This window comes from Thiocystis minor, from assembly GCF_016653465.1.
In the GTDB taxonomy this organism is placed as follows: domain Bacteria; phylum Pseudomonadota; class Gammaproteobacteria; order Chromatiales; family Chromatiaceae; genus Chromatium; species Chromatium minus.
Map to the genome: position 1 here is coordinate 1 of NZ_NHSQ01000103.1, position 42,256 is coordinate 42,256.

Below are 42,256 nucleotides of genomic sequence, written 5' to 3' on the forward strand. Positions count from 1 at the left end.
CCCGGCTTGAAGACGATCTGGCTGGGCATGCAGCGCATCATGGATTTCGCGGCTGGAATCAAATATGCCAAATATGCCAAATATGCCAGGGAGATGCCGGACACGTAAAGTTGTGTGTAATGGGATGGCTCTAATGGCATCATTACGACGATTGCAGGTAATGGCTCGACAGGGTCTAGCGGGGATGGCGGTCCAGCTATCCAAGCAAGGTTATATCGTCCAAGGAAGCTCGCAATCACACCTGATGGCAGTGTGATCTTCCCTGATGAAGGTAATAGTCGCTATCGCCGTATTGGCACTGATGGAACCATTAATGCCTTTGCTGGAACAGGTGTGATGGGCTTTCTTGACAATGACGGAAGTCCCGCTTCACAAGCAAGATTTTACGGTCCCAATGTTGCTGCTGTCGCACCTGATGGCGGCATGTTACTTGGAACGATGTTCAATTATCGTGTTCGACGAGTTGGGTCTGATGGCATTATTGATACTGTAGCCGGCACAGGCACTTACTACGGTACTGGGGGATATTACGGTGATGGTGGATTAGCTACTCAGGCAAGACTATATGCGGCAAAAGACATCGGATTTATGCCCGATGGTAGCACTCTGATTACCGACAGTGATGCAGGGATCTACGTTACGGCTCGAGTGCGGCGAATCGGTCTTGATGGGATCATCACTACATTTGCTGGCGGCGGTACTGATTCTGGCGATGGTGTGCCGGCGGCACAAGCAAGATTAGCCCTGTCTACCTATGGCTTGGCAGTTGGCCCGGACAGCATTGTTTTTATTTCAGATGCTGATAATGAGCGCATACGCAAAATCTCCCCGTCTAACCCGCGTTTCGGCATCAGCGACTTCACCATCGCCTCCGAAGACAGCCGCCAGTTGTATCGCTTCAGCGCTTCCGGCCGTCATCTGAGCACGATCGACACCCTAACCAAGGCCGTGGTCTACAGCTTCGCCTACGACAGCGCCGGACGTCTGACCGCCGTCACCGACACCGACGGCAACACCCTGACCATCGAGCGCGATGCCAGCGGCCACCCCACCGCCATCGTCGCCCCCTTCGGTCAACGCACCGCCCTGAGCCTCGACGCCAACGGCTACCTCGCCCGCGTCGCCGACCCGGCGGGCAACGCCTACGCCATGACCTATACCGCCGACGGCCTGCTCACCGCCTTCGCCGACCCCAACGGCCAGACCTCGACCCTGGCCTACAACAGCCTTGGCCAACTGATCGGCGACACCGAAGCGGCCGGCGGCGGCAAGACCCTGGAACGCGCCAAACTCGCCAGCGGCGACGGTTACAGCGTCACCCTGACCAGCGGCGAGGGTCGCGCGACCCTCTATCAGGTCAGAAACCTCGGCACCGGCGACCAGGAACGCCGTGTCACCGGCCCCGACGGCGCAACCACCGTCACGCTCACCCAAACCAACGGCACCATCAAAACCACCGCCCCGGACGGCACCGTCACCGAAACCGTCGAAGGCCCCGACCCGCGCTTCGGCATGCAGTCACCCATCGCCAAGAGCACCAAGATCGTCAGCGGCGGCAAGACCGCGACCCTCGCCACCAGCGTCAGCGCGGCCCTGAGCGATCCCCTGGACCCGCTCAGTCTGACCACGCTCACCACCGCCACCACGGTCAACACCCGCAACACCACCAGCGTCTACACCGCCGCCACCCGCCGCAGCGAGACCACCAGCCCCGCCGGGCGCAAGCGGTACAGCCTGCTGGATGCCCAGGGTCATCTCATCGAAACCGGCGTCACCGGCCTGGCCCCGCTCGCCCTCACCTACGACGCCCAGGGCCGCCCAACCACGCTGACCCAAACCAGCGGCGGCGAGACGCGCCAGATCCAGCTCGCCTACGACGCTCAAGGCCAGCTCGACACCCTGACCGACCCGCTCGGGCGCACGGTGGAATTCAGCCACGACCTCGCCGGGCGCCTCGTCGGCCAGACCCTGCCCGACCTGAGCCAGATCGGCTTCGACTACGACCCCAAGGGCAACCTCACCGCCCTGACCCCGCCGGGGCAGCCCGCGCATGCGTTCGACTACACCCCGGTCGACCTCGCCGCCGTCTATCAGCCGCCCAGCGCAACCCCCGGCGGCGACACCGGCTATGCCTACGACCTCGACCGGCAGCCGACTCGCGTGCTCCGCCCCGACGGCGACTCGATCGAGGCCAGCTATGACAGCGCCGGACGGCTCGACACCCTGACCACTCCAGCCGGGAGTTATGGCTACGGCTACAACGCCGCCAGCCAACTGATCAGTCTCACCGCCCCCGGCGACATCGACCTGAGCTACAGCTACAGCCAGGCGCTGCTAACCGGCGTCACCTGGACCGGCCCCGTCGCCGGCCAGGTTGGCTTCGTCTACGACAACGACTTCCGCTTGAGCCAGGTCACCGTCAACGGCGCCAACTCCATCGCTTACGCTTACGACACCGACAGCCTCCTGATCGCCGCCGGCGCGCTGACCCTCAGTCGCCGCGCCGACAACGGCCTGCTGTCCGGCACCAGGCTCGGCCTGGTCAGCGACAGCTACACCTACAACGGCTTCGGTGAACGCGCCGGCTACGAGGCCACGGTCGACGGCACCGAGCAATTCGCCGCGGTCTATACACGCGACCGGCTCGGGCAGATCGTCAAAAAGACCGAAACCGTCGCCAGCGTCACCACAACGGACACCTACGCCTACGACGCACGCGGGCGCCTGATTGAAGTCCAGCGCAATGATGTCATCACCGACGCCTACACCTACGATGCCAACGGCAACCGCCTGAGCAAGACCGCCAGCGGTAGCAGCGTGACCGGCACCTATGACGATCAGGATCGGTTGCTGGCCTACGGCGGCGCGACCTACGCCTACACCGCCAATGGCGAACTCCAGACCAAGACCGTCGGCGCTGCCGTCACCGCCTACGACTACGACGCCCGCGGCAACCTGCGCGGTGTCGACCTGCCTAACGGCAAGCAGATCGAGTATCTCATCGATGGCCAGAACCGGCGCATCGGCAAGCAGGTCAATGGGACGCTAGTGCAAGGCTTCCTCTATCAAGAAAGCCTCAAGCCGATCGCCGAACTCGACGGTACGGGAGACATCGTCAGCCGCTTCGTCTATGCCTCCGGGGTCAATGTGCCCGATTATCTGATCAAGGACGGCGCCACCTATCGCCTGATCAAGGATCACCTCGGCAGTCTACGTCTGGTCGTCGATGCCACGACGGGTGCCGTCGCCCAGCGGATAGATTATGACGCCTTCGGCAACGTGCTCGCCGACACCAACCCTGGCTTCCAACCGTTCGGTTTCGCTGGCGGACTCTATGATCAAGATACCGGCCTAGTACGTTTCGCCGCGCGGGATTACGATCCGGAGACGGGACGGTGGACGGCGAAGGATGTGATAGGATTTAGCGATACAGCCAATCGCTATGCTTACGCAAAGAATGACCCAATCAATTTGCAAGACTTGAATGGCTTATTTACGATTGGATTGAACTTTTATAATGGCTTTGGCGGCGGTGCGTCATTGTCTTTGGACGACAATGGCGCGTCGCTAGATATAGAATTCGGTTTAGGTAAAGGCATGGGAATCGAATTCGATCCGAAAGGCACCTCCTTCCGAGGAGATCCGTTGCGCTATGTTGAGGATGAAGCGGAGTGGTTCGCGGAAATAGAGGGAAAGAAGTCTGGAGTGGGCCTGTCTTGTTCGGCTAAGGTGCCCATTAGCGGTGATGATGGTTCGATCGGTGCACCGATATTCGACGGAAAGGTTTGCGCTGGGCCTCTTTGCGGAGGTTCAGGGGGGATTACAGGCAAATGGGATCCCAGTCAAAGCACTGCCGAGAATCTCGGTCGCTCTAAGGATGGCGGTTGGGCGAATGCGAGCGTTGAAGGCAAAGTTGGTGCGCGTTATCGCGCGAAATTATGGTGATTAATGGCGGAGCAAGTTAGCAAGGTAGGATGGGTAGAGTGACCACGGCACCACGCTGAATGTTGGCACGGATGCCGGCTGGCCACGAAACCCATCGAACCACCGCACTGACGCTTGAACTTGAACGCCCTCGGGATACCGTGGGCGTTTTCGGTTGGGTGTGAATCGGAAACCTCGGCGCGGGGCTCGGTGGGTTTCGCTTCGCTCGACCCACCCGACGAATCAATCCATCCCGGATGCTTCGGAAATGGCGAGCCGTGTAGTACCTTTCACTACCCGAACCGGGCGCGGTTCGCTATGATTTCGACACAGTCCATTCTCCACCGAGGCTGATCATGACCACGGCTGAAAGAATTGTTGAAGAAGCGCGCACCTTGCCCGAGTGCGATCTGCGCGAAGTGCTGGATTTTGTTGGCTTTCTGAAGTCGCGCGCGCCAGTCCATGGTCAACGAAGCCAATAGCGAAGCGGAGGCCGACTGGGCGGAATTCGAACAGGGCGCTGGCCTCTGGTCGGGAAAGTTTGTCCGTGAAGCCTGTTATGACCGCAAGATTCTTCGCTGATACCAATGTCGCCGTCTATGCGCTCGACACCGATCCGCAACGCCATGAACGGGCTTTATCCATCATGCGACGGCGCCCGGTGATCAGCACGCAGGTCGTCAATGAATTAAAAGGAATTAAAAGAAAAATTAAAAGGGCCGGGTTCGATTTAATTTCCAGATATGGAATCAGTTCAACTTAATCGCCTAACACGCCCATCAAACCGAGGCCATACTGCGCATCAAACTCAGGGCCATCCCGAAGTGTTGTGGTGGCGAAGTATGGCCCGGCTTATGGGTAACGTTGTGCCAAAATGAGGATTGTTCTATCAAACCATCTTAAAGTGGCCCATGAAATACAAAGTCGCTCTCCGAAAAACTGATGAAGGCTTTAGCGTCTCCTGTCCAGGTCTACCTGGATGCTGGTCACAGGGGAAGACAGAACAGGAAGCCTTGGAAAACATTGCAGATGCAATAAATGAATACGTTGCTGTTTCGGTAGAATTGGCAGCAACGGAAGACACCGAAATGCGGGAAGTCGAAGTGGCGGCATAAAGATGCCGAAAATTCCAGGTGTCAATCACCGCGATGCTGTTCGGGCTTTACAGAAGGCGGGGTTCCGAGTTGTCCAGGAAAGCAAGCACATCGTCATGTCTGACGGCGCCCGAATCTTAACCATTCCAAGGGGGAATCCTGTTGATGCCTTCACGCTCGGCGGAATCGTTAAGGATGCTGGTTTGACGGTAGAGCAATTCAAGAAACTACTTTGATGCGGGCAATTCCGGGGACAGTGCGGCCTGGCAAGGCCGCGCGTTCTAGCGGGTGTGACTCCCGCCGGGGTAATCGTGCGCCGCGAGCCCAGTATCGAGCCTTGCGGCGCGGCTGGTAACAGCCGGGTCGATGCGTAGCAAGGATGGGTAGAGTGACCACGGCACCGCGCTGAATGTTGGCACGGATGCCGGCTGGTCACGAAACCCATCGAACCACCGCACTGACGCTTGAACTTGAACGCCCTCGGGATACCGGGGGCGTTTTCGGTTGGCTGTGAAGCGGAAACCTCGGCGCGTGCGGTCACCCAATCGACGACTGCCGATGACCGGCTTGTGATGGCCGCGCCTATAATACTTCGCTCCTCCCGATCCCCGTGTCACGAGGCCAGAGACACATGAATTTCCCCAATCTCGAACGTATCACCATCGATCCCCGTTTGATGGGCGGAAAACCCTGCATTCGAGGCATCCGGATCACGGTCGGCGCCGTCACCGGCCTACTGGCGTCCGGGGAGTCCATCGACTCGGTGCTGGAATGTTATCCCAGCCTGGAGCGGGAGGATATCTACGCGGCCCTGGCCTATGCAACTTGGCGGGCGGAAGAATATGACCTGCCCCTCAAAGCGGGATGAACATTCTGCTCGATATGAATGTGCCGATGGTCTGGGAAGCGTTCTTGCGCGAAGCCAGCCACGCGGCGATCCATTGGAGTCGAATCGGAGCGATTCGTGCGCTGGATGAGGAAATCATGGCATGGGCGCGAGACCATGATCATGTCGTTTTTACCCATGACCTGGACTTCGGTTCCTTGCTCTTCTTGACCAATGCGACAGCGCCCAGTGTGATTCAAGTGCGGGCAGAATTCTTTTTGCCTAAATTCACTGGTGCCGCAGTGCTGGAGACCCTGGAGACGGCGGCCACGGCGCTGAGAGATGGTGCTTTGGTGACCATCGATCCGCGCCGACACCGGATTCGCTTGTTGCCGCTGCACCCTCCAGCAAGGCAGGGTGGGTAGAGTGACCACGGCACCACGCTGAATCTTGGCACGGATGCCGGCTGGTCACGAAACCCATCGAACCACCGCACTGACGCTTGAACGTGAACGCCCTCGGATACCGTGGGCGTTTTCGGTTGGGTGCGAATCGGAAACCTCGGCGCGGGGTTCGGTGGGTTTCGCTTCGCTCGACCCACCCAAGCGGGACGGGTTATTTTACCCCGTCCCGGACGTTTGAAGTACCACCGACCGTGGTTGAGATCCAAACACTCCGAACGAGGCGGATGCCCCGTCCGGCTTGAGGACCAGTCGCTGCTGGCCGAGCGGTCCAGGCCGTCAGTGTCGCTGTTGGTGGGTGGGTATGCATTTTGTGCCCTGCTCACCTCATGACGATTGAATAGAGGAATCGACTTGAGTCTGGTTTTCGAGTGGGATCCACGCAAAGCGGCGGCCAATGTTCGTAAACATGGCATCGACTTCCCGCAAGCCATTGCCGTTTTCGACGACCCATTGGCCAAAATTTTCCTGGATTCCTGGCACTCGGAAAACGAGCCGCGAGAAATCATCATTTGGACACCTCCATGATCGCCGGTTGTGTCTGGTCGTTTTTACCGAAATCAGCGAAGATCGCCTGCGCATGATCAGCGCGCGGGCGGCGACACCGAAAGAGCAACGAGACGATGAACGCAATACAGAATGATCTGTTGCCGGAGTACGATTTCGACTATTCGCAGGCGCGACCCAATCGTTTTGCGGGGCGGGCGTCTGCTACCGTTGCGCTGCGCCCCGATGTGCTGACGTATCTTGAGGCGCGAGCGACAGCGAAAGGACTATCGCTGGGCGAGATGGTCAACGATATGTTTAAAAAAGACATCGAACTGATTGAGGCAGTGAAATAGCAAGGTAGGTAGAGTGACCACGGCATGACGCCGATCGTTGGCACGGATGCCGATTGGTCACGAAACCCACCGAACCCATGCGCCAACTCTTGATCGTTGAACGTTCCAGGTAGCCGAATGGTACGCTACTTTGCACGGACGCCGACTGGCTGTGAAAACCCCTCGTTGACCGCTCCAACGCCTGACCAAAGCGCCCCCGCGACATCGGGAGCGTTTTGGGTTGAATTCAGTGGGCCGGTTGCGCGAATATACCCGCCTTTCGATCCATTGTCGGAGGCGTTCGGTGGAGGCCCTGAAGCTCAAGACCCTCGACGATCTGCTCCTGTCGCCGGAGGAGCGGGTGGAACTGATCGGCGGAGACATCGTGCGCCGGCCGATGGCGCGTATCGCCCATGGTGCCGCACAGGGCAACCTGCGTGGTGAGCTGAATCCCTTCAGCGGCCGCGATGGTCCCGGCGGCGGCTGGTGGTTCGCCACCGAGGTCAGCGTCGCTTACGAGATCCACGAATGCCCGTCGCATGACCTCGCCGGTTGGCGCCGGGAGCGGCTGCCCAGGCTTCCCGAAGGCGTCATCGACCTGCCGCCGGATTGGGTCTACGAGATCGTCTCGCCTGGACACGAGAAGAAAGACACCCTGGTCCTGCCGCTGCTGCTCAAGCGACATCGCGTGCCCGACTACTGGCTGATCTGGCCCGAGGCGCGGCGGCTGATCGCCTACAGGCTCAGCGATGGCGATTGGTGCGAGACCGCGACGCTCGAAGGGAGCGACCGCGCCCGCATCCCGCCTTTCGATGCCATCGAGCTGGACCTGGATGCCCTGCTCGGCGGCGGATGAACCGACCGCTGTGGTCGCTCGTCACCGATTTTCAAACTGCGTCCGCTCGAACTCAGCAAGGGGTGGGTAGAGTGACCACGGGATGACGCTGATTGTTGGCACGGATGCCGATTGGTCACGAAACCCACCAAACCCATACGCTAACGCTTCATCTTTTTGAACGCCCTCGGGATACCGGGGGCGTTTGCGCCCGTCAGCTACCGGGTCGCCTAAAGAACCAATGCGTCAACGCTTGATCTTTGAACGTCCTCGGGACACTCTTCGACTTCGCTCAGGGCGGGCCGGGGCGTTTCTGGTTGGGTGCGAATCGGAAACCGCGGCGCGGGGTTTGGTGGGTTGAGGTTGGGTTTGTTTCTCACCCTAATCTGAACACGAGTTTTTGCTTAAAACATTTCATCACTTCAGCGAGTCGAGGTTGCAATGAACGGTATTATCGTCTGGTCGGCGCAAGCCAGTACGTCGGTTCCAACACTTAGCGAAATCATGATGGTTGTCCTCTGTTTGCTACTGGCCGTCATGGCTTATTTTTTTATGCGTTCCCGGCCTGGCGCAAACCGGTTGATGAGTATTCTGTTGGTTATGTTCCTGGTCGGCGTGTTTGGCTTTGCATCCCAAAACTATGTTGTCGCCAACCCGCCGCCTGACACAGTCACGACTGATGGCCGATGCAATGGTGGAACGGAAAATTATGACGCAGATGATCCAGGTCAGACGTTCTTCAACAATTGCCAGAATAGCGTTTTTATTGTTAGCCATAGCGGTAATTGTCAGGATCCCACTTCTCAACGGTTAAAAGGCGCAATGCTGAACTGCACGCCAGGACAGACTCTTGCGCCGAGTGAACGATGCTACCTGGAAACATGCCAACAAGACGGCTGAAAGCAAAAAGTAACGGGATACCGCAAATCTCATGCATTCAAACGCTTCATCGTTGCCCCATTCGGCTTCGGTTGGATACCGCTTCACAACCCTCGCCGACTGGCTCGACTGGCAGGTCACGCTGCACCCAAAACGCATGGACCTGGGTCTGGAGCGCGTGGCGGCGGTGTGGGAGCGACTTGGCCCCAAACCGCTGCCGTTTCCGGTGGTCACGGTTGGCGGGACCAACGGCAAAGGTTCCTGTGTGGCCATGATCGAAGCCATGACCCAGGCGGCGGGTTATCGCTGCGGCTGTTACACCTCGCCGCATCTGCTGCGCTATAACGAGCGTGTGCGGATCGCTGGCGAATCCGTTTCCGATGAGGCGCTATGCGAGGCCTTCGCGCGAGTCGACCGGGCACGCGGCGACACGACACTGACTTACTTCGAGTTTGGCACCCTGGCGGCACTCGATCTCCTCGTGCGCGATGGTCCGGATCTGGCTGTGCTGGAAGTCGGGCTTGGCGGGCGTCTCGATGCGGTCAATCTGCTCGATGCCGATGTCTCGGTGGTCACCTCGATCGGGCGCGACCATACCGCCTGGCTGGGCGAGACGCTGGACGAGATCGCCTTCGAAAAGGCCGGCATCTTTCGCCCTGGTCGTCCGGCCATCATGGGTCAGCGGGACGCTCCTTCGCGGCTGCGCGAAGAGTCTGTCCGACTGGGTGCCATGCCACTGCAACTCGGGCGTGAATTCGATCATGAAACCGCGGATGCCGGATGGATCTGGAAGGGCGCGGGAGGCGAACGACTTTCCTTGCCGTTGCCGACCCTGCGTGGCGCCTTTCAACTGGATAATGCCGCGGCGGCGATCGCCGCGCTCGCCTGTCTGCGCGAGCGTCTGCCCGTGCCCGTCAACGCTCTTCGTGCCGGGTTGCAACGTGCCCGGCTTGCCGGACGGTTTCAGGTGATTCCGGGCACGCCGACCTGGATTCTCGACGTGGCCCACAATGGCGCGGCGGCACAAGCCCTGGCGACGAACCTGCGGGCCTTCGCGTGTCCCGGCAAGTTACGCGCCGTGCTGGCGGTCCTGTCCGACAAGGAGCCGGAAGCCATCGCGAAACCCTTGCTGCCCTTTGTCGCGCAGTGGTTCCTGGCGCAAAGCGACGATCCCCGCGCGATGTCCGTAGACCGTCTTGCCGCGAGACTGGACGAGGTATTGCCGGAACCCGCGGCGGAGCGTTTTGTTCATCTGGCGACTGCACTGGAAGCGGCCTGTGCCGCGTCCGCCCCCGGCGACTGTCTGCTGGTGATCGGTTCTTTCACGACGGTCTGTCAGGCTCTGGAGCGATTTCCAGCACACCCTGTCTGAGGAGTCAAGCCGCCCGCCGTCCTCTTGGCGAGAAGCGAACCCGGCGATCCTCCATCGCGGCTCCTCCAACGTTCAGCGAGAGGTTATACTTCAGTTCACGATGGGATCCTCAAGCCATCGGCTTCATCGCGCGGTCCCTTAAGGGCCTCGCCTGGCTTAGCTTCAGGGTGTGTATTATGCGAGAAGGAGCCAAAAGACGCTTGGCGGGCGCGGTTGCGGTCATCGCGCTGGCGGTGATCTTCGTGCCGATGTTGTTCGAAGGAGAATCGCTGGCGCCGCCGTCGGTCCAGAGTTCTCTTCCGCCCGAACCGGACTTCGACCATCGCGCCGGATCCGAGCCTGCGCCAGGTTTGACGACTGACCCAATGGCCGAACCGATGGATGATGGCTTGCCGGTCGAAAGCGAACCGCCGATGCTCCCGGCGCCCAGCACCTCTGCTGAGGCTTATCCCGGAAGCACGACTGACGATGAGTTTGACGGTGAGCCCGATCAGAACGGTCAAGCGCAAAATGCCGTTCGGAATGTCTCGCCATCCGAGCAACCCGGCCAGATTGGTCGTCCGTCCGCCAAGCCACCGCGCATCGTGAAGGGAACCGATGACGCAGCTCCGGGGCCGAGCAGGAAGGACGATGGCATGCCCTCTTGGATCGTTCAGGTCGCCAGTGTGGGAACGGCTCAGGGTGCGGCGGAACTCGAACAAAAATTACGGAATGCCGGTTTTTCAGCCTTTGTGGAAAAGGCCGAGGTCCGAGGAAAGCAGTATTATCGGGTGCGTGTAGGACCCGAGGTGGATCGCGAAAGTGCCGAGCGCGCCGCCACCAAGCTGCGTCAACAGCAGAAGCTGGACACCTTGATTCAGCGCTATCCATGATTTTGAATAGGCGGGCTACTGTGCCTCGCTTCTTGGGGCGCGGCCTTTTCCAGGGTCTAGTCGGTTGACATGAACGATCGGGAGTCGGGATGAACTGGGTCGATTTTGCGATCATCGCGATCGTGACGCTGTCCGCATTGGTCGGGCTGGCACGCGGCATCGTCCGCGAGTTGCTTTCCCTGGGAGTCTGGATCGCCGCTCTGCTCGTCGCCTGGTTCTTTCACCGGGAGGTAGCCGATCTGCTCGTCGCACAGTTCGAGCAGCCGTCGGTGCGGATTGCGGTTGCCTTCATCGGTTTGGTGCTTGTTACCTTGGTTCTGGGCGCGATTCTCGGAGCCATTCTGACCTCGCTCGTCGACAAAGCCGGTCTGACCGGCGCTGATCGCGTGCTTGGTTTTGCCTTTGGCGCGGGGCGTGGTGCGGTGATCGTCGCAATGGCGGTGTTTCTTGCCGCCTTGACACCGCTGCCGAGCGACCCAGTATGGCAGGATTCCATTCTGATCATTCACTTCCAGGGGGTGGCGGATTGGATTCTCAGCATGGTCCCCGATGACATGCAGGCGCTGATGAAGCAGCTTTAGACGATGTCCTAAAACAATCCACCCACGGTAACAAATATTAGGGACGCTCCGCGCGGCATCGACAAATCCTCGTGGTTGATCGTTGGTAGTGTTCTGGAGTACCTTCTCTCGCTCTCAATCATTTGCCTACATCCCTTCGGCTCCGCTCAGGGCAGGCCCTTCGGCTCCGGTCAAGAAAAGCGTTTCAGCTCCACTTAGAGCAGTCCCTTCGGCTCCAATCGGAGCTCGCGATTCGATGCAGAGCAAGCCGACCCGATGGCAGGGGCGAGGATCCTATGTGCGGTATCGTTGGTATTGTCGGCAAAAGTCCGGTCAATCAAGCTCTTTATGACTCACTCCTGGTTTTGCAGCATCGCGGTCAGGATGCCGCGGGCATCGTGACCTGTCAGGGCGATAAGCTCTATCTGCGTAAGGATAACGGTCTGGCCAGGGATGTGTTCCAGACCCGTCACATGATTCAGTTACGCGGCAATACCGGCGTGGGGCATGTGCGCTATCCCACCGCCGGGGCGTCCAGTTCGGCGGAGGCGCAGCCTTTTTATGTCAACTCGCCCTATGGCATCGTGTTGGCCCATAACGGCAATCTGACCAATGCCGAGGATCTCAAGCGCGACCTCTTCGTCGATGACCTGCGCCATCTCAATACCGAATCGGATTCCGAGATTCTGCTGAATATCTTCGCCCATGAGTTGCAGGTTCAGGGCAAGCTGCGCATCGACGAGCAGGATGTCTTTCGGGCCGTGGCGGGCGTGCATCGTCGCTGTCGGGGCGGCTACGCGGCGGTCGCCATGATCCCCGGTTTCGGGGTGTTCGGGTTCCGCGATCCCAACGGGATCCGGCCGCTTGTTTATGGCCGCCGCGAGACTCCCGCGGGCGCGGAGTACATGATCGCCTCCGAAAGCGTGGCGCTCGACACCCTCGGCTTCAAACTCATCGCCGATGTCGCACCAGGGGAGGCGGTGCTGATGACCGTCGATGGCGAACTCCATACCCGCCAGTGCGCGCCTCAGCCAGTGTTGTCCCCCTGCATCTTCGAGTTTGTCTATTTCGCCCGCCCGGACTCCATCATCGATAACATCTCGGTGCACAAGGCCCGCTCGCGCATGGGCAAAAAGCTGGCGGCCAAGATCAAGCGCGACTGGTCCAGTCATGACATCGACGTGGTGATCCCGGTCCCCGACACCAGCCGCACCGCAGCCCTGCAACTGGCGAATCAACTCGGGATCAATTATGCCGAGGGCTTCATCAAGAATCGCTACATCGGACGCACCTTCATCATGCCCGGTCAGACGGTGCGCAAAAAATCGGTCCGTCAGAAGCTCAATGCCATCGATCTGGAGTTCCGCAAAAAGAACGTGCTGCTGGTCGACGACTCCATCGTGCGCGGCACCACCTCGCAACAGATTATCCAGATGGCTCGCGATGCGGGCGCGCATCGGGTCTATTTCGCCTCCGCAGCGCCGCCGGTGCGCTACCCGAATGTCTATGGGATCGACATGCCCGCGGCCAGCGAACTCATCGCCCATGGCCGCACCGAGGAAGAGGTCGCGCGCGAATTGGGAACCGATGGTCTGATTTTCCAGGATCTTGGCGATCTGATCGAGGCGGTCCAGAAAAAGGGCAAGAGCCATGTCGACCGTTTCGATGCCTCGGTGTTCGACGGCGTCTATGTGACGGGCGATGTAACGCCGGAATACCTGGCCTCGCTGGAGGCCCGGCGCAACGATGGCGCCAAGGAACATGGTTTCTCGTGCAGCGAGAGCGCCATTGATCTCAGCAATACCGATTAAACCGCGTCCGGAGCGAAATACGTCGTTTTGAGTGGGCAGCCAATTTCGCATCAATCCGAGGCGTCGGCGTCGACGCGGTTTAAAATTTTATATTTTTTAATCTCTTAAACCGTGCCAGCTCCGGCAATCCCTGATTCTGCCGAGGCTGAATCGAATCCGAAACATCACATACCGCGCTGGGCGCGGTTTAAACGGGAATCTTGATCAACCATGCCCGAGGATGAGCGTCAAATGATCGAGGCAGGCTTCGCCACCCGCGCCATCCGCACGGGACACCGGCGCACGCCGGAGGGCGAGCATGGCGAACCGATCTTCACCACCTCCAGCTATGTCTTTTCCAGCGCGGCCGAGGCGGCGGCGCGTTTCGCCGGGGATCAAGCCGGCAATATCTACTCGCGCTTCACCAATCCCACGGTGCGCGCCTTCGAGGAACGCCTGGCATCTCTTGAAGGCGGCGAGCGTTGCGTGGCGACAGCCTCGGGCATGGCGGCCATCCTGGCGGTCTGCATGGGGTTGCTGAAGGCCGGCGATCGGATTCTTTCCTCGCGCAGTCTCTTTGGCAGCACGACGATGCTGTTCAACAAATATCTGGCGCGCTTCGGTATCGAGACCACCTATGTGCCACTGAGCGATCCCGACGCCTGGGAGGCCGCGATCAATTCGCGCACCCGTCTGCTGTTTTGCGAAACCCCCTCGAATCCGCTCACCGAAATGGCGGATCTGCGTCAGTTGGCCGCGATTGCCCACCGCCACGACTGTTTGCTGGCGGTCGACAATTGCTTCTGCACCCCGGCCTTGCAGCGCCCGCTCGAACTGGGCGCCGATCTGGTCATGCATTCGGCCACCAAATATCTGGACGGTCAGGGACGCTGTATCGGCGGCGCCGTGGTCGGCGATCATAAGCTGGTGGGCGAGGAAGTCTTTGGCGTTCTGCGCACCGCCGGCCCCACCCTGAGTCCCTTCAATGCCTGGGTGTTTCTCAAGGGGCTCGAAACGCTCGAACTGCGCATGCTCGCGCACGCGCGCGGCGCGGCCCAACTGGCCGACTGGCTACTCGCGCAGCCTGCCGTGGAGCACGTTTATTATCCAGGTTTGAGCGGGCACCCCCAGCATCGTCTGATCGGCACCCAGCAGCGTACCGGCGGGGGCATCGTCGCTTTCGACGTGCGCGGCGGTCAAACCGGTGCCTGGCGGCTGATCGACGCCACCCGACTGCTGTCCATCACCGCCAACCTGGGCGACACCAAGACCACCATCACTCATCCAGCCACCACCACGCATGGACGTCTAAGCCCCGAGGAGCGGAGCGCGGCCGGGATCGGCGACGGTCTGGTGCGGGTCGCCGTGGGGCTGGAGGACATCGCGGATATCCAGGCGGATCTGCGGCCGGGGCTGGCGGATTCGCGAACCTGAAACGGCGGTCAGCTCCAGCAAGGTGATGTCATGAAGATGAAGCAAGCGCTCTCCGGTTGGTGGGCTACCGGTCATCCTTGGCCTTTTAAAAGTCATTGGTATTATTGGTACACAGGTCGGAAGTCAATCGCCATCCTGAGCATGATCCTCAGCATCCTGGTGACGACGCTGTGTTTGACACTGGCCCTCGGCTGTTCGATTTGGGGGATCGTCGTCGCCATTCTGCTGGACTCGGCCGGGTTCTGGTTGACTGCCGTTTATGTCTTTGTGTTGCGATCATCGATCCCGGAGCTAGCGCAAGGTCAGATGGATGCCTTGATCGCCACGCACCTGGTGTTGCCGATGCTGCTCGGCTTGTTCGTCACTAGGGCCTCCACGTTTCTGGTCGCCAAAGCGCTGGCGGTCAAGGCAAAGGATCCGGAGCCGGCCTTGCAGCATGTCTAGCGCCCCAACCCTTGACCTCATCTGCCCCGGCCTGCTAGGGCCAGTCCCGACCTTGCCGCCGCCTTTTCCGAAAACGCCGACGCTCGATCAGTTGTTGAGTCGGGCGGACAAGCGTGCCGCCTCCTTGACCGATCCGCCGGCCGTCCTGCTTGCCGAGTTCGGCGTCTTCGGCGAGCCGGACCGGGATCTTCCGACCGCGCCGCTCTGTCTCCTGGGCGAGGATCCGACCGTCGATCCGGACGCCTGGTGGATGCACGCCGATCCGGTGCATCTACGCGCGGATCGGGATCGGCTACTGCTCTTCGCGGGGGCCGCCATCGCGCCTGATCGCGACGAGGCCGATGCGCTGGTCGCCCTGTTCAACGCGCATTTCGGCGACGCCGGGTTATGGCTTCTGGCACCGACGCCGGGTCGCTGGTATCTCCGGGTCGACCGCCCCCCCGATTTGCGCACGCAACCGCTTCAGCGGGTACTCGGCGGTCCGATCGGCCACGCCTTGCCCAGCGGCCCCGATGCCTCCCGTTGGAACGCGCTGTTGAACGAGGCGCAGATGCTGTTCTTCGGTAGCGCGGTCAATCGCGCGCGCGAGCGCCAGGGCCGGCCAGCGATCAGCGGTCTTTGGGTGTGGGGTGGAGGCGATCGGCCGACGCTCGCGGGCGACTTGCCCGCCGTGCTCGTCGGCGATCATCCATTGACCCTGGGGCTGGCGCGGCACGCGGGTCGGCGACACTTGACCCTGGCGCAGTGGCGCGATGACTCGCCGTCATCGGCCGGCCCTACCGTGGTGTATTGGGATGCCTTGCAGTCGGCGCTCCAAGAACAGGACGTATTGGCCTGGGCCAATTCGCTGAGGGAGCTTGAAAGCTGTCTTCAGGGGACGGCCAAACAGCTTCGCGATGGGGGTGTGTCGCGGATCGTCATCGACCCCTGCCAGGGAATGCGCTGGCGAATCTCCCGCAGCCAACTGCGCCGCTTCTGGCGTCGGCAAGGTCTGCGTTCGTTGTTGGAACTCAGGGAGGCGCTGACCGAACGTTAAGTTCGCTCGGCCACGATCGCCATACCCAGGCAGGGCGGGGCTTTGAATTCGTCAGTCGCTCAGCGGCAAGTGGAGGCTAACGCGGCCCCAGGGTGATTGCGCCACCGATCAGGTGGCAAATCAGCGCCAGAGGTGAGTCGCTGCTTTAGCCGCACGCCAGACAGACTTGATTGCGTCCTGCTTGCTTGGCCAGATAGAGCTGGACATCCGCCTGCTCCAGAAACGCGGATGCCGCCGTTTGTGGCGTCGGCTCGCAGAGTACGGCGCCGATGCTGACCGTCACCCAGGGGAGCGCGGCGGATGCCTCATGCGGGATGCGCAACGCCTCGACCGCCATCCGCAGTTGCTCGGCGATCTGTTCCAATCGATCTGCGGTCTCCACGCTCGCCAGACAGACGAACTCCTCGCCGCCATAACGGGCGACGAAATCCCCGGCCCGCTTGAGCGTTTCGCTCAACGCTTCGGCCACTCGCCGGAGACAGTCGTCGCCCTGAAGATGACCGTGCGCGTCGTTGAATTGCTTGAAGTGGTCGATATCGATCATCGCCAATCCCAGGTGCGCCCTAGCGCGAGCGGCGCGGCGCCACTCCTGTTCGAGCCGTTGGTCCAGGGCTCGGCGGTTGGGGATACCGGTCAGGCCGTCGACCTGGGCGAGCCGCTCCAGCAGGTCGCGCTGATGCTTGAGCTCCAGGTGCGTCCTGACCCGCTGCTTGACGATGGCCTCGTTGAAGGGCTTGACGATGTAGTCGACCGCGCCGATCGCCAGGCCGCGGGTCTCGTCCTCGACACTGGTCAGGGCGGTGATGAAGATGACCGGGATCGGCTTAAGCAGTGGATTGGCCTTGAGCGCGGCGCAGGTCTGGTAGCCGTCCAGCTCGGGCATCATGACATCGAGCAGGATCAGATCCGGCATGATCGTTTCGGCTAGACGCAGCGCCTGGGCGCCGCTGGTGGCGGCGGAGATCCGGTGGCCATCGTCGACCATCATCTTGCTGAGCACGCGGAGATTGTCCGGCAGGTCGTCGACGATCAGGATGCGCATCGGGATATCCAGAGGTTCGATGGCGGGTATGGCCAGATGGCTTGTACTTGTCATGGTTTCGTGGATCATAACAGGGCCGACGCTCGCGATCCCTGTCCAGTCAATCGCCCTGGACGGGCGCGAGAGTTCTCGTCTCGCCGGATGATCTGCATCCCGCCCAACCATCATCGCCGATCTCATGCCCATGCAAAAGCCTCCCCTGCCGTTCATCCTGATCCTGGCGCTCCCGCTGCTCGCCGCCACGGCATCGCTGCTCTGGTGGCTGCTGCGTCCAGTGCCTCCCATCCAGGTCGGACTGATTACCTGGATGGCCTCGGGCGCGGTAGTCGGCTCCAGCGAGATGAACGCGGGCGATCTCTTTCTGGAAGAGTATCCGGACACGCGTATCCGACTGGTGCCGGTGGACGACGAATGGAATCCGGAGCGCACGCCCCGCATCATCGCGGACGCCATGGCGCGCGGGGTGCGTTTCTTCGTCTCCACCCATCCGTCCCATTGCGCGGTGGCCAGCCTGCCGCTGTTCGCGGACGGTCGCGCGCTCGTCATCAACACGGCCTCGACCAGCCCGGCGCTCACCGGCAGGGATGACTTTCTACTGCGCATTACCCCCGACGCCGAGCAGGAACAGCGCGCCATTGCCCGCGAGGTCGCCGGCTGGCCGGGGCGCCGTCTCCTGGTCTTGCAGGACAGCGGCATTCTGGCCTATACGGATCCGGCGTTCGCCGCCTTCTCCGCCGCGCTCGCCACGTTGGGCCACTGGCAAGTCGTCCAGCGCAAGCTGATGATTTCGGCGTTCCGGCCCGAAGACGAACGCGCACTCATGGCCGAGCCCTATGACGCGCTCTATATCCTGGCGGGCAACTACCAGACCGCCATCGGTAACCTCGCGCAATTGTTTCACGCCCTGCATCCCGAGGCGCCGATCCTGCTGACGCCCTGGGCGCGCTCGCCGGCCATTCTCGACACACTTGGCGAGGCCATCGGGCATGTCGTCCTGTCCAGCCAGCATCCCTCGCGCCACACCGATCCAGCGATCGACGACTATTTCCGGCGCTTTCGCGCCCGCTTCGGCTATGAGCCGCACGCCATGACCATCGAGGTACGCCAGGCACTGGAACTCCTCGACCGGGCCTTCCAACAGGGTCACGACACGCCCGAGGCGGTCAAGCGCGATCTGCTCGCGGTCCCGACACACCAGACCAGCCTGGGGCCGATCGCCTTCGACCGCTCCGGGGACGTGACCGGCGACTTCCACTTCCTGCGGGATCTCGACCGAGAACTCCAGTGATGGCTCCGATCCGCCAGCGGCGCACCACCTTCTGGCGTTACAACCTGTTTCTGGAGATTTCGGCGCTGCTGCTGATCTCGGCCATCCTGTTTCTGACCATCTGGCTCGCCATGGGCGAGTTGGGGCAAAGATACCTGCAACTGCGTCTGGCCGACGCCAACAAGGTCGATCTGTTCATTGGCAAGCAGCTCGATGAGGCCCGGCAAGACGTCGAACGCTTCATCGCATTGCCCGAGCCGAGTCGCTCGCCGGAGGTGCTGCGATTCCTGGGTGCCTTCTCGGACCTCTACCGCCTCGACGAGAAACTGCGCGTGGCGCGCATGTATCAGGCGACGGCGGGTAGTCGCGTCTTCGTCGGCTTTTCCCTGTCGGGCGGCAAGCTCGGCGGCTATTTGAGGACGCGGGACGCGCGGGCGGCGTTCTCCGACATCATGCGCGGTTATGAAGACGACGCGCCCAGCGTCTATCTTGCCCTGCGTTCGGCGGGCGACCTCTACCTGGGGCGCCTGAATCTCAGCTATGTTCAGGATTTCCTGAGCGAGTTTTCGCGGTTCGCCGGAACGCCACTGATGTTGGTCGCGAGCGACGGCTTCGTCATGCTGTCGGGTGACGCCGATCTCAGGTTCTCCTCCATCGATCTCAAACGCTGGGCCGGGGCGCCCTCCGCGCGCCTCACGCTGCACGCCAGGGGTCAGGACTGGATTCCGCTGATCTCGACGCGCATCACGCTGGGCGCCAGGATCGTGACGCTCATTTCGACCCAGCCGCTGGAGACCCAGCGCGGCATTCTCCTGCTCGCCGCGCTCGGTTTTCTGGCCGGCATGATCCTGCTGGTCTACCTCAAGAATCGACGGATGAATCATCTGATCCTGCAACCCATCGCCGCCTTCGCCGAGCGGATGCGGGATCTGGAACAAGGCCGGCCGCTCGCCGGGGAACCCGGCAGCGGCCAGCGTTTCGTCGAGATCGACAGTATTCACACGCGCTTTCGGAACATGGCCGAGGCCATCGCGCAGCGGGAGCGGTCGTTGCGCGAGAGCGAGGAGAAATTCCGCCTCGCCTTTGACAATGCCAATACCGGCATGTGTCTGGTGGATCCCCAGGGCCGGCTGTTGCAGGTCAATGACAAGATGACCGCCATCTTCGGTTACCGCCAGCAGGAGCTGGAAGGGATGAGCGTCAATGACCTGGCCGTACCCGAGGATCTGGGCCTGAGCCCAGGGTATATCGATCAAGCGGTGCGGGGCGAGGGCGACAGCACGACCTTCGAGAAGCGCTATCGTCATCGTCAGGGCCAGATCATTGACTGCCAGATCGCCTCGTCGCTGGTGCGCGATGCTCAGGGTCAACCCCGGTATTTCATTTCCCAGGTCCAGGACATCAGCGAGCGCCGGCGCTACGAGCAGGAACTCCAGCAGGCGCGGGACGCCGCCGAGCTGGCCAACCGCGCCAAATCCGCCTTCCTCGCCAACATGAGCCATGAGATCCGCACCCCGCTCAATGCCATTCTCGGGTTCGCTCAGGTGCTCATGCGGGCGCCTGAGTTGAGCGCCGAGCACCGCAACCAGCTCGCGACGATCCTGCGCAGCGGCCAGCATCTGCTGGCCCTCCTCAACGACATCCTCGATATAGCCAAGATCGAGGCCGGTCGGCTGACCTGCGAGCGCGCGCCCTTCGACCCGGCCGCGCTGATACGGGAAACGGAGGCCATCTTTCGGCCACGCGCCCATGACCAGGGACTGGCCCTGAGCGTCGCGATCCACCAGCTCCCGCGTCGGGTCGCCGGCGACGCCTTGAAGCTACGTCAGGTGCTGATCAATCTGGTCAGCAATGCCATCAAGTTTACCCGGAGCGGGACGGTGATCCTGAGCGCCGAGGGTCGCGGCGGCGAGCGGATCCACTTCAGCGTTGCCGATACCGGAATGGGGATCGCCCCCGACGAACTGGATCGGATCTTCGATCCCTTCACCCAGGCCGAGAGCGGGCGGGTCACTCAGGGCGGCACCGGTTTGGGGCTGGCGCTGAGCCGGCAGTTCGTGCGGCTCATGGGCGGCGCGCTGAGCGTCGCGAGCGTGCCGGGCCAGGGCAGCCGCTTCACCTTTGCCCTGACCCTGCCGCCGGTCGCTGTCGCCGAGCCGGCGCCGCTCGCGCCCAGGGGTCGGATCCTCGGCCTGGAGCCGGATCAGCCGCTCCAGCGCGTCCTGGTAGCGGATGACCTGGAGGACAACCGCGCGCCACTGTGCGCCCTGCTGAACGCGCTCAATCCGCGTCCTCCGGTGCTGGAGATCCGCGAGGCGGCCAATGGCCGGGAGGCGGTGGAGATATGGAAAACCTGGCAGCCCCAGGTGATCTTCATGGACATGCGCATGCCGGTCATGTCGGGGGAAGAGGCGACCCGCGCGATCAAGGCGCGCATGCGCGAGCGGCCCAAGGCGGTGCGCTCCATCGTGGTGGCGCTCACCGCGAGCGCCTTCGACGAGCAGCGGGACCATTTCCTCGCCATCGGCTGCGATGCCTTCGCCCGCAAGCCCTTCGAGGCCGATGAACTGCTCGACATCCTGGAGCGTCACGCCGGTCTGCGGCTGGCGCGCGACACCGCGCCGCCGCCCGCGCCGCCCACCCCATCCTTGTCGCCCGCGGTCGCGGCCGAGCGTCTGGCCGCCTATCCCGCCGAGTGGCGCGCCGCGTTGGAACAGGCGGTGGAACTGGCCGATTTCGAGCGGATCAGCGCGCTACTGGAGGCCATCCGTGGCCGCGATCCCGCGCTGGAGAAAACCCTCGGGCACTGGGCCTATCGCTTCGATCTGGAGAGCTTCATGGCGTTGTACGCCGGGCATCGGAGGTCTCGGGATGCCTAAACCGCGCCCAGCGTGGTAGGCGATGTTTTCACTCGAAACTCAGCATCTTGCTCTGGACACGGTTTAATGGATATTAAGACCATCCTCTTCATTCTGGCGCTGGGCAATCTGGTCTTCGGCCTGGAGCTGATTCTCTACCAGCGGCGCGAGCGCGATGCCCAGGACAACCCCTTCTGGATCGCCGCCAAGCTGCTACAAGGCATCGGCTGGCTCGTCCTCTCCGGGCGCAACACTATCCCCGACTTTGTCTATATCCCGGTCGGCAACGCCGCGCTCTTCTGCGGGTTGGCCTATGAATGCTGGGCCATCTTCCGAATTCTCGGGTACCCGGTCAGCCGCGATCTGCATCTCGGCGTCACCGCTGGATTGATGCTGGTGGTGGCGCTTTTTTCGGGTCTGTCCTCACCGTTTCGCATCCTCATTGCCTCGCTGATCATGGCCTTCTTCTTCGCCTACCCGGCGTGGGCGCTGCTGCGCGGGCGCGAGAACCGCTCGCGGCTGCGGACCGCACTCGGCATCGTCATGTGGCTGATGGCCGCCCTGATGATCGCCCGCGCGCTCTGGACGGTTCTGGCGCCGCCGAACATTGACCTCTTCACCGGCAATCTGGTGCAGGTGAGCGTCTTCCTGTCCTTGTTGTTGCTGCTGCTGATCAACGGCTTCGGGATGCTGCTCCTGGCCAGGGAGGCGACCGATCGCGACTTGCATCGGGTCTTGCGGGAGCAGAAGGCCATTCTTGAGACCCTGCCCACCGGCCTCTGCATCCTGCGCGAGCGCCTCATCGATCGCTGTAATCCGGCGATGGAGAACATCTTCGGTTTCGCGCCGGGGGCCTTGATCGGCCGCTCGACGCATTGTCTCTACGAGAACGCCGAGGTCTATGCCGAATATGGACGCCAGGTTTACTCGGATCTGGAGCGCAACGGGCACTGCGCGGGCGAACTCGCGTTCATGCGTCAGAATGGCGAGCATTTTTGGGGCAAGATTCAGGGAACGTACCTGTTTCCCGAGCGTTCCAGTGTCTACACGGTCTTTGCCATCACTGACATCACCGAGCAGATCCAGCAGCAGGAGACGCTGACCCGCCAGCGGGACGCCCTGGCCGAGGCCCGCGATCAGGCGGAGGCCGCGAATCGCGCCAAGAGCGAATTCCTCGCCAACATGAGCCATGAGATCCGCACGCCGCTGAATGCCATTCTGGGCTTCTCCCAGGTGTTGGGACGGGACGCCAGCCTGGGCGCCGCGCAGAAGGAGCAGTTGGGCACCATCCTGCACAGCGGCGAGCATCTGCTGACACTCATCAACGGCATCCTCGACATGGCCAAGATCGAGGCCTGCCGGATGACGCTCCAGTCAGCCCCCTTCGATCTCGCCGCGCTGCTTGCCGAGACCGAAGCCATTTTCCGCCAGCGCGCCCTGGAGCGAAGTCTAACCCTGACGGTCGAGGCCCCCGATCTCCCCCGGACGGTCCTTGGGGACGCGACGCGGCTGCGTCAGGTGCTGATCAACCTGATCGGCAACGCCATCAAGTTCACCCAGGCCGGGGGCGTGACCCTGCGCGTGGAGACAGCTCCGCGCCGGGACGGCGCCGACATGATCCGCTTCAGCGTCATGGATACCGGCGTGGGGATCGCGCCAGCCGAGCGGGCACGCATCTTCGAGCCCTTCACCCAAGCCGACGGTGGCCGACGGGTCGCGGGCGGGACCGGACTGGGGCTGGCCCTGAGCCGCCAGTTCGTTCGACTCATGGGTGGCGCCCTGACGCTGTCGAGCGAGCCGGGGCGGGGCAGTCGCTTTGCCTTCGCGTTACCCTTGCCGCGAACCGAGGCACCTGTCCCGGTGGCGGTCCGTTCCGCCTGCCGGATCATCGGACTGGAGCCCGATCAACCCCCAAGCCGGATCCTCATCGTCGACGATCTGGCCGATAATCGCGAGCCGCTGCGCGCCCTCCTGCATTCGATCGATTCCGCGTCACGACCGATCCTGGAGTTCCGGGAGGCGGGCGACGGCCGCGATGCGCTGGAGATCTGGGAGACCTGGCAGCCGCATCTGATCTTCATGGACATGCGCATGCCGGTGATGTCGGGCGAGGAGGCGACCCGCGCGATCAAGACGCGGATGCGTGAGCGGCCCGACGCGGTGCACTCCATCGTGGTGGCGCTCACCGCCAGTGTCTTTGAGGATCAGCGCGATCAGGTGCTCGCCTGCGGCTGCGACGAGTTCGCCCGCAAACCCTTCCATGCCGACGAGCTGTTCGACATCCTGGAGCGCCTGACCGATCTGCGATTCATGCGCGACGCGGCGGCACCGGTCGCACGGCCAGCACCACTCTCGCCCGAGGCCGCAGCCGAGCGCCTGGCCGCCTGTCCCGCGCCGTGGCGCGCCGATCTGGAGCGCGCGGTGCGGCTCGCCGATTTCGATCGGATTAACGAAGTGCTGGAGTGGATTCGCCATCGCGATGCCGAGTTGGCTGAGCGACTGGCGCAATGGTCTTACGACTTCGACCTGGCGGCATTCACGCGGCTGTGCGACAGCGCCGTCTAACAATCTCGACCACCCTTTGATCCCTGATGACCGGGCTTCGTCGCTGAACGGCCGCATGGCAGACGGCGGCGGTCCCGGTTGTGAGTTAGCCATCGCTCGTCCCGCCGAAGCGATCAATCCAGGTTCCTGAAAATGCGTCCCCAACCGATCTCAATCTCCAGGCTGGTCAGCGGCAGCGGTTCGCCAGCGGCGATATCGTGAAGCGCCCAGGTGTCGTCGCCGCCGCGCCGGTAGAGTTCGATGGTCTGTTTCTCGGGATCGATGAGGACGATCGGAGGCCACGCTCAAGGTCACGGGCGCCGGGAGGCGCCGCTCATAGCAAAGACTTCGCCATGATAAAACTCCGATTTTTCAATCCGCTCGCTGTCCCAGGCGAGATAATCGGCGGCTGAAAATGGCGTGTTGGCTTGTGGCAGGCTCATGGTGGCGACTCCATTTTGACGCGTTGATTCAAGACTCTAGCAGGCAACAGCGGTTGCCGCGAGATCCTGTGTTGTACTCAGATGCACGGGGGTAAAGGCCACGCAACCCTTGACACCCGACGATTAGTCTCTACCATTAGCACTCGTTCCTAGTGAGTGCTAACAACCGCGCTTTTCGGCGTGGATCGTGGCGCCAATCAACCTTCTCAACCGCACAAGGAGATCCTTCATGAACATCCGTCCCTTGCATGACCGCGTCGTTGTCCGTCGCATGGAAGAGGAGCGCACGACTGCCGGCGGCATCGTGATCCCTGATTCCGCCACCGAAAAGCCGATCCAGGGCGAAATCATCGCCGTGGGCAATGGCAAGATTCTGGAGAATGGCGAAGTTCGTCCGCTGGATGTCAAGGTCGGCGACCGCGTCCTCTTCGGCAAGTATTCCGGCACTGAGGTCAAGCTCGACGGCACCGATTTCCTGGTGATGCGCGAGGAAGACATCATGGGCGTCGTCGAGGGCTGAGCTGCCTCCGTCGTCCCTGTCCGCTCCGCAATCCCAGTAGTTCAAGCAACGAATCAATTCGAGGAAGGTAAAGAATGAGCGCAAAAGACGTGAAGTTTGGCGGCGATGCCCGTGCCCGCATGATGGAAGGCGTGAACATCCTCGCCAATGCCGTCAAGGTGACCCTGGGTCCCAAAGGCCGTAACGTGGTGCTGGACAAGTCCTTTGGCGCGCCGACCGTGACCAAGGACGGCGTCTCCGTCGCCAAGGAAATCGAACTCAAGGATAAGTTCGAGAACATGGGCGCGCAGATGGTCAAGGAAGTGGCCTCGCACACCTCTGATATCGCCGGCGACGGCACCACCACCGCGACCGTGCTGGCTCAGGCCATGGTCCGCGAGGGTCTGAAGGCGGTGGCCGCCGGCATGAACCCGATGGATCTCAAGCGCGGCATGGATAAGGCGGTCGAGGCGGCCGTCGAGGAGCTGAAGAAGCTCTCCAAGCCCTGCACCGAGAACAAGGCGATCGCTCAGGTTGGCACCATCTCCGCCAACTCCGACGAGTCGATCGGCAAGATCATCGCCGATGCGATGGAAAAGGTCGGCAAGGAAGGCGTCATCACCGTTGAAGACGGCACCTCGCTGCACAACGAGCTGGATGTCGTCGAAGGCATGCAGTTCGACCGCGGCTATCTCTCGCCCTATTTCATCAACAACCAGCAGAGCCAGAGCGCCGAGCTGGAAGACCCCTATATCCTCCTGCACGACAAGAAGATCTCCAATATCCGCGAGCTGCTGCCGGTGCTCGAAGCCGTCGCCAAGGCGGGGCGTCCGTTGCTGATCGTCGCCGAGGATGTCGAAGGCGAGGCGCTGGCCACGCTGGTGGTCAACACCCTGCGCGGCATCGTCAAGGTCTGTGCCGTCAAGGCGCCCGGCTTCGGCGATCGTCGCAAGGCCATGTTGCAGGACATCGCCGTTCTGACCGGCGCGACCGTCATCGCCGAGGAAGTGGGTCTGTCGCTGGAAAAGGCCACCCTGAACGAGCTGGGTACCGCCAAGCGGGTCCAGGTCGCCAAGGATGAGACCACCCTCATCGACGGCGCCGGCTCCGAGATCGATATCAAGGCGCGTTGCGAGCAGATCCGCTCGCAGGTCGAAGAGACCAGCTCCGACTACGACAAGGAGAAGCTCCAGGAACGTCTGGCCAAGCTGGCCGGCGGCGTCGCTGTCATCAAGGTTGGCGCCGCCACCGAGATGGAAATGAAGGAAAAGAAGGCGCGCGTCGAAGACGCATTGCACGCCACCCGCGCGGCGGTCGAGGAAGGCATCGTGCCCGGCGGCGGTGTCGCGCTGGTGCGCGCGCAGACTGCGGTCAAGGGTCTGACCGGCGCCAACCACGATCAGGATGTCGGCATCACTATCGCCCGTCGCGCGATGGAAGAGCCGCTGCGTCAGATCGTCGCCAATGCCGGCTGCGAGCCGTCGGTCATCCTGCACAAGGTGGTCGAGGGTTCGGGTAACTTCGGTTACAACGCGGCCAACGGCGAATATGGCGATATGGTCGAGATGGGCATTCTGGATCCGACCAAGGTTACCCGTTCGGCGCTTCAGAACGCCGCGTCGGTCGCTGGTCTGATGATCACCACCGAGGCCATGATCGCCGACGAGCCGAAGGACGATTCGCCAATGCCGGGCGGCGGCGATATGGGTGGAATGGGCGGCATGGGCGGAATGGGTGGCATGGGCGGCATGATGTAAGCCCGCGTCTGGCCCTCGTCTCTGAAAGCCCCGCCTCGGCGGGGCTTTTTCGTTTCCGGGACCGCTGCCGGAAACCGAATCCGTTCATGGTTCGACAAGCTCACCACGAACGGATTACATTCACTCACCACGAACGAACTGCATTTGGCGTACAGTTTTCCAGAGATCTCCTAACCGCGACCAGAGGACACATAATGGATATCGCCGCATTGAATGCCGAATTCGCCATTCCCGACAACCTGCGTTTCACCGAGGGGCCGGGCGGTCTGACGATGATCGAGATCGCGAACGGTCTCGCCACCGCCACGATCTCGCCCTATGCCGGTCAGGTGCTGGCGTATCGTCCGGCCGGCGCGCCCGATGACCTGCTGTTCGTCAGCGAGCGCGCCTATTACGCGCCGGACAAGGCGATCAAGGGCGGTATCCCGATCTGCTGGCCCTGGTTCGGGCCGGATCCGGAGGAGAAGGGGCGTGGCGGGCACGGGTTTGTGCGAGCCTGGCCGTGGGAGGTGAGGGCGTGCAAAGCGCAACCCGACGGCTCGACCCTGGTCAAGCTCGGCTTGGCGGACGATGCGGCTACCCGCGCGATCTGGCCGCATTTTTTCAATCTCAGGCTGGAGGTCGTCGTCGGCGCGACCCTGTCCGTGACGCTGGTCACCCGCAATGCCGGCGATGCGCCGATCCGCATCACCCAGGGTCTGCATAGCTATTTCAAGGTGGGCGACGCGACCCAGACACGGGTCGAGGGACTCGACGGCTGCCGCTACATCGACAAGGCCGCTGGCGCGGGCGATGCGGTCGTCGTGCAGGCGGGGCCGGTGACCGTGTCCGGCGAGGTCAATCGGATCTATGAGCAGGTTCCGGCCAGCCTGAGCATCGAGGATCCGGTGCTGAATCGTCGCATCCGCATCGACGCCCAACACAGCCGTACCTGCGTGGTCTGGAATCCCTGGGTCGAGACGGCGCGGGCGATGGATGACCTGGACGACTTGGACTATCTGCGCTTCCTCTGTGTCGAAACGGTCAATACCGCCTCTGAGGTGATCGAGATTCCGCCTCAGGGTGAGTCTCGGATCGTCGCCGAGTATCGGATCGAGCCCCTGACGGCCAGCGCATGAGTGACGGTGCCCACGCAAATCCAGCAACCGAGTCCCAGTGGCTGGACTGGCTCGGTTGGGCGAGCGAGCAGGGCGTCGCTGTCCCGGATGATGCCGCCTTCGCGGAGGCCCGCGCGCGGGTCTGGGAGGCGAGCGAATTTGTCGCGACCGCCGCCGCGCGTCATCCGGGCGACTTCGCCGAGCTGATTGCGAGTGGCGATCTGGAGCGATCGTCTGGCGAAGGCGTGCTGGCGCGGCGGCTGGAGGCGGCCCTGGACGGGGTCGCCGACGAGCTAGCGTTGCAAAAGGCGCTGCGACTGTTTCGACGCCGCGAGATGATCCGCATTATCTGGCGCGATCTGGCGGGTTTTGCGCCACTCCCGGAAACCCTGGAGGATCTCTCCGAACTGGCGGATGTCTGCATCCGGCAGGCGCTGGAGCGGCTGTCTGACTGGACCCGCGCCGAACTCGGCACCCCCCGCGATCCTGCCGGCCGTCCGCTGCGTCTGGTCGTGCTGGCGATGGGCAAGCTCGGGGCCCGCGAACTGAATCTGAGTTCGGATATCGACCTGATCTTCGCCTTTCCGCAAGGCGGCGAGGTGACGGACGGACCGCGCCGCCTGAGTCACGAGCAATGGTTCGTGCGTCTCGCCCAGCGGCTGGTCCAGGCATTGGCCAGTCAGACCGTCGACGGGTTCGTGTTCCGGGTCGATACCCGGCTGCGGCCCTTTGGCGAGGTCGGCCCGCTGGCCATGAGCTTTCAGGCCATGGAGGATTATTATCAGTCACAGGCGCGCGAGTGGGAACGCTACGCCATGATCAAGGCCCGTCCGGTCGCGGGCGATCCCGCCGACCGCGATCAACTCATGCTCATGCTGCGGCCCTTCGTCTACCGGCGTTATCTGGATTTCGGCGCCTTCGAGTCACTGCGCGATCTCAAGCGGATGATCGCCAAGGAACTCTACCGACGCGGCATGGAGGCCAACATCAAGCTCGGCCCCGGCGGCATCCGCGAGATCGAGTTCATCGGTCAGGCGTTCCAGTTGGTCCGTGGTGGTCGCGATCCCGACCTGCAGGTCCGCCCGATTCGTCAGGTGCTCGCCTGTCTGGCGGACAAACAGTTGATGCCCGCAGACGCCATCGCCCAACTCGACGCGGCTTATGTCTTTCTGCGTCTGGTCGAAAACCGGCTCCAGGCGTATCGCGACAAACAGACCCACAAGCTGCCGGAGGATGCGCTCGGTCAATGGCGTCTGGCGCGTTCCATGGGATTCGCCGACTGGCCGATCTTTGCGTCGGTGCTGCAGGCGCATCGTCGCCTGGTCCAACAGCAGTTCGATCATGTCTTTGCCACGCCCGACAGCCACGAGGAGCCGGGCGAGTCCAGCCTGAACGGCCTCTGGACGGGGACGCACGAAGCGGTGCATGACCTGGAACTCCTGGATCGGGCTGGTTTTTCCGACCCCGCGGCCGCCCGCCTCCGGATTGAACAGTTCCGCGAAACCACCGCTCGCAAGGGGCTCAGCAGTCGGGGTCGCGACCGTCTGGCGCAACTGATGCCGATGGTGCTGCGGGTGATCGCCACCAGCGAGCAGCCCGATCTGGCGCTGAAGCGGGTGTTGCGCGTGCTGGAATCCGTCGCGCGACGCACCGCCTATCTCGCCATGCTGGTCGAGTCTCCGGATATCCTGGCCCAACTCGCCCGGTTATCCGGCATGAGCCCCTGGTTCACCGACAAGATCAGCCGTCATCCGCTCCTGCTCGACGAGCTGATCGACCCGCGCCGGCTCTATGCCCCGCTGCGCCGCGAGGATCTGGAGTCCGAACTCGATGCCTTGTTGTCGCATCTGGACGCCGACGATCTGGAACAGCAGATGGAGCGGCTGCATCAGTTCGCCCAGGGCAACATGCTGCGGGTCGCCGCGGCGGATCTGACCGAGGCCATCCCGCTGATGGTGGTCAGCGATTATCTGACCGAAATCGCGGAGGTGGCGATCGCGCGCGTGTTGCGGCTAGCGTTCGCGCATCTGGTCCGTCAGCACGGGCGCCCCACCGCCATTCTGGGCGAGGACACCGGCTTTCTGGTGCTCGGCTACGGCAAACTGGGCGGGATCGAACTGGGGTACGGTTCGGATCTGGATCTGGTGTTTCTTCATGGCACCGAGCAGGTCAGCGCTATGACCGACGGCACGAAGTCGATCAGCAACGAGCAGTTTTATGCCCGGCTCGGACAGCGCATGATTCACATGATGACGACGCGGACCGCCTCAGGCGCGCTCTACGAGATCGACATGCGACTGCGACCGGATGGCAACAAGGGCATGCTGGCGCGCTCGCTCCAGTCGTTTGCGTCCTATCAGGAGAGCGACGCCTGGACCTGGGAGCATCAGGCCCTGGTGCGCGCCCGTCCGGTGGCGGGCGACCGGCTGCTGGCCGAGCGTTTCGGAACGGTGCGACGCGCGATTCTCTGTCGCGAGCGCGATCCCGAGACACTGCGCGACGAGGTGCGGACGATGCGCGAGAAGATGCGCGCCACTCTGGACAAGTCGCACGATGAGCGTTTCGACCTCAAGCAGGGTTCGGGCGGTATTGCGGATATCGAGTTTATGGTTCAATACGCCGTCCTGCGTTGGGCGGTGGCGCACCCGGCGCTGGCGGACTGGACCGACAATGTCCGGCTGCTGGAGACCTTGGCGCGGCTTGGCTTGCTGCCCGGACAAGCGGCCGAGAATCTCACCGATGCCTACAAGGCATTGCGCGCGGTCTATCATCGCAGCGCGCTCCAGGAACAGCCGAAGACCATCCCCGCGGATCAGTTTCAGGCCGAGCGCGACCGGGTTCGGGAGTGGTGGCGTGCGTTGATGGAGAGCGGCGAGTGATCAGTGAATTAAACGAGCGGAGTTGAAACATGTCGACGATGGCGGACCGTGACGGTCTGATCTGGCTGGATGGCGAAATGGTGCCCTGGCGTGAAGCCAAGACCCACGTTCTGACCCATACCCTGCATTATGGCATGGGCGTTTTCGAGGGCGTCCGGGCCTACAAGACCGCCCAAGGCGCGGCGATCTTCCGGCTGGCGGAGCATACTGATCGCCTCTTCAACTCCGCCCATATCCTGGGGATGCCGATGCCCTGGGACCGTGCCACCCTGAACCGGGCGCAGCGCGACGTGGTGCGCGAGAACCATCTGGACTCCGGTTATATCCGTCCCATGTGTTTCTACGGTTCCGAGGGTATGGGCCTGCGCGCGGACAATCTCCAGGTTCACTGCATGGTCGCCGCCTGGCCCTGGGGCGCCTATCTGGGCGAGGACAATATGCGCAACGGCATCCGCATCAAGGTGTCGTCCTTCACCCGTCATCATGTGAACACCACCATGTGTCGGGCCAAGGCCAATGGCAACTACATGAACTCCATGATGGCGCTGCAAGAGGCGCTACGCGATGGCTACGATGAGGCGTTGCTGCTCGATGCCTCCGGCTTCGTCATGGAAGGCAGCGGCGAGAACGTCTTCATCGTGCGTGACGGCATCCTCTACACGCCGGATCTGACCTCCGCGCTGGACGGCATCACCCGCCGTACGGTCATGACCCTGTGCGACGAACTCGATCTTCGTTTCGTGGAAAAGCGCATCACCCGCGACGAGGTCTATATCGCCGACGAAGCCTTCTTCACCGGCACCGCCGCCGAGGTCACGCCGATCCGCGAGGTGGACGGTCGCGCCATTGGAGCCGGAACCCGCGGTCCCATCACCGAACGTCTGCAAACGCTCTATTTCGATCAGGTCCATGGACGTCGCGACCGCCATCCGGAGTGGCTGACGCTGGTCTGAAACCCGCGTCCAGCCGGCCTTAGCCGCCGACTGGACGCACCGAGACACACTCGATGACGGAGAGTCAATCCATGCCCCATACCGCTGCCGCAAGCACGCCCGTGCAACAGGCCATTCAGGTCAGCCGCAAGGATCTGCCCCTATCCTGTCCGCCGCCTGACACCCCTGTCTGGAACCTGCACCCACGGGTCTATCTGCCGATCGAGGACGAACCGAACGGCGAGGCTGTCTGCCCCTATTGCGGTGCGCGGTATGTCCTGACGGATTGAGCCTGGATGCATCGGGAGAGAGCGGCCGAATGGTGACGTTCACACCGAGAATGACCGCCAAATCCACAGCCAGGCCACGAACAAGTCTACTGCGGCACTGCAGCCCGACACGCAGCCGGATGGCATTTCCGCCGATGACCGCCGCCCCGCCGCCCCTGATCAAACCCTGGCAGGACGATTTCAGCTTCCGGAGCGATGGTCTCCCCTGACATATCCTTGAGCGTAGCCAATCGCCGCCAGCGCGCTGGCAATTTCATCCAGAATCGCCGGATCGTCGATCGTGGCTGGAAGTCGGAAGTCCTTACCGTCGGCGATCGCCTTCATGGTGCCGCGCAGGATCTTGCCGGAGCGGGTCTTGGGCAGTCGCTCCACCACCACCACGTTCTTGAAGGCCGCCACCGGGCCAATTTCATCGCGCACCAGCTTGACCAGATCCTTGGCGATGGACGCCGGTTCCCGCGTGACACCCGCTTTGAGCACCACCAGCCCCAGGGGCAGTTCGCCCTTGAGCGGGTCGGCCGTGCCAATGACGGCGCATTCGGCAACATCCGGATGCGAGGCCAGGACGGCCTCCATGCTCCCCGTGGAGAGTCGGTGACCGGCGACATTGATGACGTCGTCGATGCGGCTCATAACGAAAAGATAACCGTCCTCGTCCAGATAACCCGCGTCCCCGGTCAGGTAGTAGCCCGGCTGGGCGGACAGATAAGACTGGATAAAACGCGCGTCGTTGCCCCACAGCGTTGTAAGACAGCCAGGTGGCAGGGGCAGGCGGAGCATGATACGCCCGATGTCGCCGGGTCGGGCCGGCTCGCCCGCATCGTCGAGCACCTGGATGTCATAGCCGGGGACGGCGCGGGTCGGCGAGCCGGGCTTGACCGGCAGTGGCTCGATCCCCAGGCAGTTCGCCGCGATGCCCCAGCCGGTCTCGGTCTGCCACCAGTGGTCGATGACCGGGACTCCGAGGATTTGCTCGGCCCAGTGCAGGGTGGCTGGATCGCAGCGTTCGCCGGCCAGAAAGAGTGCGCGGAAACCGCTGAGATCGTAGTGCCTCAGATGCTCGGCGTGCGGATCCTCGCGCTTGATGGCGCGAAAGGCAGTGGGCGCGGTAAAGAGCACCGCGACCCGGTGCTCCTGGATCACGCGCCAGAAGGCGCCAGGGTCTGGAGTACCGACGGGCTTGCCTTCATAGACGACGGTGGTGCAGCCCGCCAGAAGCGGGGCGTAGACGATATAGGAATGCCCGACCACCCAACCGACATCCGAAGCGGCCCAGAAAACTTCACCGGGTTGCACGTTGTAGAGGTTGGCCATGCTCCAGGCCATGGCAACCGCGTGTCCGCCGTTGTCGCGCACCACCCCCTTGGGCTGACCGGTGGTGCCGGAAGTGTAGAGGATATAGAGTGGGTCGGTGGCCGCGACCGGCACACAGTCGGCCGGTGCGGCCGCCGCCAGTGCCGCGCTCCAACTGAGGTCGCGTCCGGGGATGAGGGTGCCCGGTTCCTGGGGGCGTTGCAGGATCAGGCAGTGCGTGGGTTTGTGCTCGGCCAGATCGATGGCGGAATCCAGGAGCGGCTTGTAGTGCACAATCCGATTGGGCTCGATGCCGCAGGAGCCGGCGATCATCACCTTGGGTTTGGCGTCGTCGATTCGGGTGGCGAGTTCGCGCGCGGAGAAACCGCCGAAGACGACCGAATGAATGGCGCCAATGCGCGCGCAGCCGAGCATGGCGACCACCGCCTCGGGCACCATCGGCAGGTAGATGATGACCCGGTCGCCCTTCGCGACCCCGAGCGCCTGGAGTGCTCCGGCACAGCGCGCGGCCTGATCCTGCAACTGCGCATAAGTAATGGTCGTCCTGGAGTCGGTCACCGGGCTGTCATGGATAATGGCGGGCTGATCGCCGCGTCCCGCGCGCATGTGACGATCCACGGCGTTGTAGCAGGTATTGAGCATGCCGCCACTGAACCAGCGGTAGAAGGGTGGATTTGAACGATCCAGAACCTCATCCCAAGGTCGGTCCCAGTCGATGAGTTCAGCCGCTTCGCCCCAGAAGGTCGCTGGGTCGCTCATGGCGCGATCGTAGACGGTTTGGTAGCTCATGATTTCTCCTTCGATATCGGATGAGCATGAATGATATCGTGGCACGGCTCGAGCGGTTGACGGATCGTCCAGAGATCCTTGAAGCCCTTTGACGCCAACCGGATCGAACTCGCTTTTAACCTCGGTGACAGCACCATGGGCTCCATTCCGAGCAAAGTCGTTGGCGGTCGAACGTACGTCCATGTCGATGTCCTGCCCCTGCTGGATGCCGCAACCGCGGCGCGTGTCGTGGAGGCGGAACGATTGGCCCGACGTGAGCGTGGGACGGATTTTAATCTGGTGCGCGTCGATGACGCAGGCCCCTGCATCGCACTGCTGAATTACCCATCTTTTGACGACGAGCCTTTTCCGGCGCTGCGCGAGAGTTGGCTGGTCGATCTCGGTCAAGCGACCGTAGGCTATCGGACCTATGCCGACTCGCTCAATCCGCCGATCCTGCACCGTAAGGAACTGCTCCTGCCCGCCGATCATCCACGGCGTGAAGAGTCTGCCGCGCTCACCGCGACCTGCGAGTCCATCGGTCTGTTTGACGAGTCCAAGCGTATTGGCTACCGCCGCCAGTGGCTGGCGCTGGTGCGCGAGAAGGGGTATCGCATCGAGGGCCATGCGCTGGTGCCGCTGGGCAACGACGACTCGGACCTGGACGACGAGGAGCCGGCTCCGGCGCATGCCGGCTGGCAGGCGTCGCGCCATCTGACGGCACTGACGCGCTACGGCTTCTCGGCGCCGGTGCAGTCGCTGGCGCGGCATGGGTTTCTGGATGGCCGCTATCGGCTGTTCGACTATGGTTGCGGGCGCGGCGACGATGTGCGGGGGCTGGTCGAGAATGGCCTGGGCGCCGCCGGCTGGGATCCTTTTCATGCGCCGGACCAACCCATTCAGTCGGCGGACATTGTCAATCTCGGCTTCGTCATCAATGTGATCGAGGACGTCGACGAACGTCTGGCGGCGCTGACCCGTGCCTGGTCGCTGGCGGAGCGGCTGCTGGTGGTCTCGGTGATGCTGGCCAACCAGAATGCCCCGCGCGGCGAGTGCTTTCGCGATGGCGTCATGACCCGGCGCGGCACGTTTCAGAAATATTTCAGCCAGGCCGAGATCAAGGCGTTTCTAGAGCAGGCGCTCGACACGGAGGCCATTCCGGTCGCGCCGGGTGTGCTTTATGTCTTTCGGGACAAGGATGCCGAGCAGCGTTTTCTGCTCAACCGCTACCGCCCTTCGGCTCCGCTCAGGGCAAGCTCTTCTTTGCTCAGGGAACGGCGTTGTGAAAAAGGGCTTGCCCTGAGCGGAGCCGAAGGGAAGCCGCGCCGGGATCGCGCGGCGGAAAAATACGCCGCCTTGCGGGAGCCATTGGACCGCCTCTGGGAGCGTTGGTTGAGTCTGGGTCGCCCGCCGGACACGTCCGAGGTGGATGATCCGGTCGCCTTAACCGAAGGTTTCGGCTCTTTGCCCAAGGCGCTGCGTTTCCTGGCGACGCGACATGATCCGGCCGAGATCGAGCAGGCCGCCGCCGCGCGCACCGCCGATCTGACGGTCTATTTCGCCCTGATGCAGTTCGCGCGACGTAAGCCTTACAGCCATCTGGAACGCGGACTGCAACAAGATATCAAAGCGTTCTTTGGCGACTATGCCGCCGCGAAGGCACACGCACTGGAGCTGCTGTTCCGAATCGCAGACGTGGAGTCGCTCGAAGCGGCGTGTCGGCAGGCCGCCGAGCAGGGGCTGGGCTGGCTCGATCCGGGCCAGTCGCTGCAACTGCATGCGAGTTTGGTCGAGCGGTTGCCGCCGCTGCTGCGGATCTATGTGGGTTGCGCCGCCATACTCTATGGCGACGCCCGTCATGCCGATCTGGTGAAAATCCATATCGGTTCCGGCAAGGTCAGCCTGATGCGTTATGACGACTTCGCGGGCCAGCCGCTGCCGCGCCTGATCGAACGGGTCAAGATCAAGCTGCGCGATCTGGATATCGAGTATTTCGCCTATGGCGAGGAGTACGCGCCGCCCTATCTCTTCCATAAGTCGCGCTATCTCAACGAGGAATTTCCGAACTACCCCGAGCAGGTCGCGTTCGAGCAGGCGCTCGATGACCTGGGTCTGTTCGATCTGACCGGCTATGGCCCGTCGCCCGAAGCGTTCCTGGAGACGCTGGCCCGGCATCGCTGGACCCTCGCCGGATTCGATCTGGTTCGCCCCCGGACCCTGGCGGAGCTGGACGCTCCCTGCGGACGTTTTCTGACCTTCCGGCAACTCATCGCGTGCGGCGAGACCCAGGCCGGCACGGGTCTGCCCAATCTGCCCCGACAGCCCGAGAGCTACGATGCGCTGCTGGAGCTGGCGGAGCGGGTGCTGGATCCGGTGATCGACTACTTCGGGATGATCCGCCTGACCTACGGTTTCTGTTCGCCCCAACTCGCCCGCCAGATCCCCGGTCGCATCGATCCCAAGCGCGACCAGCACGCCGCCCATGAACTGAACCGCCTGGGCAAGTCGGTGTGCGACCGTCTGGGCGCGGCGGTTGATTTCATCGTCGAGGACGAGAGCATGCTGGAGGTGGCCCGCTGGATCGTCGCCAACACGCCCTTCGATCGGCTGTATTTCTATGGCGACGACCTGCCGATCCATGTCAGTCATGGGCCGAACCGGGATCGCCAGATCGTCTTGATGATCGCAGGCAAATCCAGGCGTCTGGTGCCGCGGGTGGTGTCGAGTCTTCCCGAGGCCGGGGCGTGAGGGTCGGCTTGACGCTCCTCCGCCGGCCACTGGCAAGAGACGCCTACCGGTCCGGACGCCGTCGTGGGCAGGGCGCGCCGCCGACTCGCCGGCAGTCGCGCCGGATCAGAACTCGCCGCTTGTTCTGCGTCGCAGAAGATAGATGTCCATCAGCCAGCCTTTCGCGTCCCTGACCTCGGACTTGGTTTGCAGCAGATCGGCAAGGACATCGTCCACCGGGCCGGCGACCAGAACCTCGTCGGGACAGCCCAGATAACCGCCCCAGTAGATGTCCATGTTCTGCCCCGTGTAGCGCCGGAAGGAGGCATTGTAGTCGAGCATCACCACGGCGTTATCGATCTCGGCCGGATCGCAGGTCTCGACGTGGCGGCCCGTGGTGATGGTGATGTTCTCGCCGACGCGGTTGAGCGGGATCTTGTGCCTGGCGGTCAACACCTGGACCGAGGTGATTCCGGGAATGATCTCGAAATCGAGGGCGCCATTCGAGCGGGCGGTCAGGTCGGCGATCAGCGAGACGGTCTGGTCATAGAGCGATGGATCGCCCCAGAGCAGCAGTGCGCCGTTTTGGCCATCCGCCAGCTCGTCGGCGATCAGTCCTTCGAAGAGGGCGCGCTTCTCGTCGTGCCAGCTCTGGACGCCTTCCTTGTAACCCCCGGCGTCCATGCGCCGGGCCGGACTGGCCGCCGTGACCACGCGGTAACCCGTGTCACCCAAGTAGTGACTCAGGATGTCCTGGCGCATCCGCAACAGATCCTCCTTGCCGCGACCCTCCTTCTCCAGCATAAAGAAGACATCGACCTGCTTGAGTGTGTCGATCGCTTGGACCGTCAGGTACTGAGGGCCGCCTGGACCCATGCCAATCAAATAGAGTTTCTTCATCTAAGCCATTAAATCGCGTTAAATCTTTCTAAAATTAGGCTGTTGCGAGTGCGTCCATACCTTCGTGGATGTCCGGTCGATCGAATCGTTGAGTCTTGACGTTCCTGGACTCCAGGACTGGATCGATGGCGATTCTAGCGAGTCGTTGGTATGATTCTCAGGTCGGTGAGACTCATGCATTCTCCCACCCTGCGGCCTCTGAGTGGCCATCGTCTCCAAGGACGTCCCTGGTCGACTGTTCTTGCTAACTCCGGAGCTGACAATGCGTATCCTTTTTGTCCACCCAAACTATAGCGCCGGTGCCGCCGATATTGCTGGCAATTGGTCGCCGGCCTGGGTCGCCTATATCGCGGGCTATCTGAAGGGAGGCGGCTACCAAGACTATCAGTTCGTCGACGCCCTGGTGGACAAACTGGATGACGATCAACTGCGCGTCGCCATCCGCGAAGCCAAGGCCGACATCGTCGCGACCACGGCCATGACGCCCATGATCTACACCGCGCAGCGCGTGTTGCAGATCGCCAGGGAGGAATGTCCCAACGCCATCACCGTGCTCGGCGGTATCCATGGCACCTTCATGTACAAGCAGGTGCTGTCCGAGGCACCCTGGATCGACGTCATCGTGCGTGGCGAGGGCGAGGCCGTTACCCTCAATCTCGTGCGCTGCATCGACGAGGGCCGCTGGCCGGCCGAGCGCGGGAAGATCCAGGGCATCGCCTATCTGGACGAGAATCAGCAGGCGTTCGCCACGCCGGCGGAACCCTCCATCAAGGACGTCGATTCCATCTGGCCGGACTGGGGCGTTCTGGAGTGGAAGAAGTACATCTATATCCCGCTCGGCGTGCCGGTCGCCACGCCCAACATGGCGCGCGGCTGTCCCTTTACCTGTAGCTTCTGCTCGCAGTGGAAATTCTGGCGCGACTATCGCGTGCGCGATCCCAAGCGCATGGTCGACGAGATCGAGGAGCTGGTAAAGGTCCATGGCATCGGCTTTTTCATCCTCGCCGACGAAGAGCCGCAGATCAACAAGGCGAAGTTCGTCGAGTTCTGTCAGGAACTGATCGACCGCGACCTCGGCATCCACTGGGGCATCAACACCCGTGTCACCGACGTGATGCGCGACGAGGATCTGCTGCCCTTCTACCGCAAGGCCGGTCTGGTGCACATCTCGCTCGGGACCGAGGCCGCCGCGCAGCTCAACCTCGACCGCTTCGTCAAGGAGACCACGATCGAGCAGAACAAGCGCGCCATTCAGCTCCTGCAGCAGAACGGCATCGTGACCGAGGCGCAGTTCATCGTCGGCCTCGAAAACGAGACCCGCGAGACCCTGGAGGAGACCTACCGGATGGTCATGGACTGGGGCGCGGACATGGCCAACTGGTCGATGTACACCCCCTGGCCCTTCTCCGATATGTTCACCGAGCTGGGCGACAAGGTCGAGGTCTTCGACTACTCCAAGTACAACTTCGTCTCGCCCATCATGAAGCCCGATAACATCGACCGCGCCGAGCTGCTCGACGGGGTCATGGCCAACTATCGGCGCTTCTACATGCGGAAGATGCTCTTTCAGTATCCCTGGGTGAAGGATCCGTTCCGCCGTCGTTATCTGCTCGGCTGTATCAAGGCGTTCCTCAAGAGCGCCATGGAGCGTCGCTTCTATCAGTTGGGCAAGCAGAATTACTGGGGGCCGACGTTCAAGAAATTCATCAAATTCGACTACGACAAGACCCGGTCCAAGATCGTCGAGCCGGATCACAACGCCTGGAAGAAGGCGCCCGCGGCCAAGCGTCCGGCGGTGAGTGCGGTCGGCATGGCACCGCAGGCCTGCGGTGGCGGCGGCTTGCTGATGGACGAGTTCAGCGGCAACGGGGCCGCCACGAGCTGCAAGCCGGGGGGGTGCGGCGGCGGTGGCACGCAGCAGTTGCCCGAGAACGAGGTCTTCGTCTCTTTGCCAACGGTGCCCAAGGCCAAGGCGCAGGCCGTCCAAGAGGCCTGATCCCGCGCTGACCCGGCCGCCGGCCGGATCGCATGCCACTGCATCGCGCCCCCGCCTCGTGGGGGCGTTTTTGTTGGTGCGCTGTGCCGCTCAAGTCGGGCAACAGTTGATGGGCACTTTCTTACCTGGGGCGGCGGCCCCGCCCGCGATCGCTCCGCCCCGATCTATCCAAAATCCGAGATGCCTCAATGCCCGATACCGTTCCGACCATCCAGATCGACCTGCCGCCGCTCCGCGACAGCGGCCCGCGTCGCGCGCGTGTGCTGATGATCCAGGGGACCGCCTCGGATGTGGGCAAGAGCCTGTTGGTGGCGGGGCTCTGCCGCGCCTTCTCCCGGCGCGGGCTGGTGGTACGGCCGTTCAAGGCGCAGAACATGAGCAACAACGCGGCGGTCACCATCGATACCGACGCGCCGCCCGGACCGGATGGCGAACAGCCGCGCGGCGAGATCGGACGTGCCCAGGCGCTGCAGGCGCGCGCTTGCGGCGTTCCGCCCTCCATCCACATGAATCCTGTGCTGCTAAAGCCGCAGACCAATATCGGTTCGCAGGTGGTGCTGCGCGGGCGCGCGCTCGGCAACTGCCCGGCGCGGGTCTATCACGAGATGCGTCATGGCCTGATGCCGGCCGTGATGGACAGCTTCGAGCGGCTGTGCGCCGAGGCCGATCTTGTGCTGATCGAGGGCGCGGGCAGCGGCGCCGAGGTCTATCTGCGCAAGAGCGACATCACCAACATGCACTTCGCCGAGCGCGCCGGGGCGCCGGTGGTCGTCGTCGGCGACCTGGACAAAGGCGGAACCATGGCCTCGCTGGTCGGCACCTGGCTGCTGCTCGATCAGCCGGATCGAGATCGGGTGGTGGGCTACATCGTCAACAAGTTCCGGGGCGACTTCTCGCTCTTCGAGCCGGCCTGCAAGACCATCACCGAGCACACCGGCTGGCCCTTCGTCGGCATGGTGCGCTGGTTCGAGGGGGCCGACCGGCTGCCGGCCGAGGATTCGCTTGCGCTGGAGCGTCCCACCGAGACCAGCGGCGGCACGCTCAACGTGGCCATTCCGCGTCTGTCGCGGGTGGCCAATTTCGACGACATGGATCCGCTCGCCGCCGAGCCGAGCGTCAACCTGCGCTGGATCAACCCCGGTCATCCGATCCCGGCCGAGACCGACGTGGTCATCCTGCCCGGTTCCAAGGCCACCCGCGCCGATCTGGACGTCTTGCGCCGCGAGGGCTGGGATATCGACATCCTGGCTCACGTTCGCCGAGGCGGGCGCGTGGTCGGACTCTGCGCCGGTTTCCAGATGCTTGGCCGCGTCGTGCGCGATCCTTTGGGCATCGAGGGCGAGCCGGGCGAGACGCCTGGGCTGGGACTCCTGGACATCGAGACCGAGATCGGCGGCGACAAGCGGCTGATCGAGATCGACGGCCAGGAGCAGCGCAGCGGCTGCCGGATCACCGGTTATGAGATGCACATGGGGCGCACCACTGGCGTCGGACTGGAACGCCCCTGGCTGCTGCTCGACGACGGCGCGGGCGAGGCGCGTCCCGAAGGCGCCATGACCGCGGACGGACGGGTCATGGGCGGCTATCTGCACGGCATCTTCGGCGCGGACGCCTTTCGCGCGCACTGGCTGGAACAGGTCGGGGCGCAAGCCGCCCGGATCGACTTCGAGGCCAGGGTCGAGGCCGCGCTGGATGACCTGGCCGATCACTGCGAGGCGTGCCTGGATCTGGATGCGTTGCTGAAGTTAGCCCGCTAGGGCAGCCAGTCTTTCGCCAAGGCGGCGCTCGATGAAGCCTTCCCGCCGGAAGATGCCCGTGCTCTCGCTCGTCCACTGGAATTCCATGACACCCCCGAGCATGGGAGCTGGCTCAACATCGCCGAGATCGAGTTGGCGGTCTTGTCGAACAGGTGCTTGTCACCGCGCATGGCCGATGAAGAAACCCAGCGACGCGAGATCGTCGCCAATGTCAGCGAGCGCAACGCCAAGGCGAAACCCGCTAAATGGCGGTTCGCTAACCAGGATTCTCGTCATAAGCTGGCGCGACTCTCTCTGCGTGTTTCAACGTGACTGACTACGAAGAGGGATTGCCATGAGCGGGATCCCGTTAGTGGGGTAAAAAACTCGGCAACGAGAAATCCAAAGAGGCCCATTCCGCGCGCTGGGTATATGCCGCACTGTGTGACTTGAAAGGAAACGTTCAGGCGCGCGATCTCGTTCGCTTCCTGAGGATTGCGGCAAATTTGGAGTCAGAGCGGTCAGAGCGGATAGGGCAAACATGGCCTGATCGCGTCTTGGTACCAGAATCTCTGCGCAAGGCTATTCCTCTCTGCAGCGTCGAGAAGGTGACCGAGGCGAAGACAGAGATTGCGCCCTTGCGAAAATGGGTGAAACTGATGGAGCAAGAAGGCATCCGAAACCTCAAGGTTCCCTTCAGCATGCAACAGGCACAACTCGACACCACCTTGTTAACCCATCTTTAACATAACCCCATTGATAAACACCCCCAGATGGCATCTAACCATCTGATCTTTATGTACACGCCGGCCGAAAATCGCAATGTAGTGCCAAGTTATTCAATAGTGGAAGAGTAAAA

General features: G+C 62.6%; 36 protein-coding genes. 32 read left to right on the forward strand and 4 right to left on the reverse strand.

From position 1 onward, the window contains the following. The first annotated feature begins 252 nt into the window (after window positions 1-252). The 18 genes from CCR95_RS14650 to CCR95_RS14730 all read left to right on the forward strand — a co-directional run bounded on the left by CCR95_RS14650 (window position 253) and on the right by CCR95_RS14730 (window position 16,348). Window positions 253-3,945, forward strand: a complete 3,693-nt coding sequence (locus CCR95_RS14650; RefSeq protein ID WP_201095734.1) for an RHS repeat-associated core domain-containing protein — start codon at window positions 253-255, stop codon at window positions 3,943-3,945. Between the two features lie 335 nt (window positions 3,946-4,280). Then, a complete protein-coding gene (locus CCR95_RS25905; RefSeq protein ID WP_276570270.1) occupies window positions 4,281-4,406 on the forward strand; it encodes a hypothetical protein in 126 nt (41 codons plus the stop codon). 77 nt (window positions 4,407-4,483) lie between these two features. Then, window positions 4,484-4,687 (forward strand): PIN domain-containing protein, encoded by a 204-nt coding sequence (locus CCR95_RS14655; protein ID WP_207188639.1) that lies wholly within the window; start codon window positions 4,484-4,486, stop codon window positions 4,685-4,687. Between the two features lie 148 nt (window positions 4,688-4,835). Further along, entirely contained in the window at window positions 4,836-5,039 is a 204-nt protein-coding gene (locus CCR95_RS14660; protein WP_201095737.1) for a type II toxin-antitoxin system HicB family antitoxin, read from the forward strand. A gap of 2 nt (window positions 5,040-5,041) precedes the next feature. Beyond that, on the forward strand, window positions 5,042-5,254 hold the full coding sequence (locus CCR95_RS14665; RefSeq protein WP_201095745.1) for a type II toxin-antitoxin system HicA family toxin: 213 nt from the start codon (window positions 5,042-5,044) through the stop codon (window positions 5,252-5,254). Window positions 5,255-5,649: 395 nt separating this feature from the next. Further along, window positions 5,650-5,886, forward strand: coding sequence for a DUF433 domain-containing protein (locus CCR95_RS14670; protein WP_201095747.1), 237 nt, complete (start codon window positions 5,650-5,652; stop codon window positions 5,884-5,886). Next, complete coding sequence (locus CCR95_RS14675) at window positions 5,883-6,269, forward strand: DUF5615 family PIN-like protein (RefSeq protein WP_201095753.1); 387 nt, start codon at window positions 5,883-5,885, stop codon at window positions 6,267-6,269. The genes CCR95_RS14670 and CCR95_RS14675 overlap by 4 nt, the downstream gene beginning before the upstream one ends. A gap of 390 nt (window positions 6,270-6,659) precedes the next feature. Then, window positions 6,660-6,833: a BrnT family toxin gene (locus CCR95_RS14680; RefSeq protein WP_201095762.1), complete on the forward strand. Its 174-nt coding sequence runs from the start codon at window positions 6,660-6,662 to the stop codon at window positions 6,831-6,833. A 95-nt stretch (window positions 6,834-6,928) separates the two neighbouring features. Next, window positions 6,929-7,147 (forward strand): hypothetical protein, encoded by a 219-nt coding sequence (locus tag CCR95_RS14685; protein ID WP_201095764.1) that lies wholly within the window; start codon window positions 6,929-6,931, stop codon window positions 7,145-7,147. Window positions 7,148-7,430: 283 nt separating this feature from the next. Beyond that, window positions 7,431-7,982, forward strand: coding sequence for a Uma2 family endonuclease (locus CCR95_RS14690; protein ID WP_201095766.1), 552 nt, complete (start codon window positions 7,431-7,433; stop codon window positions 7,980-7,982). Window positions 7,983-8,402: 420 nt separating this feature from the next. After that, window positions 8,403-8,861: a midcut-by-XrtH protein gene (locus CCR95_RS14695; RefSeq protein WP_201095768.1), complete on the forward strand. Its 459-nt coding sequence runs from the start codon at window positions 8,403-8,405 to the stop codon at window positions 8,859-8,861. Between the two features lie 31 nt (window positions 8,862-8,892). After that, window positions 8,893-10,212 carry a bifunctional tetrahydrofolate synthase/dihydrofolate synthase gene (gene folC / locus CCR95_RS14700; RefSeq protein ID WP_201095770.1) on the forward strand — a complete coding sequence of 440 codons (1,320 nt, stop codon included), beginning with the start codon at window positions 8,893-8,895 and terminating at the stop codon, window positions 10,210-10,212. A gap of 200 nt (window positions 10,213-10,412) precedes the next feature. Further along, complete coding sequence (locus CCR95_RS14705) at window positions 10,413-11,084, forward strand: SPOR domain-containing protein (RefSeq protein WP_201095772.1); 672 nt, start codon at window positions 10,413-10,415, stop codon at window positions 11,082-11,084. An 89-nt stretch (window positions 11,085-11,173) separates the two neighbouring features. Then, complete coding sequence (locus CCR95_RS14710; protein ID WP_201095780.1) at window positions 11,174-11,665, forward strand: CvpA family protein; 492 nt, start codon at window positions 11,174-11,176, stop codon at window positions 11,663-11,665. Window positions 11,666-11,940: 275 nt separating this feature from the next. Further along, window positions 11,941-13,455, forward strand: a complete 1,515-nt coding sequence (gene purF, locus CCR95_RS14715; RefSeq protein ID WP_201095781.1) for an amidophosphoribosyltransferase — start codon at window positions 11,941-11,943, stop codon at window positions 13,453-13,455. Between the two features lie 231 nt (window positions 13,456-13,686). After that, complete coding sequence (locus CCR95_RS14720) at window positions 13,687-14,868, forward strand: O-succinylhomoserine sulfhydrylase (protein WP_201095783.1); 1,182 nt, start codon at window positions 13,687-13,689, stop codon at window positions 14,866-14,868. A gap of 30 nt (window positions 14,869-14,898) precedes the next feature. Then, entirely contained in the window at window positions 14,899-15,312 is a 414-nt protein-coding gene (locus CCR95_RS14725; protein ID WP_201095785.1) for a hypothetical protein, read from the forward strand. Continuing rightward, window positions 15,305-16,348 carry a phosphoglycerate mutase gene (locus CCR95_RS14730; RefSeq protein WP_201095787.1) on the forward strand — a complete coding sequence of 348 codons (1,044 nt, stop codon included), beginning with the start codon at window positions 15,305-15,307 and terminating at the stop codon, window positions 16,346-16,348. The genes CCR95_RS14725 and CCR95_RS14730 overlap by 8 nt, the downstream gene beginning before the upstream one ends. Before the next feature lie 145 nt (window positions 16,349-16,493). Here CCR95_RS14730 and CCR95_RS14735 read toward each other — a convergent pair whose 3' ends face one another. After that, window positions 16,494-17,444: a GGDEF domain-containing protein gene (locus CCR95_RS14735; RefSeq protein ID WP_242523265.1), complete on the reverse strand. Its 951-nt coding sequence runs from the start codon at window positions 17,442-17,444 to the stop codon at window positions 16,494-16,496. 130 nt (window positions 17,445-17,574) lie between these two features. Between CCR95_RS14735 and CCR95_RS14740 the strand changes: the two genes are divergently transcribed. The 3 genes from CCR95_RS14740 to CCR95_RS14750 all read left to right on the forward strand — a co-directional run bounded on the left by CCR95_RS14740 (window position 17,575) and on the right by CCR95_RS14750 (window position 24,080). Beyond that, window positions 17,575-18,678 carry an ABC transporter substrate-binding protein gene (locus CCR95_RS14740; protein WP_201095789.1) on the forward strand — a complete coding sequence of 368 codons (1,104 nt, stop codon included), beginning with the start codon at window positions 17,575-17,577 and terminating at the stop codon, window positions 18,676-18,678. Continuing rightward, entirely contained in the window at window positions 18,678-21,536 is a 2,859-nt protein-coding gene (locus CCR95_RS14745; RefSeq protein ID WP_201095791.1) for a PAS domain S-box protein, read from the forward strand. The genes CCR95_RS14740 and CCR95_RS14745 overlap by 1 nt, the downstream gene beginning before the upstream one ends. A gap of 66 nt (window positions 21,537-21,602) precedes the next feature. Further along, window positions 21,603-24,080, forward strand: a complete 2,478-nt coding sequence (locus CCR95_RS14750) for a hybrid sensor histidine kinase/response regulator (RefSeq protein ID WP_201095793.1) — start codon at window positions 21,603-21,605, stop codon at window positions 24,078-24,080. 290 nt (window positions 24,081-24,370) lie between these two features. On the opposite strand, the gene CCR95_RS25395 is transcribed toward CCR95_RS14750, so the two are convergent. Continuing rightward, window positions 24,371-24,502 (reverse strand): PDDEXK family nuclease, encoded by a 132-nt coding sequence (locus CCR95_RS25395; protein WP_242523266.1) that lies wholly within the window; start codon window positions 24,500-24,502, stop codon window positions 24,371-24,373. Window positions 24,503-24,731: 229 nt separating this feature from the next. Here CCR95_RS25395 and groES point away from each other — a divergent pair, with 229 nt between their 5' ends. From groES to CCR95_RS14780, 6 genes are all read left to right on the forward strand, one after another. Then, complete coding sequence (gene groES, locus CCR95_RS14755) at window positions 24,732-25,022, forward strand: co-chaperone GroES (RefSeq protein ID WP_201095795.1); 291 nt, start codon at window positions 24,732-24,734, stop codon at window positions 25,020-25,022. Window positions 25,023-25,096: 74 nt separating this feature from the next. Continuing rightward, a complete protein-coding gene (gene groL / locus CCR95_RS14760; RefSeq protein ID WP_201095797.1) occupies window positions 25,097-26,758 on the forward strand; it encodes a chaperonin GroEL in 1,662 nt (553 codons plus the stop codon). 194 nt (window positions 26,759-26,952) lie between these two features. Further along, window positions 26,953-27,876: a D-hexose-6-phosphate mutarotase gene (locus tag CCR95_RS14765; protein ID WP_201095799.1), complete on the forward strand. Its 924-nt coding sequence runs from the start codon at window positions 26,953-26,955 to the stop codon at window positions 27,874-27,876. After that, window positions 27,873-30,734, forward strand: a complete 2,862-nt coding sequence (gene glnE / locus CCR95_RS14770; RefSeq protein ID WP_201095807.1) for a bifunctional [glutamate--ammonia ligase]-adenylyl-L-tyrosine phosphorylase/[glutamate--ammonia-ligase] adenylyltransferase — start codon at window positions 27,873-27,875, stop codon at window positions 30,732-30,734. The genes CCR95_RS14765 and glnE overlap by 4 nt, the downstream gene beginning before the upstream one ends. Window positions 30,735-30,763: 29 nt before the next feature. After that, window positions 30,764-31,687, forward strand: a complete 924-nt coding sequence (locus tag CCR95_RS14775) for a branched-chain amino acid transaminase (RefSeq protein ID WP_201095809.1) — start codon at window positions 30,764-30,766, stop codon at window positions 31,685-31,687. A 71-nt stretch (window positions 31,688-31,758) separates the two neighbouring features. Then, window positions 31,759-31,956 (forward strand): zinc-finger domain-containing protein, encoded by a 198-nt coding sequence (locus CCR95_RS14780; protein WP_201095811.1) that lies wholly within the window; start codon window positions 31,759-31,761, stop codon window positions 31,954-31,956. 180 nt (window positions 31,957-32,136) lie between these two features. On the opposite strand, the gene CCR95_RS14785 is transcribed toward CCR95_RS14780, so the two are convergent. Then, a complete protein-coding gene (locus CCR95_RS14785; RefSeq protein WP_201095813.1) occupies window positions 32,137-34,059 on the reverse strand; it encodes a propionyl-CoA synthetase in 1,923 nt (640 codons plus the stop codon). A gap of 78 nt (window positions 34,060-34,137) precedes the next feature. Here CCR95_RS14785 and CCR95_RS14790 point away from each other — a divergent pair, with 78 nt between their 5' ends. Then, window positions 34,138-36,786 carry a DNA phosphorothioation-associated putative methyltransferase gene (locus tag CCR95_RS14790; protein ID WP_338115406.1) on the forward strand — a complete coding sequence of 883 codons (2,649 nt, stop codon included), beginning with the start codon at window positions 34,138-34,140 and terminating at the stop codon, window positions 36,784-36,786. A 105-nt stretch (window positions 36,787-36,891) separates the two neighbouring features. Here CCR95_RS14790 and cobF read toward each other — a convergent pair whose 3' ends face one another. Then, window positions 36,892-37,665, reverse strand: a complete 774-nt coding sequence (gene cobF / locus CCR95_RS14795; protein WP_201095826.1) for a precorrin-6A synthase (deacetylating) — start codon at window positions 37,663-37,665, stop codon at window positions 36,892-36,894. Window positions 37,666-37,927: 262 nt separating this feature from the next. On the opposite strand from cobF, the gene bchE reads away from it, so the two are divergent. The 4 genes from bchE (at window position 37,928) to CCR95_RS14815 (ending at window position 42,143) form a co-directional block, all read left to right on the forward strand. Then, window positions 37,928-39,661, forward strand: a complete 1,734-nt coding sequence (gene bchE, locus CCR95_RS14800) for a magnesium-protoporphyrin IX monomethyl ester anaerobic oxidative cyclase (protein WP_201095833.1) — start codon at window positions 37,928-37,930, stop codon at window positions 39,659-39,661. A 188-nt stretch (window positions 39,662-39,849) separates the two neighbouring features. Further along, window positions 39,850-41,418 carry a cobyric acid synthase gene (locus tag CCR95_RS14805; RefSeq protein ID WP_201095841.1) on the forward strand — a complete coding sequence of 523 codons (1,569 nt, stop codon included), beginning with the start codon at window positions 39,850-39,852 and terminating at the stop codon, window positions 41,416-41,418. Window positions 41,419-41,586: 168 nt separating this feature from the next. Further along, complete coding sequence (locus CCR95_RS14810; protein WP_201095842.1) at window positions 41,587-41,730, forward strand: hypothetical protein; 144 nt, start codon at window positions 41,587-41,589, stop codon at window positions 41,728-41,730. Between the two features lie 116 nt (window positions 41,731-41,846). After that, on the forward strand, window positions 41,847-42,143 hold the full coding sequence (locus CCR95_RS14815) for a hypothetical protein (protein WP_201095844.1): 297 nt from the start codon (window positions 41,847-41,849) through the stop codon (window positions 42,141-42,143). Window positions 42,144-42,256 lie beyond the last annotated feature (113 nt).

Bases quoted from the DNA above. Each gene is read 5' to 3' on its own strand.
- CCR95_RS14750 (WP_201095793.1), top strand. From the start codon at position 21,603: ATGGATATTAAGACCATCCTCTTCATTCTGGCGCTGGGCAATCTGGTC.
- bchE (WP_201095833.1), top strand. From the start codon at position 37,928: ATGCGTATCCTTTTTGTCCACCCAAACTATAGCGCCGGTGCCGCCGAT.
- CCR95_RS14785 (WP_201095813.1), bottom strand. From the start codon at position 34,059: ATGAGCTACCAAACCGTCTACGATCGCGCCATGAGCGACCCAGCGACC.
- CCR95_RS14655 (WP_207188639.1), top strand. From the start codon at position 4,484: ATGACCGCAAGATTCTTCGCTGATACCAATGTCGCCGTCTATGCGCTC.
- folC (WP_201095770.1), top strand. From the start codon at position 8,893: ATGCATTCAAACGCTTCATCGTTGCCCCATTCGGCTTCGGTTGGATAC.
- CCR95_RS14805 (WP_201095841.1), top strand. From the start codon at position 39,850: ATGCCCGATACCGTTCCGACCATCCAGATCGACCTGCCGCCGCTCCGC.
- CCR95_RS25395 (WP_242523266.1), bottom strand. From the start codon at position 24,502: ATGAGCCTGCCACAAGCCAACACGCCATTTTCAGCCGCCGATTATCTC.
- cobF (WP_201095826.1), bottom strand. From the start codon at position 37,665: ATGAAGAAACTCTATTTGATTGGCATGGGTCCAGGCGGCCCTCAGTAC.
- CCR95_RS14670 (WP_201095747.1), top strand. From the start codon at position 5,650: ATGAATTTCCCCAATCTCGAACGTATCACCATCGATCCCCGTTTGATG.
- CCR95_RS14720 (WP_201095783.1), top strand. From the start codon at position 13,687: ATGATCGAGGCAGGCTTCGCCACCCGCGCCATCCGCACGGGACACCGG.
- CCR95_RS14780 (WP_201095811.1), top strand. From the start codon at position 31,759: ATGCCCCATACCGCTGCCGCAAGCACGCCCGTGCAACAGGCCATTCAG.
- CCR95_RS14735 (WP_242523265.1), bottom strand. From the start codon at position 17,444: ATGACAAGTACAAGCCATCTGGCCATACCCGCCATCGAACCTCTGGAT.
- CCR95_RS14740 (WP_201095789.1), top strand. From the start codon at position 17,575: ATGCAAAAGCCTCCCCTGCCGTTCATCCTGATCCTGGCGCTCCCGCTG.
- CCR95_RS25905 (WP_276570270.1), top strand. From the start codon at position 4,281: ATGACCACGGCTGAAAGAATTGTTGAAGAAGCGCGCACCTTGCCCGAG.
- CCR95_RS14725 (WP_201095785.1), top strand. From the start codon at position 14,899: ATGAAGATGAAGCAAGCGCTCTCCGGTTGGTGGGCTACCGGTCATCCT.
- CCR95_RS14660 (WP_201095737.1), top strand. From the start codon at position 4,836: ATGAAATACAAAGTCGCTCTCCGAAAAACTGATGAAGGCTTTAGCGTC.
- CCR95_RS14765 (WP_201095799.1), top strand. From the start codon at position 26,953: ATGGATATCGCCGCATTGAATGCCGAATTCGCCATTCCCGACAACCTG.
- glnE (WP_201095807.1), top strand. From the start codon at position 27,873: ATGAGTGACGGTGCCCACGCAAATCCAGCAACCGAGTCCCAGTGGCTG.
- CCR95_RS14810 (WP_201095842.1), top strand. From the start codon at position 41,587: ATGGCCGATGAAGAAACCCAGCGACGCGAGATCGTCGCCAATGTCAGC.
- CCR95_RS14685 (WP_201095764.1), top strand. From the start codon at position 6,929: ATGAACGCAATACAGAATGATCTGTTGCCGGAGTACGATTTCGACTAT.
- CCR95_RS14775 (WP_201095809.1), top strand. From the start codon at position 30,764: ATGTCGACGATGGCGGACCGTGACGGTCTGATCTGGCTGGATGGCGAA.
- groL (WP_201095797.1), top strand. From the start codon at position 25,097: ATGAGCGCAAAAGACGTGAAGTTTGGCGGCGATGCCCGTGCCCGCATG.
- CCR95_RS14730 (WP_201095787.1), top strand. From the start codon at position 15,305: ATGTCTAGCGCCCCAACCCTTGACCTCATCTGCCCCGGCCTGCTAGGG.
- CCR95_RS14665 (WP_201095745.1), top strand. From the start codon at position 5,042: ATGCCGAAAATTCCAGGTGTCAATCACCGCGATGCTGTTCGGGCTTTA.
- groES (WP_201095795.1), top strand. From the start codon at position 24,732: ATGAACATCCGTCCCTTGCATGACCGCGTCGTTGTCCGTCGCATGGAA.
- purF (WP_201095781.1), top strand. From the start codon at position 11,941: ATGTGCGGTATCGTTGGTATTGTCGGCAAAAGTCCGGTCAATCAAGCT.
- CCR95_RS14695 (WP_201095768.1), top strand. From the start codon at position 8,403: ATGAACGGTATTATCGTCTGGTCGGCGCAAGCCAGTACGTCGGTTCCA.
- CCR95_RS14710 (WP_201095780.1), top strand. From the start codon at position 11,174: ATGAACTGGGTCGATTTTGCGATCATCGCGATCGTGACGCTGTCCGCA.
- CCR95_RS14745 (WP_201095791.1), top strand. From the start codon at position 18,678: ATGGCTCCGATCCGCCAGCGGCGCACCACCTTCTGGCGTTACAACCTG.
- CCR95_RS14675 (WP_201095753.1), top strand. From the start codon at position 5,883: ATGAACATTCTGCTCGATATGAATGTGCCGATGGTCTGGGAAGCGTTC.